Below are 55,878 nucleotides of genomic sequence, written 5' to 3'. Positions count from 1 at the left end.
CGAGCTTCGCGGTCGAACAGTCCATCCAGTGGGAAATGATCATGACGGGTGCTGCGATCGCCACCCTGCCGACGCTGATCGTTTTCCTCGTGCTCCAGCGCTACATCGTCCGCGGCGTCATGCTCGCCGGGCTCAAGGGATAGAAAATGTCTGAACTGAACCCGAGGCTCTCCGACAAGAGCGTCTTCCCCGATCCCGTCTACAAGGAGACGGTGCTTCGGCCGCTTTTCGACGGCGCCAAGACACACCATGTCGACGGCTTCCGCGCCATCGACCGGGCGCATCTGGTAATGCTGACCGAGACCGGTATTCTTGATGCCAAGCAGGCGTCGGCGATCGCCGGCGCTCTCGAAGCCATCGACCGTGAAGTCGATCCTGAGAAGCTGGTCTATGCCGGCGAGGTCGAGGACTTCTTCTTCCTTATCGAAAAGGAACTGAAGGCCCGCCTCGGCGCTGATGTCGCCGGACGCCTGCACACCTCGCGCTCGCGCAACGACATCGATCACACGCTGTTCAAGCTAGGGCTCAAGCAGCGCATCGATGCGCTGATGGTCAAGGCGCGACATCTGCTGGCCGCGATGATCGACGCGGCCGAGCGTGAAAAGGCGACACTGATCGTTGCCTACACGCACGGCCAGCCGGCGCAGCCTTCGACATTCGGGCATTACCTGTCGGCTGCCATCGAGGTGCTGCTCCGTGACATCGAGCGCTTCGAAGAGGCGCGCAAGATCGTCGACCTGTCGCCGATGGGGGCCGCCGCCATCACCACGTCGGGTTTCCCGATCGACCGGCAGCGCGTCGCCGATCTGCTCGGCTTTGCCGCACCCTTGCGCAATTCCTACAGCTGCATCGCGGCATCCGACTACATCACCTCGACCTATTCGGCGATCGAGCTGATGTTCCTGCATCTCGGCCGCCTGATCCAGGACTTCCAGTTCTGGACCAGCTTCGAGGTCGGACAAGTCTACGTGCCGAACGCATTCGTGCAGATCTCCTCGATCATGCCGCAGAAGCGCAACCCGGTGCCGATCGAGCATATGCGGCTGCTCGCCAGCCAGACGATGGGCCGCGCCCGCACCGTACTCGGTGTCATCCACAACACGCCGTTCACCGACATGAACGACAGCGAAGGTGAAACGCAGTCGATGGGCTACGAGGCGTTTACCGCTGCCTCCCGCGTGCTCGACCTGCTCGCCGCCTTCGTCGGCGCGATCCGCATAGATCCGGAGCGTGTGGCTGAAAACATCCGCCGCTCGTGCATCACCATCACCGAACTTGCCGACTCGCTCGTCCGCATCGAGGGCCTGTCCTTCCGCGAGGCGCACGAGATCGCGGCGACGGTCGCCAAGGCAGTGGTCGCGGCTGGCGGCGGGCTTGCCAAGGATGGCTACGCGCCGTTCCTCGAAGCCTTCAGGCATTCGACCGGACGCGAACCGAGCTTCGGCCGTGACAAGTTCGAAGAGATCGTCTCGCCCGAACATTTCGTTGCCGTGCGCGACCGTTTCGGCGGCCCGGCACCGGCGGCGATGGCCGAGGCGATCGGCGTCTACAGGAAGAAGGCAGCGGCATTGGAAGCCGTCGCACAGGAACATGCCGGGCACGAGGCGAAAGCCGCAAAAGAACTCGGTGAGAAATTCAAGGCACTGGCGGGGGCGCTCTGATGGCGACGATCGAACTTGAAAAGCTGGTCAAGCGCTACGGCAAGGTGGACGTCGTCCAGGGTATCGACCTTGAAATCGCCGACGGCGAATTCGTGGTCTTCGTTGGGCCTTCGGGCTGCGGCAAGTCGACGACCTTGCGCATGATCGCCGGGCTCGAGGACATCTCCGGCGGCACGCTGAAGATCGGCGGCGAGGTGGTCAACGAGCGTGACCCCAAGCAGCGCAACATCGCCATGGTGTTCCAGAACTACGCCATCTACCCGCACCTGACCGTGCGCCAGAATATCGGCTTCGGTCTCTACACCTCGAAGCTGTCCAAGGCCGAGAAGGACCAGCGCATCGAAGAGGCGGGCAAGATCCTCGGCCTTGAGAAATATCTCGACCGCCGTCCGGCGGCTCTTTCGGGCGGTCAGCGCCAGCGCGTCGCCATCGGCCGCGCCATGGTGCGTAATCCTTCGGCCTTCCTGTTCGACGAGCCCTTGTCCAACCTCGACGCCCAGCTGCGCGCCCAGATGCGCATCGAGATCAAGCGCCTGCACCAGAAGCTCAAGACGACCACGGTCTATGTCACCCACGACCAGGTCGAGGCGATGACCATGGCCGACCGCATCGTCGTCATGAAGGACGGCCACATCCTGCAGGTGGGCACGCCGACCGATCTCTACGAAAACCCGGTCGATGTCTTCACCGCGCGCTTCATCGGCAGTCCGTCGATGAACCTGGTGCCGGGCCGCAAGAACGGCAAGGGCATCGAGCCCGCTGCCGGCGGCGACATCCTGATTGGTGTGCGCCCGCACGAACTGACTGCAGCCGTCGAGAAGTCGGACGGCGGTCTGGAGCTCACCGGAACGGTGACGGCGGTCGAGCCGCTCGGACCGGAGACGCTGGTGCATCTCGATGTCGACGGCAGTGCCGTGATTGCCACTGCGCCGAGCAAGTTCATCCCCGCGACGGGCAGCACGCTGACCTGCCGCGCGGCGCCGGGCAGCCTCTATCTCTTCGACGCCAAGACCGAGAAGAGCCTGGGCCGGCAATGACATCGGAAAATGCAAAGCGTCCGGCGGTGCTTAGCATCGGGCGGATTTACTGTGACCTGATTTTCACCGGCCTGGCTGCGCTGCCCGAGCCGGGGCGCGAGGTGTTTGCGCAGGACATGAAGATGGCTGCCGGCGGCGGCGCGTTCATTGCGGCCGCCCACATGGCCCATGCCGGGCGTCAAGTCGCTCTGGTGGCGCGCCTTGGCACGGACGCGCTGTCGACAGGGATCGAGGCTGAGCTCGGTGCCAGCAATGTCGACCTGCGCTTCGTCGAGCATTCGCCCGGTGCCGGGCCGCAGGTTACCGTCGCCTCGGTGATCGGCAACGACCGCGCCTTCCTGTCGCGGCGTGCTGGGACCGCGCTGCCGGCGACGCTTGACGCCGCACTCGACTGGAGCGACGCCGGCCATCTGCACATCGCCGAATATGCCACGCTGCACGAGATCCCCGATCTGGTCAGCCGCGCCAAGGCCAGGGGGCTGACCGTCTCGCTCGATCCGAGCTGGGACGAGACGCTGATCTACGAAGCCGAACTGCTCGATCGCTGCGCCGGCGTTGATATCTTCCTGCCCAACATGGAAGAGGCCACCGCCATTACGCAGGAGAACGATCCGATCGCGGCAATCGAGATCCTGTCCAGGGACTTCCCGATCGTGGCCCTGAAAGCGGGCGGCGAGGGCGCGTGGTTGAAGGCCGCTGCCCAGTTGCTGCACCGCCGGGCCGAAGAGGTCCCTGTCGTCGATACGACGGGCGCGGGCGATGCCTTCAATGCAGGCTTCATCGACGCATGGCTTTCGGGTCAGTCCGAGCAAGCCTGCCTTGCCGCCGGCATCACTTATGGCAGCCTTGCCGTCCAGGCGGCGGGAGGTTCGGCGATCCTGCGCCAGCCGCTGCGCAGGGCTGCTGGCTGACGGTTACGAACGAGGCGCGCCGCCTGCTACGGCCGGCTAATCAAAAGCGAGATGCCCTGGCCGACACCGATGCACATGGTGGCCAGCGCGCGTCTTGCGCCACGCAGGTCGAGTTCCAGTGCTGCGGTCAGTGCCAGACGTGCGCCCGACATGCCGAGCGGGTGGCCAAGCGCGATGGCGCCGCCGTTCGGATTGACGTGGCCCGCGTCGTCGGCAAGGCCGAGCTGGCGCATGCATGCCAGCGACTGCGCGGCGAAGGCTTCGTTGAGTTCGATTATATCGATGTCTGATATGACAAGGCCGGCGCGGTCCAGAAGCTTTTGCGTCGAGGCGACGGGGCCGATGCCCATGATGCGCGGGGCAACGCCTGCGGTCGCCATGCCATCGATTTTGGCAAGCGGCTTGAGACCGTGGCGTTCGACGGCGCGTGCCGATGCGATGATGACGGCTGCGGCCCCGTCATTGACGCCCGACGCGTTGCCGGCGGTCACCGTGCCGCCATCTCTGAAGGGTGCCGAAAGGCCCGCAAGCTTTTCGATCGTCGTTTCGCGCGGATGCTCGTCGTGCTCGACGACGGTCGCTTCGCCCTTGCGGCCCTTGATGGTGACAGGAGCGATTTCGCGGGCAAAACGGCCGCTCTTCTGCGCTGCGGCGGCACGAGCCTGGCTGCGCAGGGCGAAGTGATCCTGATCCTCGCGTGAAATGGAAAACTCGGCGGCGACGTTCTCGGCCGTTTCAGGCATGGAATCGATGCCGTATTGTCTTTCCATCAACGAATTGACGAAACGCCAGCCGATGGTGGTGTCGAAGATCTCGGTGCTGCGCTGGAATGCGCTTGAAGCCTTGGGCATGACAAAGGGCGCGCGCGACATGCTTTCGACGCCGCCGGCAATGATGATGTCAGCTTCTTCGAGCTTGATGGCGCGTGCTGCATAACCAACCGCGTCGAGGCCGGAGCCGCAGAGGCGATTGATCGTCGTTCCGGACACCGATACCGGCAGGCCCGCAAGCAGGGCAGCCATGCGGGCGACATTGCGGTTGTCTTCGCCGGCCTGGTTTGCGCAGCCGAGCACGACCTCATCGATCTGGTCGGCGGGGATGCCAGGGTGCCGCGCCAGCGCTTCGCGAATGGCGTGAGCGGCGAGATCATCAGGGCGCACAGAGGCAAGCGCGCCGCCATAACGGCCGATCGGGGTGCGGACGCCGCCTACGATGTATGCTTCGGTCATGGTGTGATGTCCTTGTGCGTTTCGGCTGCAAACATCGGCCCGCCCTTGTGCGCCGGAAAACCGTAGCCATTGATCATCACCAGATCGATGTCGCTCGATCGCGCGGCGATGCCCTCGGTGAGCAAGGCAGCGCCTTCGTCGGCCATGGCGCGCAGCAACCGGTCGACGATCTCGTCGACCGTAAAGCGGCGGGACGAGATGTCCTTGGCCGCGCGTGCGGCGGCGATCAGCGCAGTGACCTCTGGATCGACGGCCTTTTCGCCTGACGCATAGTCGTACCAGCCCTTGCCTGTCTTGCGACCGAAACGGCCGGCTTCGCAAAGCTTGTCGGCGATCTCGACATAACGCGCGTTTGGATCGCGCGTTGCCGCCTGCCGCTTGCGTCGCGCCCAGGCGATCTCCAGCCCGGCCATGTCGTAGACGGTGAAGATGCCCATCGGAAAGCCAAAGGCTTCGAGTGCTGCGTCGACCTCTTCGGGGGCTGCACCGTCCTCGACCATGAACTCCGCCTCGCGGCGATAGGCCGAGAAGATGCGGTTGCCGATGAAGCCTTCGGTTACGCCTGAGACCACCGGCAGCTTGCCGAGTTTCCTGGCGAAGGCCAATGCGGAAGCGAGCACGTCGGGCGCGGTTGCCTTGCAGTCGACGACCTCGACCAGGCGCATGATGTTGGCCGGCGAAAAGAAGTGCAGGCCGACCACGCGCCCGGGGTGAGCAGTCGCCGCCGCGATCTCGTCGGGGTTCAGGTAGCTGGTGTTGGTTGCGAGGATCGCATCCGGCCTGACGATGCCGTCGAGGCGCTGGAACAGCTCGGTCTTGACCGCGAGATCGTCGAACACCGCCTCGATGACGAGGTCTGCTGCGGCGAGTTCGCCGATGTTCGCAGCCACGGCCAGCCGCGCAAGGCATCCGTCGCGAACTGTCGCCGCAAGGCGCCCTGACTGGACCGCCTTGTCGAGAATGCCGGCGATGCGCTCGCGCCCTTTGGTGGCGGCGTCTTCGGTCTGCTCGATGCCGACGACGCGGTAGCCAGCTGTCAACGCTGCGACCGCGATGCCGGCGCCCATCAGACCGGTACCGACGATGCCGACCGTCTCGATCCTGCGTGGGGCAATGCCCTCAAGCTTGTCGACCTTGCCGGCTTGCCGCTCGGCGAAGAAGACATGGCGCAGGGCTGCCGCCTCATTGGAATCCCGCAGGCGCAGGAAGGTGGCGCGCTCCTCCGCGAGACCGTCCCGGAAAGTCCTTTCCGAAGCCAGCCGGACAAGACGAACGGCCTCGGCAGGTGCCGATTGGCCGCGTGATCTGGACAGGATCTTTTTTGACGCCGCCTCGACGGCGGCCAATTCGGCGATCGGGACATCGAGCAAGCCCGTGCGCCTTTGGGACTGACCGGCGAGTTGATGGATAAGGCCGACGGCTGCCGCGAGATGATCGGCTGCGACGCCGTCGACAAGGCCGAGCTTGATGGCTTCATCAGGCCTGACTGTGCGGCCGCTGCCGATCAGGTCGATTGCCGCGACGGTGCCGATGAGGCGCGGCAGGCGCTGGGTGCCGCCGGCGCCCGGCACGATGCCGAGCTTGACCTCGGGCAAACCGAAACTCGCCGCCTCGCCGGCAACGCGCCCATGGCAGGCAAGCGCGATCTCGCAGCCGCCGCCGAGGGCAGCACCATTGACGGAAGCAACCACCGGCTTGCTGCAATTCTCGATGCGCTGCATGACCTCGGGAAGCGTCGGCTCGACCGGTGGCTTGCCGAACTCCCTGATGTCGGCGCCGCCGACAAAGGTGCGGCCGGCGCCGGTGATGACGACGCCGATGACGGTGCCAACGGCTGACGCATGGTCGAGTGCCTTGACCAGCCCCTGCCGGACATGCGCCGAGGTGGCGTTGACGGGCGCATTGGCGATGATGACGACGAGCACGCCGTCACGGATGCTGCCCGAAACGCTCTCCGAAAACCGCGTCGCGCTCATGGCTATGCCGGGATGACCGCGGTGGCCTGGATCTCGATCTTTGCGCGGTCCTCGACCAGCGCCACCACCTGCATGGCGGCCATGGCGGGGAAGTGGCGGCCGATCACGTCGCGATAGGCCTGGCCGAGGCCGCGCAGGTTCTCGGTGTATTCCTTCTTGTCGGTGAAGTACCAGGTCATCGTGGTGATGTGGTGCGGCTCGGCGCCGCCGGCCTTCAGCACGGCGACGACGTTTTCCAGCGTCTGGCGCACCTGGCCGACGAAGTCGTCGGTCTCGAACTGGCACTGCGCGTTCCAGCCGATCTGGCCGCCGACGAAGATGGTGCGGCCGCTCGCGGCGATGCCGTTGGCATAACCGATGGGCTTGGCCCACCCTTCGGGTTGCAGGATCTCATGCATCTCAAGTCTCCAGGCGGCTTTCGAGCGCGGCGCGGAGGTCATCCGGCCAGGCAAGCGATTTGTGGGTATCGAGCGAAGTGGCGACCACGCTGTGGCGGGCGCTCCAGAGCAGCGTGCCGGCGGCCGAAACCTTGTGCTCGAGATCGAGCGAGGAGCGGCCGATGCGGCGGACGAACAGCTCGAAGTCGAGCGTGTCGCCATGGAAGCCCGGATGGGCAAAGGTGAGGTCCAGTCGCACCGTCGGCGTGCCGATGCGCCGTTCGGCGATCAGGTCTTTCCACGGCGCACCGGCATCGCCGAAGAACTCCTCCAAAACACCGACGAGGATGTTCAGGTAAGACGGAAAGTAGGCGATTCCGGAGGGATCGCAGTCTCCGAAACGCAGCGGTCTTGAGGTACGGAAGGGCACGTCAGCTCTCCTACCTCGAGGCCTTCATCAGCTCGCGGCCGATGATCAGCTTCTGCACTTCGGTGGCGCCTTCGTAGATGCGCAGCGCACGGATCTCGCGATAGAGGCGCTCGGTGATCTCGCCGACACGCACGCCGCGGCCGCCGAACAGCTGCAGTGCCTGGTCGATGACCCATTGGGCGTTCTCGGTCGCCGTCATCTTGGCCATGGCGGCCTCGCGGGTGATCGGCAGCTTTTGCACGTCGCGCCGCCAGGCAGTACGCACGGTCAAGAGCGAGGCTGCGTCGATGGCAGTCGCCATCTCGCCCAGCGTGCTCTGAGCGGTCGGCAGGTCGGCCAGCGTCGCCCCGAACATCTTGCGGGACCTGGCGTGCGCTACGGCTTCGTCGAGGGCGCGGCGGGCAAAGCCGAGGGCTGCGGCAGCCACTGACGGCCGGAAAATGTCGAGCGTGCGCATGGCAATCTTGAAGCCTTCGCCCGGTTCGCCCAACAGCTGGGATGCCGGGATGCGGCAATCGTCGAACCTGACGCGTGCCAGGGGATGCGGGGCGATCGTCTCGATGCGCTCGGCGATCGAAAAGCCCGGCGTGTCGGCATAGACGACGAAGGCCGAGATACCGCGCGTGCCGGGCGCCTCGCCGGTGCGGGCAAAGACGGTGTAGACGTCGGCGATGCCGCCATTGGAGATGAAGACCTTCTCGCCGTCGAGCACATAGGTGTCGCCATCACGGCGGGCGCTGGTACTCATGGCGGCAACGTCGGAGCCGGCCTCTGGCTCGGTCAGGGCGAAGGCCGAGATCAGTTCGCCTCGGGCAATCTTAGGCAAGATGGCCTGCTTGAGTTCGTCCGTACCGGACAGGCTGATCGCGCCGGTGCCCAGTCCCTGCATGGCAAAGGCGAAGTCGGCGAGACCGTCGGCATAGGCCAGTGTCTCGCGGATCAGGCAGAGCGAGCGGCTGTCGATCACGTCCGACGCGCCGCCGAAGGCCGCCGGCACGCAGTGGCGCAGGATACCCGCCTGACCAAGCGCCGCCACCAGCTTCTTGCAGGCGCCGTCGGCATTGCCATGGTCGATCTCGCCCAGCCCGCCGCTGGCGATGAAGGCGTCGAGTTCAGCCGCCAACGCGCGGTGGGGGTCGGCGAAGAACGGCCAGTCGAGGTGGTCGCGGGTTGGCGCACTGGTCGGCATCAAATGCGCGGCCATGGCTCAGTTCCCCTTGAATTCGGGCTTGGCTTTGGCGGCGAAAGCCTCGAAGGCGCGGCGAAAGTCGCCGGTCGCCATGCAGATCGCCTGGGCCTGCGCTTCGGATTCGATCAGCTGGTCGATGCCCATCGCCCATTCCTGGTCGAGCATCTTCTTGGTCATGGCATGCGCAAACCAGGGGCCGTCGGCCAGGTTGCGGGCGAATTTCTGCGCCTCGGCGAGCAGTGCGCCACGCTCATGCAGCGCATTGTAGAAGCCCCAGGCATGGCCCTCGGTCGAGGTCATGACGCGACCGGTGAACAGAAGTTCGGCGGCGCGGCCCTGGCCGATGATGCGCGGAAGGATGCCGCAGGCGCCCATGTCGGCGCCGGCCAGGCCGACGCGGGTGAACAGGAAGGCGGTCTTCGCCTCCGGGGTTGCGACGCGGTAGTCGGACGACATGGCGATGATCGCACCGGCGCCAGCGCAGATGCCGTCGACGGCGGAGATGATCGGTTGCGGGCAGGCGCGCATCTGGCGCACCAGATCGCCGGTGAGGCGGGTGAAGTCGAGCAGGTCATGCATCGGCATGCGGGTCAGCGGCTCGATGATCTCGAAGACGTCGCCGCCCGAGCAGAAGTTGTTCTCGGCACCCGTGATGACGATGGCGCGCACGTCGCTGGCCCGGTGCAGGGCGCGGAACAGGTTGCCGAGTTCCTCGTAGCTCTCGAAGGTCAGCGGGTTCTTCTTCTCTGGGCGGTTCAGCGTGATCGTCGCGACCTTGCCGTCGGCATCGGTCTCGAACTTGAAGTGCTGAGCCTTGTGGCCCTGGAAGGGATGCTTCTTGTCCTGCATCGGGTTGGTCATGGTCATCCTCCCAGAACTTCGCCGCCGGCGACCGGGATCGCCTGGCCTGTGATTGCGGTTGCCTTTTCCGAGGCGAGCCAGAGCACGGTGTCGGCCACTTCCTCTGGCGTCACCAGCCGCCCTTGCGGATTGACGCGGGCGAGCGTGGCGCGTGCCTCTTCGGCCGAACGCCCGGTCTTGCCGGTGATGGTTTCCACGGCGCCGTCGAGCAGCGGCGTGTCGGTGAAGCCGGGGCAAACCGCGTTGACGGTGACGTCGGTGCGGGCAAGCTCAAGAGCCAGCGCGCGCGTCATGCCGACCACGCCATGCTTTGAGGCGCAATAGGCTGAGACATAGGCATAGCCGGTCAGGCCGGCGGTGCTGGCGACATTGACGATGCGGCCCTTGCCGGCGCGCTTGACCGAAGCAAGCGCTGCCTGTGTGACCAGGAACGTGCCGGTGAGGTTGATGCCCATCACCCGGTTCCACAATGCCAGGTCGGTTTTGTCGAACGGTGCCGACGGCGCTTCGCCGGCGCAGTTGACCAAAACGGCGATGTCGCCTGCATGCGCAATCGCCTTGGCGATGCCTGCCTCGACCGAATGCGCTTCAGTGACGTCGAAGCCATCAAGGACGAAGGCCTCGCCGCCGATCTTGGCGATCTCGTCGCGCACCGCCTCGAGCGGCGCGGCACGCCGTCCGCACAGGCTGACGCCGTGGCCGTCGGCGGCGAGCGCCAGTGCGATGGCGCGGCCGATGCCGCTGCCGGCGCCGGTGACCAGGGCGTGACGCTTGGCCATGCTCATGCCTTGCCCGTGGGAGCAGCCGCCGCGGCGCGGGCGAGGTTGTTCACATATTGGGCACGGGCCGAATGATACTGCTTTGGCCAGGCCTGTTCGGCATAGCCGATCTTTGCCGCCTCATGCATGACGAAAGACGGGTCGGCGAGGTGCGGGCGGGCGACGGCGCAGAGATCGGCGCGGCCGGCGGCGATGATCGAGTTGGCGTGATCGGCTTCCGAGATCGCACCCACGGCAATTGTCGGCACCTGGATCTCGTTGCGAATCTTGTCGGAGAAGGGCGTCTGGAACAGGCGGCCATAGACTGGCTGCTCTTCCTTGACCACCTGGCCCGACGAGCAGTCGATCATGTCGGCGCCGGCGTCCTTGAACATCCTTGCGAAGATCGCCGCGTCTTCAGGCGTGTTGCCGCCTTCGTACCAGTCATGGGTGGAGAGACGCACCGAGATCGGCTTGTCCTCAGGCCAGACGGCACGAATGGCGCGGAACACTTCGAGCGGATAGCGGGCGCGGTTCTCGTGGTTGCCGCCATATTCGTCGTCGCGCAGGTTGGTCAGTGGCGACAGGAAGGAGGACAGCAGGTAGCCGTGGGCGGCATGCAGTTCGAGGATGTCGAAGCCGAGGTCGCGGGCCCGCTCCGTGGCACTGACGAAATCGGCCAGAACGCGATCCATATCCTCGCGGGTCATGGCGCGCGGCATGTCGGAGTGCTTGAGATAAGGCAGGGCGGAGGCCGAGATCAGCGGCCAGCCGCCTGAGGTCACCGGCTGGTCGATGCCTTCCCAGGCAACCTTGGTCGCGCCCTTGCGGCCGGCATGGCCGATCTGGATGCCGATTTTCGCCGGCGTCTGCTGGTGGACGAAGTCGACCATGCGCTTGAAGGCTTTCGCCTGCTCGTCGTTCCACAAGCCGAGGCAGCCGGGCGTGATGCGCGCGTCTGGCGACACGCAGGTCATCTCCGGGAAGACGAGTGCTGCACCACCCATGGCGCGGGCGCCGATATGGACGAGGTGGAAGTCGTCGGGCAGGCCGTCGGTGGCCGAATACATCGCCATCGGCGACATCACGATGCGGTTCTTCAGCGTCAGCCCGCGGATCGAAAACGGCGTGAACATCGGCGGCGGTACCGAGCCGTTGGGGGCAGGCGACACGCCGGCGCGCTCGGCGAACCAGCGCTCGAAACCTTCCAACCAGTGCTTGTCGCGCAGGCGCAAATTCTCATGGCTGATGCGCTGCGAGCGGGTCAGCATCGAATACATGAATTGCTCGGGTTCGAGCGTGTCGGCATAACGGGTGCCCACCACTTCGAACCACTCCATGGCGTTGCGTGCCGCATTCTGGATGCGGGCGACGTCGACGCGGCGTACTTCTTCATAGGCTTCGAGCACGGCCGGGATGCTGGCCTTGTCGTGGCCGATGAGGTCGAACTGGCGGGTCAGCTCGATGGCGTCGTCGATGGCGAGCTTCGTGCCGGAGCCGATGGCGAAATGCGCGGTATGGGCACTGTCGCCCATCAGGACGACGTGGCTTTGGCCATTGAAGTGGCTCCACTTGTCGCAGATCAGGCGGCCGAAATTCAGCCAGGCCGAGCCGCGCAGATGGCGCGCATTGGTCATCAGCTTGTGGCCTTCGAGCGTCCCGGCAAACAGCTTCTCGCAAAACGCGATCGACTGATCCTGGTCCATCTCGTCGATGCCATGCGCCTTGAACACTTCGTCGGTGGTTTCGACGATGAAGGTCGAGGTGTTGTCGTCGAAACGATAGATGTGCGCCTGGAACCAGCCGTGCTCGGTGCGCTGGAAGTCGAAGGTGAAGGCGTCGAAGCGCTTGTCGGTGCCGAGCCAGATGTAGCGGTTCGGCCGCATCACCATGTCGGGCTTGAAGATGTCGGCATATTTGTGCCGGATGCGCGAGTTCACGCCATCCGACGAGATGATGAGGTCGGCTTCGGGGAAGTCATGGTCGCCCTGCACGTCGGTCTCGAACACCAGCTCTACGCCGAGCTCGATGCAGCGCTCCTGCAGGATGTTCAGCATCTTTTTGCGGCCGATGCCGACGAAGCCGTGGCCGGTGGTGCGGATCTTGCGACCCTTGAACACCAGCTCGATGTCATCCCAGTGGTTGAAGGCGTCCTCGATGGTCTCGGCGGTAGCCGGGTCCCACTGGCGCATCGACTGCATGGTGGCGTCGGAGAAGACCACACCCCAGCCGAAGGTGTCGAAGGGACGGTTGCGCTCGACGACGGTAACCTGATGCTCGGGGTGCTGCTTCTTCATCAGCAGGGCAAAATAGAGACCGGCCGGTCCGCCACCGATACAGACAATGCGCATGCCGTCCTCCTCCTGAAGCCGTTCGGTCAAGTGGACATGCGTGCCCGACCCTGACCATGGAGGCACCATGGACGCTTTCAAAAAAAACTTCAAGCTTAAAGTTATTTTGGAAGTGAACGCAAAAAGGCCCCGGTCGGCGAGCGCGCGACCGGGGCCAGAAGGCCTGAATGTACTAGCGCGACAGGTACGTCGTGGTATCCACGAGTTCGCCATAGCCGAAGGCGATCGCTGCCATGACGGCGTCGTGGACCTGGGCGGCTGGCACCGTCTTGCCGTTGAACTCGAGATCGCGCGTGGCGCAGGCATCGTGGACGACCGATGTCTTGTAGCCGAAGTCGGCCGCAGCACGGGTGGCGCCTTCGACGCACATGTGGCTCATCGCGCCGACGATGACGACTTCCTCAATGCCCTTGGCGTCGAGTGTCGCCTTGAGGTCGGTCTCGCGGAATGAATTGACGAAGTTCTTGGTGATGACCTTCTCGCCGTCGGCCGGGGCGACGGTGGCGTTGATCTCGATGCCCGGCGTGCCGGGCGCAAAGATCGGAGCGTCGGCGGCCTTCGAGAGATGGCGGACGTGGATGACGGTGTCGCCCTTGGCACGCGCCGCCGCGATGATGCGGGCGGCGTTTTCAGTTGCCTGTTCGATGCCGACGAGCGGCATGTTCCCGCCCGGGAAATATTCGTTCTGGATGTCGATGGCGATCACCGCGCGTTTGCTCATGTCCCTGATGCCTTTGCTGTTGGGAAGGATATTGCCTGCAGGATGCAATGGATTATGGTGCCGACCCATTGGCGATATCGACATAACAAGGGGTGATTTCGACAAATGGCAAAAGCTGGCGTCATCGAGATCGGGCTGGTGTTGTACCCCGGCGCGCAGATGTCGGCGGTGCTTGGCATGACCGACCTGTTCGAGCTCGCCAACCGCACCGCCGCACGCAAGAGCCGCGGTGCAGCGCCGAACCAGCTGCGCGTCAGCCACTGGCGCGCGGACCAGGCGGAGCATGCGCCTCAGCGGGTGTTCGACACCCATCCCGACGCTTCAGGCGTAGCTGAGGTCTATGTCGTGCCGCCGGCGCTCGGCGATCCGATTTCGCGAGAGACTATCGCGTCGCTCGCCGGCTGGCTGCGCCAGCGCCATGGTGCTGGCAGCGTGCTGGCGTCCGTCTGTGCCGGCGCCTTCGTGCTCGGCGAGACCGGGTTGCTGGCCGGGCGGGTGGTGACGACGAACTGGGTCTATGACGAGGCGTTCCGGTCGCGTTTCCCCGAGGCCAGGCTCGACACCGACAGGCTGCTCATCGATGACGGTGACATCATCACTGCCGGCAGCCTGATGGCCTGGACCGACCTGGGCCTTCGGCTGGTCGACCGCTTCCTTGGGCCGACCGTGATGATCGAGACGGCCCGCATCCTGGCGCTCGACCCTCCCGGGCGCGAGCAGCGCTACTACAGCGCGTTTGCGCCGCGACTCAGCCATGGCGACGCCGCCATCCTCAAGGTGCAGCATTGGCTGCAGGCGGGCGAAGGCAAGGAACTGAACCTGGCCGTGCTGGCGTCAATGGCCGGCCTTGAGGAACGCACCTTCCTGCGCCGCTTCCAGAAGGCGACCGGGCTCACCACAACCGAATATGGCCAGCGCCTGCGTGTCGGCAAGGCGCGCGAGCTGCTGCAATTCACCACGCAGACGGTCGACAAGGTGGCCTGGGAGGTCGGCTATGGCGATCCTGGTGCTTTCCGAAAAGTCTTTGCTCGCATCGTCGGGCTGACGCCGAGCGACTACCGGGCCCGGTTTCGGGCTTAGCGCATTCTTGAGGCGAGTGACGCAGCGCTTAGCTGCCCTTGGCCAGCGACGCGACGATGGAGCGCTTCAGCTTGCCGAGTTCGTCGAGCAGGATGCCGCCGTCCTTGGCCGACAGAGTGCCGAACAGGTCGCCGATCCAGTCGGCATGGGCTGCGGCCATCTTCTCGAATTCGGCGCGGCCGAAGGGCGTCAGCGCGATGATCTGGACGCGGCGGTCGGTGGCCGAGGTGGTGCGGCTGATGTGGCCGCTCTCGGCCAGACGCTCGACCAGGACGGTGATGTTGCCGGGCGATACCATCATGCGCTTGGACACTTCGCCCAGCACCATGCCGTCCTGGGCTCGTTCGAGCTGTGCCATCAGGTCGAAGCGGGGCAGGGTGGAATCGAACTCTTCGCGCAGGCGGCGGCGCACTTCTGTTTCAACCAGCGTCGAGCAGGTCAAAAGGCGCAGCCAAAGGCGAAGCTCGGTGCCGTGATCCGCAGGCGCTTCAAGCACCTTGGTCTCGCCATCCACCCAGCCTTCGGCGCCGGCTGTATCCTTGCGCTCTTCCATCTGTGTCAGGGTCTTTCCTCGCCGCGGCCGGTGCGCCGGCTATCCTCTCGGGCAGTTGTAGTGCCGTTTCGCGCGATAGTACAAGCTTGAAAGGTTCAAGGGGCAGGAATGTCGCCGGCAAGCACCGCCGAATAAGCGGCGGCGTCGACGTTGCCGCCAGAGATCACGCAGACGATGTTGCCCCTGGCATGTTGGCTCGTCAGCGCCGCAGCCAGCGAAGCTGCCCCCGCGCCCTCGGCGACGACCTTGGACTTGGCGAACAGCAGCCGCATAGCCTCGGTGACCTGCATCAGGCTGACTGACAACGCGCCGTCGATCAGCTCGCGCGCGACGGGCCACAGCTGCGGCACAAGCGACGGGCCGCCGATGCTCTTGATGAAGGAAGGGCGCGTCTCGATGTCGACGATGCGGCCGGCCGCAAGCGCCGCCGTCACAGGGGCGGCGTTCTCGTCCTCGACGGCGAAGACTTTTGCCTCGGGTCGCAAGGCCTTGACGGCGCTCGCCACGCCCGTGGTCATCGAGCCGCCGCCATAAGGCGTCAGCACGACGTCGACCTCGGGCAGGTCCTCGACGATCTCCATGCCGATGGAGCCATTGCCTGACAGCACCGCCTGGTCCGTCACCGGGTTGATCAGGAGCTCGGGGAAATCGGGTCGGTCGGCGCCGATGATGTATTGCCACCATGTTTCCATGGAGATGAACCGGACCTCGCCGCCGAGGCGGCGCACGCCATCGATCTTGGTCTGTGGTGCCCCCGAATACATGTAGGCGGCCATCGGCACGCCAAGCCGGTTGGCAGCCCAGGCCATGCCATAGGCCATGTTGCCGGAGCTCGTGGTGGCGACACCCCGGGCGAGCGTCTCGCGGTCGCGTGACAGAAGGGCGTTCAGCGCCGGCCGAAGCTTAAACGCGCCAATCGGAGAAAGCGTTTCGAGCTTGAGGAAGATCTGCCGGTCGGGCAGGTCGAGATCTAGTCGGACCAGCGGCGTTCGCGGAACATGAGATGAGATCCGGGCGCGGGCGGCGCTGATTTCGTCAAGCGACGGGCGATAGGGGGCGGTCATTCGGCTGCCGACGGCGTTCTGAGGCTGCCGGCGCGGGCGGCGTGTCTGCTGCCGCTGTAGTCCTCGGTGTGGACATAGACGTGCAGCGTGTAGCCGATGTGGTCGATCATCAGCGCCTTGGCCTTTTCGAGGTCGCGATCGAGCGCTGCCTCCATGAGGGCGGTGTGCGGTCCGATCGACTGCGCCTCGCCAAGTGCTGCCATTGCCTCTTCATAGCCTTGCTTCTGGCCGGCGGCCGCCCGCAGGGTCGGTGCTAGTCCGAGGAACCTGTGATGGCGCCGGAGCTGGTCGGAGATCGTCGAACGGAATCGCAACAGCCAGTTCGAGGTTGCGGCGCTCAACAGCGCCGAGTGGAACGCTTCGTGCTTTTCGTCCCAATCATCGACGGAGGCGTCGGAAGGATCCTCGACTGCGGTCTTGCAGCGCGACAGGCGGTAATGCGCGGTAACGACAGCCGCTTCCCAGTCGCTGCCTCCCTTCTCGATCGATTCCAATAGAAGCGGCAGCTCGACCACCATCCTGGCTCGCGCCAGATCTTCCAGCTCCTGGCGCGAAACGGAAGCCACAGTGAAGCCGCGATTGGATATCGCCGTCACCAGCCGCTCGGCCTCGAGCCGCGACAGTGCCTCGCGCAGCGGCGTCCAGCCGACGCCGTAGGACGTGCGCAGCGCGCTCAGCTTGAGGGGTGCACCCGGCATCAGCCGGGTGGTCAGGATGTCGCGGCGCAGCAGCCGGTAGGCTGCTTCCGTCTTGGTCGAGTGCTCGTCATCCTGCATCGCTATCCGTCCCCGTCTCTGTAAAAATTATATATCATGGTGGCTCATGGCAAGAATTATATATAATGTTTGACAGACCTCTCCGGACTGCTCATGATTGTCCCATGCTGCCGTTCAGGGGAGCGGTGCTTGTCAAATCTGGGAGGAATAGATGAGAAATTTGAAGTCCGGTCTGATGTCGGGCCTGATTCTGGCCGGCGCGCTCGCCGCCAGCCTGGGTGCCGCTGTTGCCGACCCGATCAAGATCGGCATCGCCAATTTCGGCGAGCACCCGCAGCTCAACGCCGCCGTCGCCGGTTTCAAGAAGGCGCTGGCTGACAATGGCTATGTCGACGGCAAGGACGTCGTCTTCACTGAAAGCCACACCAATTTCGACGCGTCGCTGGTTCCCCAGATGATCGCCAAGCTTCAGGCTGAACAGCCGAAGCTGATGTACACCGTCACCACCCCGGTCTCGCAGATCGCCAAGAAAGCGCTCGCCGGCTCGGGCATCAACATCGTCTTTTCGGCCGTGACCGACCCGGTTGCCGCCAAGCTGGTCCCGTCGTGGGAAGCCGGCGACGAAGGCATGACGGGTGCTACCGACCTGCAGGACGTCAAGGCGGTGATGGAATTCACCAAGAAGCTTTTGCCAAACGCCAAGCGTTTCGGCGTGCCCTACAATCCGGGTGAAGCCAACGACGTCGCTCTGGTCGAGAAGATCAAAGAAGCAGCACCTGCCGCCGGCTTCGAAGTGGTCGAAGTGGGTATCGACAACGTCAACGACATCCAGCAGCGCATCGCTTCGCTCGCCGGCAAGGTCGACGTGATCTACGGCCCGACCTCGAACCTGATCCAGCCGGCTATCCCGGCCGTTGCCGCCGCCGCCCGCCAGGCTGGCATTCCGGTCGTCAATGCCGACGACAATGCAGTCCGCGACGGTGTCGTGCCTGCCAGCTTCGCCGTGAACTACGAGCAGGTCGGCATCAATGCCGGCAAGATCGCCGCCGAAATCCTGAAGGGCAAGGACCCCAAGACCATTGCGCCTTCGCGCCCGGCCTATGAGGACCATGCCGCGACGATCTCGAAGAAGGCCATGGCTGCCTTCGGCATCGAGATCCCGGCGTCGCTCGCTGATTGCGGCTGCATCGTCGACTAATATTCGACTTCGTCAAAACTGGTAGCGGCGTCTGGCGCATCGGCCCAAGAGGTACGATGCGCAGGTTCAGAAACCTGGAGCGCTCTGGCGCTCCAGGGCGCCGTTGCCTTTTCCTGGAGGGACGGATGCTCGAAATCCGATCTGCACGTAAAGTTTTCTACAAGGGTCAGGCCGACGAAAAAGTCGCGCTGGACGGCCTCAGCCTCAAGCTCGCCACCGGCGAATTCGGCGTCGTCATCGGCTCCAACGGTGCCGGGAAGAGCAGCATGCTCAATGCCATTTCGGGCGCGCTGGTGCTCGATTCCGGCCAGATCCTGATCAATGGTGACGACGTCACCGGCATGCCCGTTCACAAGCGCGCCATCCGCTTGGCTCGCGTTTTCCAGGATCCGATGAAAGGCACCGCCGCCTCGATGACGGTCGCCGAAAACATGCTGCTCGCAGATCTGCGCAGCAAGAGGCGCACCTTGCGCCAGGGGCTCAACGCCACTCGCCTGGCGGCCTACAAGGAACGTCTGGCACTTCTCGGCCTCGGTCTCGAAAATCGCCTGGACACCCGCGTCGAACTGCTTTCGGGTGGCCAGCGCCAGTCGCTGTCGCTGATCATGGCGGTCGGCGGCTCTCCGGATCTGCTATTGCTCGATGAGCATACGGCGGCACTCGATCCGCGCACCGCCGACATCGTCATGCAGGCGACCGTGCGTGCCGTCGATGCCCTGAAGCTCACCACTCTGATGGTGACGCACAACATGCAGCATGCCGTCGATTTCGGTCACAGCGTCATCATGCTGGATGCCGGCAAGCTTCGGCTCGAAATCTCCGGCGAGGAAAAGGCCAAGGTGACGGTTGTCGACCTGATCGGCCATTTCTCCGTGAAAACCGACCGCATGTTGCTGGCGAGCTGATCATCATGGACTTTATCCAGACCGTTTTCACGAGCTTCGTCTCGCTCATTCCCGTAACCCTGGCGCAGAGCCTGATCCTGGCATTCGTCGTGCTCGGCATCATGATTCCGTTCCGCACCCTCAACTTCCCCGACCTTACCAGCGAAGGCGCCTTTCCGCTTGGCGGCTGTGTCTGCGGCGTGCTTCTGGCAAGCGGTGCCTCGCCGCTGACAGCGCTTGCCGTCGCGCTCATCGCCGGTTTCCTCGCCGGCTGCTGCACCGCCTTCATCCACCTGCGGTTCCGCATCCACACGCTGCTCGCCGGCATTCTGATGATGACGATGCTGTACAGCATCAACCTGCGCATCATGGGCAAGTCGAACCTTTCGGTGTTCGGCGCGCCGACGGTGTTCGACTGGGCGCCGTTCGTCCAGCCGGGCTTCCCGTTCGCCAAGATCATCGTCGCGGGACTGATCGGTGCGGTCATCTTCATACTGCTCAACATGTTCTTCAAGACCGAGAAGGGCACCGCGATCCGCGCCGTCGGCGCCAATCCCGACATGGCCGAAGCGCAAGGCATCAATGTCTGGGTCGCCACCATCGGCGGCGTCGGCCTTGCCAGCGCATTCTCGGCCATCAGCGGTGCGCTTATGGTGCAGAGCCAGGGCTTTGCCGACGTCAACATGGGCCTCGGCATCCTGATCAACGGCCTTGCCGCGCTGATGATCGGTGAAGCCATTGTCGGCAAGCAGACGGTGCTGCGCCAGCTGGCCGCACCGTTCGTCGGCGCGGTCGTCTACTACCAGCTGGTGTCGTTCTGTCTGGCCGCCGGCATGCCGCCTCCCGACCTGAAGCTCGCCACCGGCCTGTTCGTGCTCGCCATGCTGGCGCTGCCCAGCCTGCGTCGCAGCCGGGGACCGGCACAAGCACGCGAAACCATCCGCGAATAAGCAAGGATAGCCCGCATCATGACTGCAATTCCCGATCTCGCCGCTGTCGAGGCGATGGACGCTGCCGATCCGCTGCGCTCGATGCGTGATCGCTTCATTCTGCCGGAAGGAGTGATCTATCTTGACGGCAATTCGCTGGGGGCTGCGTCGCATGCCGCCTTCAGCGAGCTCCAGGCGGGCGCGTCCAAGGAGTGGGCGCAGGACCTGATCCGCGCCTGGAACACCGCCGGCTGGTTCGACATGCCGACCGAGCTGGGCGACCGCATAGGCCGTCTGATCGGTGCGGCACCTGGCCAGACGGTCGTCTGCGACACCACCTCGACCAATATCTACAAGGTGCTGCATGCTGCCCTTGCGATGCGGCCGAACCGTTCGGTCATTGTTGCCGAAGGCAACAGTTTCCCGACCGATCTCTACATGGCGGAGGGCGTTGCCTCGACGCGGGCCGATGCCGTGCTCAGGCTCGAAGGCGTCGATGCGCCAAGCATCGAAGAGCTGATCGACGACAAGGTTGCGGTGGTTCTCGTCAACCACGTCAACTACAAGTCGGGCGAACTGCGCGACATGGCGGCGCTGACCCAGAAGGCCCAGGCGGCAGGCGCCCTGATCGTCTGGGATCTCTGCCACACGGCAGGTGCCCTGCCGGTTGATCTCGACGGTGCCAATGTCGATTTCGCCGTTGGCTGCACGTACAAATACATCAATGGCGGTCCCGGCGCCCCGGCCTTCATCTACGCCGCGACGCGTCATCTCGCCGACGTTCAGCAACCGCTGAGCGGCTGGTGGGGACATGCCAGGCCCTTCGCCTTCGAGCAGGGTTATGCGGCGGACGGCGGCATCCGCCGGTTCCTGTGTGGCACCCAGCCGATCCTGACCATGCGGGCGCTCAAGGGCGCGCTCGATGACTGGGACGGCGTCGACATGGCAGCGTTGCGCAAGAAGAGCATCGCCCTGACCGACCTGTTCATCCAACTGGTCGAAGCCAGGTGCGGCGCCTACGGCCTCAAGCTGGAAAGCCCGCGCGACGGCACGAAGCGCGGCAGCCAGGTCTCGTTCGAGCACGACAACGCCTATGCCATCATGCAGGCGCTGATCGCGCGCGGCGTCATCGGCGATTTCCGTGCGCCGGCTACGCTGCGCTTCGGTTTTACGCCGCTCTATGTCGGCTTCAAGGACGTCTGGCAGGCGGCCGAGATCCTCGAGGACATCATGCGGACCGGCGCCTGGAAGGAAGCCCGTTTTGCCGTCAAGTCGGCAGTGACCTGAACTCAGGTCGAATGGAAACGAAAAGGGCGGCAGATGCCGCCCTTTTTCATACACCGAGATAGCGGTCCTGGATGTCAGGCGTCAGCCGGTCCGGCGTGCCTTCGAATACGGTCACGCCCTTCTCCAGCACGAAGCAGCGGTCGGCAACCGGCAGCAGTTCCGACAGCGTCTTGTCGACCACCAGGATCGACTGACCCGCATCCTTGAGCTTGCGGATCGCCGCCCAGATGTCCTGACGGATCACCGGTGCAAGACCCTCGGTCGCCTCGTCCAGAATGAGCAGGCTGGGATTGGTCATCAGCGCGCGGCCAATCGCCAGCATCTGCTGTTCGCCGCCCGAGAGCGTGTTGGCATACTGGTCGCGTCGTTCGCCGAGGCGTGGAAACAGGTCGACGACTTTTTCCAGCGTCCACTCGCTGCCACGCGCTGCGGCAAGCAGGTTTTCCAGAACGGTCAGGTTGGGAAAGCAGCGCCGTCCCTCGGGCACCAGACCCAGGCCGAGGCGGGCGATGCGATGCGGGCGCATGCCGGCTACCTGGCGGCCGGCGAAGCTGATTGCACCGGAGCGCGGCTTCGCCAGGCCGAGAATGGAATTGATCGTCGTCGTCTTGCCCATGCCGTTGCGGCCCATGAGCGCCACGACTTCGCCCTCCTTGACGTCGAGCGAGACGCCGAACAACGCCTGCGATGCGCCGTAGAAGGTTTCGACGCCTTTGAGTTCGAGCAGGCTCACGCGGCTTCTCCGAGATAGGCCCGGCGGACTTCGGGGTCGTTGCGGATCTGGTCGACAGTGCCGGTGGCGATGACGCTGCCATAGACAAGCACGGAGATTCGGTCGGCGAGGGCGAAGACGGCATCCATGTCGTGCTCGACCAGCAGGATCGGCGCTTCATGGCGCAGGTCGTCGAGGAACCTGGTCAGCGCCTTCGAGCCCTCGGGACCCATGCCGGCCATCGGTTCGTCGAACAGGAAGGCCTTGGAGCCGAGCGCCAGCGCAATTGCGATCTCGAGCTGACGGCGTTCGCCATGCGACAGCTCGGCAGCGGGCAGGTGGGCGCGTCCGGCGAGACCGACGCGCTCCAGCATCGCCATTGCCGGTTCGGTCAGGCTCTTGTCGTTCATGACAGGGCGGAAGAAGCGGAAGCTCGTGCCCTGGCGTGCCTGCACCGCCAGCATGACGTTGCGCAGGGCGGAAAACTCCTGCGCCAGCGACGAGATCTGAAAGCTGCGGCCGAGGCCGAGACGGGCGCGCGCGGCCATGTCGAGCCCGGCCATGTCCTGGCCGAGAAAGCGGATGCTGCCGCTGTCCGGCCGGAACGAGCCGGAGATCTGGTGGATCAGCGTGCTCTTGCCGGCGCCGTTAGGCCCGATCAGCGCGTGGATCTCGCCGGGCCTAAGTTCAAGGCTGACGCCATCTGTCGCCTTCAGGGCGCCGAAGGTCTTGCGGAGGTCGCGGATTTCGAGGATCGGCTCAGCCATGACGCGCCTTTCCGGCCAGCAGACCGAGCAGCCCGCCGCGGGCAAATAGAACGACACCGAGCAGGATCAACCCAAGGAAGAACTGCCAGCGTTCGGTGATGCCGCCAAGGGCGAATTCGAACAGGACATAGAGCATGGCCCCGGCGACGGGTCCGAACAACCGGCCCTTGCCACCCAGGATGATCAGCACGATCAGTTCGCCCGACATATGCCAGGACAGCATGGAGGGGCTGACGAATTTGTTGAGGTCGGCAAACAGCGCCCCGGCGAGGCCGGTGACCATTGCCGAGATAGCAAAGGCAACCAGCCTGATGTTGAATGGAGCGATGCCGACAGCGGACAGCCGCGTTGCGTTCTGCCGGGCCGCCTGCAACGCCGCGCCGAAGCGCGAGCCGCGCAGCAGCCAGAACAGACCGAGCGCCAGCATCAGAACTGCATAGCAGATCAGGAAATAGGACAGCGGCTGGGCGGTGTTCACACCGGGGAATTCGTTGCGCACATAGATCGAAAGCCCGTCCTCGCCACCATAGGACGGCCAGGACACGGCGAAATAGTAGATCATCTGCGCGAAGGCGAGCGTGATCATGATGAAGTAGACGCCGGTGGTGCGCAGGCTGATGGCGCCGATCGGCAAGGCGATCAGGCCGCAGACGGCAGTCGCGACAAGCCAGATGACGGGCATCGACGCGGTGCCGGGGATGCCGGCGAACAGCGGCACGCCGTCAAAGGCATGGGTGGCGAGGATGCCGGCTGCATAGCCGCCGAGGCCGAAGAAGGCGGCGTGGCCAAACGACACCAGCCCGCCAAGGCCAAGTGCGATGTTGAGGCCGACGGCGGCGAGCGCCAGGATGGCGATGCGCGTTGCGAGTGTGATGTAGAACGGCTCACCCATCGTCTGCGCTGCCAGCGGCAAGCCGAGCAAAAGCAGTGCGAGGCTGACGTTGACGATGGTTTCGCGGTTCATGAAGGGGGCGTTGGTCATGACACCCTCACGACTGCGTCGCAAACAGGCCGCTCGGCCTGAAGGCAAGGATGAGTGCCATGACGATGTAGATCAGCATCGAGGCAAGTGCTGCACCTATCGGGCCGGCCTGGGCGGCGGGGATCATCAGGGCCAGAGCCTTGGGCAGCAGGAAACGCCCCATCGTGTCGACGACGCCGACGAGGATGGCGCCGAACAAGGCGCCCTTGATCGAGCCGATGCCACCGATGACGATGACCACGAAAGCAAGGATCAGCGCCGGCTCGCCCATGCCGACCTGCACCGACTGCAATGCACCGACGAGCGCGCCGGCAAGGCCGGCCAGCGCAGCGCCAAGTGCGAAGACGACGGTGTAAAGGGTGCGGATATCGACGCCGAGTGCGGCGATCATCTCGCGGTCGGACTCGCCGGCGCGGATACGCATGCCGAGCCGCGTCCGCGAGATCAGCACATACAGGCCCAGTGCTACCACGACGCCGACGCCGATGATGGCGAGACGGTAGAGCTGGTACTGGCCGCCGCCGGGCAGGGGGACTGCGCCCTGAAGCAGCGGCGGGATGTCGAGATAGAGCGGGAACGAGCCGAACAGCCAGCGCGTACCTTCGGAGAAGATCAGGATCAGCGCGAATGTTGCCAGCACCTGGTCGAGATGGTCGCGGTCGTAGAGGCGGCGTATGACTGTCACTTCGATGATCGCGCCAGCCGCCGCAGCGGCAACGAGGCTTGCCGCCAGGCCGATCCAGAACGAGCCGGTGGCAGCCGCTACCGCAGCACATGCGAAGGCGCCGATCATGTAGAGCGATCCATGGGCGAGGTTGATCAGGCCCATGACGCCGAAGATCAGCGTCAGGCCGGCGGCCATGAGGAACAGCATCACCCCGAGCTGCAGCCCGTTGAGAAGTTGCTCGAGGAGCAGTGCTATGGACAAGGGGACGCTTTCGCTGGCTGGGTGTGTGTTTGGTGGGATAGGGCAAACGCGCCCGCGACTATGTCATCGCTGGCGATGTCGACCCCCACTCCGGGTCTTCGGGCCACCTCTCCCCCGTTCGACGGGGAAGAGGAAGTCCGGCGGCGTTCTGGCTCTTTTCCTCCCCCTTTTGAGGGGGAGAGGTGCCGAGCGCAGCGAGGCGGAGTGGGGGTCGGGCGCTCCGTACAAGGCCGGCCTGCTACGACCAGGCCCCTTATCCATCCTACATCTTGCACTGGTCGGCGTAGGCGTCCTTGTGGTGCTCGAAGGCGGTGGCGACGATCTTGTTGGTCAGCACGTCGCCTTCCTTGATCACTTCGCGCACGTAGATGTTCTGCACCGGGTGGTTGTTGGTGTTGAAGGTGAACCCGCCGCGCACCGACTTGAAATCGGCGGCCTTGAGTGCTGCGCGGAAGGCATCCTTGTCCTTGACGCTGGCCTTGCCGAGCGCCGAGAGGATCAGGTTTGCCGTATCCCAGCTCTGGGCGGCATAGACCGAGGGCAAGCGCTTGTATTCGGCCTGGAAGGCCTCGACGAACTGCTTGTTGGCCTCGTTGTCGAGATCCTTGGACCAGCTCGCCGAGTTCTTGACGCCGAGGGCTGCGTCGCCGACCGCCGGCAGTATGTCCTGGTCGAAGGAGAAGCCCGGGCCCATGACCGGAATGTTCACGCCCGACTGGGCGTACTGCTTCATGAACGAGATGCCCATGCCGCCGGGCAGGAAGAAGAACACCGAGTCGGCGCCGGAATCGCGGATCTGGGCGATCTCGGCAGCGTAGTCGGTCTGGCCGACCTGGGTGTAGACTTCGCCGGCCAACTCGCCCTTGTAATAGCGCTTGAAGCCGGTCAGCGAATCCTTGCCGGCCGGATAGTTGGGCGCGAGGATGAAGGTCTTCTTGTAGTCCTTGTTGGCGTACTGGCCCATCGCCTCGTGGAAATTGTCGTTCTGGTAGGCGACGTTGAAATAATTCTTGTTGCACTTGGCGCCGGCGAGCGCCGACGGGCCGGCGTTGGGCGACAGGTAGATGACGTCCTGCGCCACAGCGTTAGGCACCACGGCCATTGCGAGGTTCGACCAGATGATGCCGGTCAACAGGTCGACCTTGTCGCTCTGGATCATTTTTTCGGCGAGCTGGACGGCGATCTCGGGCTTCTGGGCATCGTCCTCGACGACCAGTTCGACATCCTTGTTGCCGGACTGCTTCATGGCCAGCGCAAACGCGTCGCGCATGTCGACGCCGAGGCCCGCACCGCCGCCCGAAAGCGTGGTGATGACGCCGATCTTCACCGGTTCGGCATAGGCAAGGCCGGATGCCGCCAACGATAGGCCGAAAATTCCTGCCGCAATGATTTTCTTCATTAGGTTACTCCTCCCAAGTGTTCCCGATTATTTGATTTGAAGTCCTAGAGCCGGGTGCGAACTTTCCAGAGTTCGGGAAACAGTTCAACCTCCAGCATCTTCTTCAGATACGAGGCGCCAGACGTGCCGCCGGTGCCGCGTTTCATACCGATGATGCGCTCGACCGTGGTGACATGGTTGAAGCGCCAGCGCCGGAAGTAATCCTCGAAATCGACAAGCTTCTCGGCCAGCTCGTAGAACATCCAGTAGCGTTGCGGATCGCGATAGATCGCCTGCCAGGCGACGAGCACTTCTTCGCTTTCGCTGCGCGTTTCGCGCCAGTCGGTGCGCTTGCCGTCGGCGCCGATATCGAAGCCGTTGCGACCAAGCAGCAGGATCGCCTCGTCATAGAGCGAAGGCTGGGCGAGAACCGCCTCGAGCTTTTCGCTGAGTTCGGGCTGGTGGGCGTGCGGGCGCAACATGGCTGTGTTGCGGTTGCCGGCCATGAACTCGATGGCGCGATACTGCCAGGACTGGAAACCCGAGGACTGCCCGAGCGAGTCGCGAAATTCGGTGTATTCGCTCGGCGTCATCGTCCTGAGCACATCCCAGGCGCTGTTGAGCTGCTCGAAGATGCGCGACACGCGGGTCAGCATCTTGAACGAGGGCTCAAGCTTGTCGGCACGAATCGAGCGGATCGCCGAGCCGATCTCGTGCAAAGCGAGCTTCATCCACAGCTCGGACGTCTGATGCTGGATGATGAACAGCATCTCGTCATGGGCGGTCGACAGCGGCGCCTGAGCGTCGAGGATCTTTTCGAGATGCAGATAATCGCTGTAGGACATGCGGTCCTTGAACGACATCTGCGCGCCCTCGACGGAGGGATCGTAAGGCTTGCTCAATTCATCTTCTCCGCACGCAACCGGAAACGCTGGATCTTGCCGGTCTGGGTCTTGGGCAGGGCGTCGATGAACTTCACCGAGCGCGGGTATTTGTAAGGCGCGATCGTCGCCTTGACGTGATCCTGAAGGCGCTTGACGGTCGCGGCGTCGGCGGCGACGCCGGCAACCAGCACGACATAGGCCTCGACGATCTGGCCGCGTTCGCTGTCAGCCGCGCCGATGACGGCGCATTCGGCGACTTCGGGGTGCGAAAACAGGGCGGCTTCAACCTCGGGACCGGCGATGTTGTAGCCGGCGCTGACGATCATGTCGTCGGAACGCGCGGCGAAGTGGAAGAAGCCGTCGGTGTCCTGGATGAAGGCATCGCCGGTCAGGTTCCAGCCGTCGCGGACATATTCGAGCTGCCTGTCATCGGACATGTAGCGGCAGCCTGTCGGGCCACGCACGGCAAGCTTGCCGACAGTGCCGCGTGGCACCTCGTTCATGTCGCCGTCGACGACCCGCGCTTCATAGCCGCCGACCGGCTTGCCGGTGGAGGCGGGTTTCATGTCCTCGAAGCGGTTGGAGATGAAGATATGCAGCATCTCGGTGGCGCCGATGCCGTCGAGGATCGGCTTGCCCGTCTTGGCCAGCCATTCCTCGAACACCGGTCCGGGCAAGGTCTCGCCGGCAGAGACCGCGACGCGCAGCGACGACAGGTCGGCGCCTTCGTCCATGGCCTTCAGCATGGCGCGATAGGCGGTCGGCGCGGTGAACGAGATCGTCGCCTTGTAGGTCTCGATGATGTGGATCATGTTCGGCGGCGTTGCCTGCTCGAGCAGGGTCGCGGCCGCGCCGAAGCGCAATGGGAAAATGGCCAGGCCGCCAAGACCGAAGGTGAAGGCCAGCGGCGGCGAGCCGACGAAGACGTCGTCGGAGGTGACCGAAAGCACCTCCTTGGCATAGGCGTCGGCGATGATCAGCAGGTCGCGATGAAAATGCATCGTCGCTTTCGGCACGCCCGTGGTGCCCGAGGTGAAGCCGAGCAGGGCGACGTCGTCGCGGCCGGTCTTGACCGCTTCGAAGATGACGGATTTGTCGAGCGCGACCCGGTCGAGTTCGGCGTCATGGTTGGCGGTGCCGTCGAAGCCGATCACCTTGGTCAGGAAGGCGCTGTCCTTGGCGCAGGCGATCATCTCGTCCATCAGGCGCGTATCGCACAGCGCAATCGTGATCTCTGCCTTGTCGACGATCTTGGCGAGCTCTCCGGCGCGCAGCATCGGCATGGTGTTGACGACGACAGCACCTGCCTTGGTCGCGGCCAGCCAGCAGGCGACCATGGCCGGGTTGTTGGCCGAGCGGATCAGCACCCGATTGCCGGGCTTGACGCCGTAGTTCTCGACCAGCGCATGCGCCAGCCGGTTGGTCCAGTCGGACAGCTCCTTGTAAGTGCGGCGGCGGCCATTGCCGATCAGGGCGGTGTGGTCGCCCAGGCCTTTTTCGACCAGGCGATCGGTCAGCTCGACGGCGGCATTGAGATGCTCGGGATAGTCGAAGCCATCGAGTAGAAACGCCGGCCACTGCTCCTGAGGTGGCAGGTTATCGCGCGTGAAGGTGTCGATATGCGCTGACGGTCCAAGCATTCTGCGGCTGTCCCCTACCTGCTCATCGGCATGGCGGACGCCATGCGTGCGTTGGAATGCGTTACTTCGGGGGAAGGTGCTGCGCCGCAACAGGTAGCCGTTCGGCACAGGCCGCGACTATGCGCGATCGACATGCGATCGGCGTCTGGCACAGCGAGACCTCCCACGTTCTCGACTGATGGCTGAGAATTGCACCGGACCAAAATTATTTCAAGCATAAAGTTTCTGCCGCTGGCCCATTGACGCAATCCGGCACGCTGGCCATTGCTATGCGCCTGAATTGCTGCCGCCTTGGAAGGATGCCCGCATGCTCGAACGCCGTATCGCCGATTGGGACAACGCCTACAGCAATGGCGCCAACATCGCCGGTGGCGATCGTTGGCCTGCTGCATGGGTGGAACCGGCACAGACGTTTCGCGACGCCCTGTCGGCAGATGGGAGAGCGCAGTTCGACATCGCCTATGGTGACAGGCCGCGCAACCTGCTTGACCTGTTCCTGCCTGAAGGCACGCCGAAGGGGCTCGTCGTCTTCGTCCATGGCGGTTACTGGATGGCGCTCGACAAGAGCTACTGGTCGCATCTCGCCAAGGGTTCCATCGACAGCGGCTACGCGGTGGCGATGCCGTCCTACAGCTTGTGCCCGGAAGTCAGGATCGGCGATATCGTGCGCGAGGTCGGTGCGGCGATCGGCAAGGCAGCCGCGTTGGTCGAAGGCCCGATCATGCTGACCGGACATTCCGCCGGCGGACACCTCGTGTCGCGCATGGTCGCGGCTGCTTCGCCGCTTGCGCCCGATGTGCAGTCTCGTATCCGTCATGTCGTTTCGCTCTCGGGAGTTCATGATCTCAGGCCGCTGATCAATACCGGCATGAACAAGACGCTCCACATCGACGAGACCGAGGCGCTGGCTGAAAGCCCGGCGCTGCTGCGGCCGATGGACAACGTCCGCATCACCTGCTGGGTCGGCGGTGGCGAGCGCGCCGAGTTCCTGCGCCAGAACGCATTGCTTTCCAATATCTGGACCGGGCTTGGCGCCACCACCGCTACAGTGGTCGAGCCCGACCGGCATCACTTCAGCGTCATCGACGGGCTTGCTGACAAGGATCATGCGCTGACAAGGACCTTGCTCGGCTGAACATGCGCGGATGATACCGACGTGGCCGAAGATGATGTCGATGGCCGTAGCGCGCACATCGTCGGTTCAGTTTCCGCGACCCCGTTGGCAATGTGCTGGTGGCCTCTGTCCACGAGGGGCAGTGCCGTCCAATTGGCGGTCCCATGCAGGGCTTGCCGCGTCCGGGCGATTGCACAAGTTGCCCTGTTTGTCCGTGTCCAATGATCCTATCTAGTTGAAAATCAATATATTTTATGGCCGGTCGCATGATTGCGATTGACAAGCCTCGGCATCCCTGAGTAGCGTCCGCCTCGGAATCGGTTCCGCCGAGAGGCGGATGAAAAGGGAACACGGTGAGGCCGAAGGCCAAATCCGCGACTGCCCCCGCAACTGTAACCGTTGAGCCTCTTCCATCATGCCACTGAACGCATTCGCGCGTTCGGGAAGGCGGAAAAAGGCTGTGACACGGAAGTCAGGAGACCTGCCCGTTCCAGTCACCCATGCTTGTCCACGGGGTGTGGTCAGGCGCGGTCGCTCGTGGCGGTGACATCGAAAGTGTTGCCGCATGCGGAAGGCCGTCGGGTCAATCTTGTCCCAAAGTCTGCCTGCCGACCTGTCTTGCCTGCGGTTTGGAAACCGGGTGCGATCCTTGTCGCGCCCCCCCAAACCATTTGAGGGCAGAAATGCAGAGACTTATCCTGGGCATCGGCGCGATCATGCTGGCCATCCCGGCACCATCCAGCGCGCAGCAGGCGCCCGCTGCAGGCGGCGTGACCGTGCTGCCGCGCCTGGTCGTTACGCCGCTGCGCCGCGAAACCGCGCTTGTTCGCCCGACGTCGTCGGTCACAGTGATCGACGAGGAAGAATTGCGAAAGTCCGCGGCAGCAGATCTGCCGTCGTTGCTGAAGCACTATGCCGGCGTTTCGATCATCGGCTATGGCGGCCAGGGGGCCTCGTCCAATGTCTATCTGCGCGGCATGTCGGCCGGCCAGACGCTGGTGCTGGTCAATGGCGTCCGCAGTTCGTCGGCGACCAGCGGTACGAGCTCGATCTTCAACATTCCGCTGTCGTCGATCGAGCGTATCGAGATCGCCAAGGGACCGCATTCGGCGCAGTATGGCGCCGATGCCATCGGCGGTGTCGTCAACATCATCACCAAACAGGGCGGCCAGTGTGCCGACGGCCGTAACGCCTGCGGCAGCATCACCTCGGGCGTCACGCATCCCTGGGGTGGCTATCTCTCAGGCGATCTGCGCGGACGCACCGAGGACGGCATCGATTACTCCGTCGGTGGCTCCATCCTCGGCACGCGCGGCTACGACTTCACCACGCCGCTGGCCTGGGGACATGAGCCTGACGACGATGGCTTCCTGCAGGGCTCGCTCAACGTCGCAGCCGCCAAGGAGTATGGCTGGGGCCGGCTATATGCCGATGGCCTGTTTGCCCGGGGCCGCAGCCAGTACGATGCCTCCCCGCCTTCCGCCAATGAAGTTGACACCGACACCTTCGCCGGCAGGATCGGCGCACGGGTGAAGCATTCCGACAGCTGGAGCTCGACCGTCGAACTTTCCGGCAACCTCGACTATTCGACCAATGTCCGTGACGGCGTCGTGGGCAGCAGCGAATTCGACACCAGGCGCTACGGCATCTTCGCGTCGACAGAAAAGTCCTTTGAAACAGGTGAAGTCAGGCATGTCCTGACGGGCGGTGCCGAGGCCTATCGCGAGGAGGTGGCTTCGACTGTCGATTTCGGTGTCGGCTCGCGCGACCTCGCGGCGGTGTTCGGCCAGTACTCGCTCGACTATGGCGCGCTGACGATCGACAGCGGTCTGCGCTACGATCACAATGAACAGTTCGGAGGCGCCACCACCTACAACATCGGTGCCAGCTACGAGCTCGTTCCCGAGCTTGTGGCGCGCGCCTCGTACGGCACCGGCTTCCGGGCGCCGACCTTCAGCGACCTCTATTGCCCCGACTACTCCAATCCCAACCTGAAGCCGGAGAAGTCGCGGTCCTATGAGATCGGCATCAACTGGCGTCCAAGTGAGGGGACCGAGCTTGACGTCGCCTTCTACCAGACCTGGCTGACCGACGCGATCGCCTCCAACCCGCCGACCTACCTGCCGTTCAATGTCGCGCGCGCCAAGGTGACCGGTATCGAGGCCAGCCTGTCGCATGCGTTCGACGAGCGCTGGAGTGGCAAGGTTTCGATCGACTACCGCTCGCCGAAGAATGAGGACAACGGCCGCTACATTCCCTATCGCGATCGCTTCAAGGCGGCCGCCGAGGTGAGCTTTGCCGCGACCGACAGCCTCGACCTCACCGCCAAGCTGCTCTACGGCGGGGCGCGCTACGCCAATGCCGCCAACACCGTCAAGCTGCCGGACTATGTGACGGTGGATTTCGCCGCCAACTACACGTTCGACGAGCGGGCGAGCCTGAAGTTTTCGGTCGAGAACCTGTTCGACGAACACTATTCGACCGTCACCAACTATCGCGCGCCGGGCCGAAGCTTCAATCTGAGCTTCACGCGTGTGTTCTGATGCGAGGTAATATGCCCACCAATCGTCTCAGCTGCGCTCGGTTTCGAGCGTGGCTGTCCGCTCTCGCGGGGCTGGCCGCGTTGTCATCAGCGCCGGCAGCCGCCGTGCCGCCGAAACGCGTCGTGTCGATGAATGTCTGCACCGACCAGCTGGCGATGCTTCTGGCGGCCGAGGGGCAGCTGCATTCAGTGTCTTATCTGGCAAGCGATCCCAACACGTCGGTGCTGGCCGATCGGACCAACGGCTTTGTCGTCAATCATGGCCTTGCCGAGGAAGTGTTTCTGATGCAGCCTGACCTGGTGCTCGCCGGAGCCTACACGACACGGACGACGGTTGAGCTGCTGAGGCGCCTCGGCATCCGGGTCGAGGAATTCGCGCCGGACAGCTCCATTGCCGACATCAGGGCCAACATCCTGCGCATGGGAGAGGTCCTGGAGCGGCGCGAAGAAGCGGCAAAACTTGTCGCCGCGCTTGATCGTGGCGTCGCCGAATTGGGCAAGGAAAGCGCCTCGGGCAAGACCGTCGCGACCTACTACGCCAACAGCTACACCTCGGGCACCGGAACGCTCGTCGACGAGATCGTCAAGCTTTCCGGACTGGTCAATATTGCAGACAAGCTCGGGCTCAGCGGCACGGCGCGGTTGCCGCTGGAGATGCTGGTGCTGGCCAAACCAGATTTGGTCGTCGGTGGCGGCGAAGACTATGGCGCCCCGGCACTCGCCCAGGAAAACTTCGTCCACCCGGCCTATCGGGCGGTCTCCGGGCAGGGCAGGGCGGTGGCGGTGCCGTCGCGATACACCATTTGCGGCGCGCCGTTTACACTTGAAGCCGCCCGCCTGCTGCGCGATGCCGCCGAGGGGGACGCCAAGTGAGCGACATGTCCCGCTACAGGCTCGTGCTTGCCGTTCTTGCCATCCTGGCCACCATTCTGTTCCTGCTTTCGCTCACCGTCGGTCCGGCGGGCCTCGGCTTCGGCGACAGCATCGCTGCATTGTTTTCCGACAAGGCCGGCGCCATCGAGCTGATCATGCGTGAGATCCGCCTGCCGCGCGCGCTGCTCGGCCTGATGGTCGGTGCTACACTCGGGCTTTCCGGTGCGGCACTTCAAGGCTATCTGCGCAATCCGCTGGCCGAGCCGGGCCTGATCGGCGTCAGCGCTTCAGCTTCGCTGGGCGCGGTGATCGCCATCTATTCCGGCCTGACGATTGTCTTCCCGCTTGCCTTGCCGCTGGCGGCATTGGCTGCCGCCGTGCTCGCCGTCGTCGTGGTCCAGGCACTTGCCGGCCTGCGCGGCAGCACCTTGACCATCATCCTGGCAGGTGTCGCCGTGTCGAGCTTTGCCGGCGCGATGACTTCGCTGGCGCTCAACCTGTCGCCCAATCCGTTCGCCGCGCTCGAGATTATGTTCTGGATGCTCGGCTCGCTGACCGACAGGTCGATGACCCATGTCTGGCTCGCCTTGCCGTTCATGCTCGTCGGCTGGGCGATGCTTGCGGCCCTGGGACGGGCGCTCGATGCGTTGACACTTGGCAACGAGACGGCAGCGAGCATGGGCATCGACATGCGCCGCGTGCAGTTGCTGGCCGTGTTCGGCACGGCGGCTTCCGTCGGCGCTGCAACGGCGGTGTCGGGCGCCATAGGTTTCGTCGGGCTCGTCATCCCGCACATGCTGAGGCCGCTTGTCGGCGCGCGCCCGTCGTGGCTGCTGCCGGCGAGCGCCCTGGGCGGTGCCTGCATGCTGCTTGCCGCCGACATCCTTGTCCGGCTCGTCGCGCCCGGCCGCGACCTCAAGCTCGGCGTTCTGACCGCAATCGTCGGCGCGCCGTTCTTCCTGTGGCTTGTCTATCGCACGAGAAGGAAGCTTGCCTGATGCTGCTCGATGTTCAAGATCTCAGGGCGTCGCTCGGCGGCCGGCCGGTGCTCAACGGCGTGTCCTTTTCCGTCATGGCGGGTGAGTTTGTCGGCCTGATCGGCCCGAACGGAGCCGGCAAGTCGACCTTGCTGCGCGCATTGCTCGGACTGACACCGGCAGACGGCGCAATCGCGTTGGGTGCGCTCGCCGCCGCTCATGTCTCCGCGAGGGAGCGCGCTCGGCATATGGCCTACGTCGCCCAGGAGCGCGAGATCGCCTGGGCCGTGCCGGTCGAGATGCTGGTCGGCCTCGGTCGCTCGCCCCATCGGCCAAGTTTCGCCTCGCTCGCCCTTGCCGACCGCAACGCCATCGACGCCGCAATGCGCAAGATGGAAGTCGACAGCTTTCGGGACCGCGCTGCGACCGAGCTTTCGGGTGGCGAAAAGGCGCGTGTGCTGATCGCCCGGGCGCTGGCACAAGAGACGCCGCTGCTGCTCGCCGATGAACCGACATCGGGCCTCGACCCGTCGCACCAGATCACGCTGATGCGCCTGTTTGCCGATCTCGCGAGCAGCGGACGAAGCGTCGTGGCTTCGCTGCACGACCTCGGGCTCGCCGCCCGCTGGTGCACCCGACTGCTGCTCATCGACGCCGGCAGGATCGTCGCCGACGGCCCGCCTGATGAAGTGCTGACCGCCCAAACCCTGCGCGACGTCTATGGCGTCGAAGCCTTCTTCGGCGAGACAGCGGGCGGGCTGGTTGTCCAGCCGCTCGATCTCGTTGCCGTCGATACCGGAGCACGACCATGAGTTACCTCGAGCAGTTGCTGCGTCACCACCTGACCGACTGGCGCAGCGGATGGAGCATGGGCACGTTTGGCGCCATTGCCGAGTTCCATCAGGATGACGGCGAGGTTGCGGTGATAGACGACACTCACCTGCTGACCCGGGCTACCCGGCGGAGCGGTATTCGTGTCGATCGCGGCACGTTGAGCGAACTGGTGCCTGTCGCCTACGAGACGCTCAGTCCGAAGCGGCATCGCTGGAGCCAGGCGGTGGCGTTGTGCCTTCCTGAAGCCAAGGCGCGGCGCGGCAGCAGGAGCGTGCTGAGTGAGATCGGGCCGGACGATCACGCGATCCGGGGTATCGACCGCACCGGCATCCTGTTCGACATGGGCCCCAATGCGACTTCTGCATCCGCACCAGCGAGCCAAAGCTGCTGGCCGTCTTGCGCGCCAATCTCGGCCGTTCGCTGTTCGAGCATGGCAATGAGGCGATGCCGGCGATCCTTGCGGTCCATCCGCATCGGATCGCCTTGACCAATATCGGCCGTGTCGAGGTCTACCAGAAGATCGGTGGACCCGACACGGGCGGGGTTTCTCCCGAGGGACCGCATACCCATCATCTGCCGAAGCTTCTGAAGGGAGGCCGCACGCATTCGGCCAACACGCCGATCCCATCTGGCCTGTTGCCAGTCGGCTCGCTGCATCCGGGCAATCCGGTCATCGATCCGCTGGGCAAGGACCGGCCGTTCGACCTGACCCTGCATAGCGAGTTTCAGGAATTGATGAGCCGTTTCGGCACCGCCGAGGCTCTCGCCGGCAAGGCCTATGTCGACGACGCGCTGGAGACGGGCAGGGACCTCGACGCCGGCCAGGCGCCTGCCGGGCGCCATGCCCGGGCTGCGTTGCGTGTCGCGCTGCGACAGAAGGTCCGTCTGGCCGAGTGCCTGGGAGATGAAGCACGCCGCCAAAGGATCACGACCTGGCAAGCCAGCTTCGAGCAATCGGAGCCGGAGGCGGAGGACGACGACGCGCCGGGCCACGCGGCCTAAGGCTTCGGTGCGCAAACTCATGCCCGTCGGCGAAGGCTCCGGCCGTCGCCGACAGAGCAAAATTCGGGGCCAAACTAAACTTGATAATTATAGTCATGTTTTGTATGATCCGGTTGTGCTCGGGACAGGACGGCCGCAACGGCCACCGTCGGCACGATGGGTCCAGGTCGTGGCAATAGCTCTTTCGGCGATGAATGTTGGGACGCATCGGATCAGCAGGCTGGGTCTGCGTACGACCAGCCAAGCTGTCGAACTGACGCGGGCCGAGCTTCATCAATTGGTCTGGTCACGGCCGATGACCGAGATCGCCGTGCAGCTTGGCGTGCGCGACCAGCAGGTGGCGCAGGCCTGCGATCGTCATGACATAGCTCGCCCACAACCTGGGCACTGGCAGAAACTGCAATACGGCAAGGGTGTCGAGCCCAAGCCGCTTTCGACAGACTCCTATGCTGCGGAAGAGCCGGTCGTCATCGCTGGCCGCGAGACTTTTCCACGCATCCGCGACAACGAGCTTGCGCCAGGGGTCAGCAGGTCATGATGCATGTCAACCCCTTCAAGGATGCCGGCGAGGCGCAGGGCGATGGGATGCGCCGATATCGCGAGACGTTCGCCGAGGTCGAAGCGCTGGGCGCCCAGGTTCGCCGGGCAAGGCGTCAGGCTGATCTGAGCCTGAAGCGCGTCAATGCCGTGCCGGAACCCCACAGTGTGGGCAATGCCGTTTTCGCGGTTGAGCTGGAGCGCCACCGCGCCGACCGCGAGACGATGTTCGAGGCGATGCGCAAGCTAGACGCAGCGCGCCGGGCGCTGCGGGCAATCGCCTCCGATTTCGTCTTGGATCAGGACAAGACCGCCGCGGCAGATCTACGCCGTCCTGCCTGAGGCAGGGCCGGACTGTCGCGGGACAACATATCAGATGGAGACTATCGAGTGTCAAAGATGGCCGAGATCGAACGCCGCAGTGAAGAGGCGTCGGCGCATATCCGCGCAACGATCATGAATGAGTTTTGCGAAGTCATGCACAAGACAGGCCTGTCTCCGATTGCGGTGATGCGGCTAGCCGCGCAGGCGGTCGGGTCGATCTATCGCGAAGTGGCCGACGTTCATGCCTGCCCCGATGGCTGCCCTTGCGGCTGGCGGCCGCATGAAGTGTCCGACATCGAGGTTCTTGGTGCTGCCCTTGCGGCCGCGTGCCGGCAACATCGGCGCAGTCACGATCTGCGGTTGATGCGGGTCATCGGCAGCGCATGACCCGCGTTGCGGGCGCCCCTGCCTTGGGGCGCTCCTTTACCGGACAGTCTGCCTCAGCCCAGCCAGCGCCTCCTGCACATCGGCTCGTGCTTCGTTGGCTTCGGGCCAGACGGCGTAGACCGGATAGGTAAATTCGGGCGCGCCTTCGACGGTTTCCAGCTCGCCCGCGGCGATCAGCGGGGCAACCACGCCCTTGCGGAAGTAGCCCGTTCCGCCGGCGCGCAGGATGTAGCTCAGGCCGAGCGGGCCGAGACCGACGACAAGTCCGGGCTCGCCAAACGCGGTCGAGCTGGCATCGTGCTGGGCGGCGAACAGCGGCCCCCAGTCGACATAGACATAGGTGTCGGCCTCCGGCCTGCCATTGCCGGGCAAGGTCCTGACCAGCACGAGCTGCTCTTCCTGGAGGATCTCGACCTTGAAGCCGGGCAAAAGCTTCGGCGCATAGAGCACGGCGATGTCGAGCACCCCGTTCCTGAGCTGGTCGAGCAACTGGTCCGGCACGCCGACATGGGCGTGAACGGCAATCTCGGGCCTGGCTTTCTTCATCCACACCAGCCAGTCGAGCAGCAGCGGGTTCCACAGGCTGAGCTCGCCTCCGAGCGCGACGACGCTTGTCCGCCCGGAGGGGATAGCCAGCTGGTAGCGGGCGCGCTCCCAGATCTGGACGAAGGATTGGGCGAAGCGCTCGAACTCGCGGCCGGCCGGGGTCAGTTGCGCGCCGTTGCGATTGCGAACGAACAGTTGGCGGCCGAGCTCGTCCTCGAGCGTACGGATGCGGGCGCTGACGGTCGTCTGGGTGACATGGAGCCGGTCGGCGGCCCTGAGGAAGCTGCCGCAATGAACGATCTCGAGAAACGTGCGGGCGCGGTCGATATCCATACGCCATTAGTGCAAAAAAATTGCATCAATGCAGCATTTAAATCCGTTTGCCTTTCGGAGTGACGGAGCGCAGCTTTTCCGTGTCGAGATCGATCTCGCCGCCAAGACGGGACACGAAGATGATGTCTGACCAAAAAGGCGCTCCTCCCGAAACGCGCGAATACGCTTCGCCTCCTTGCTTCATGCATGAACTGGAACCGGGCTTCCGGACTGATACGGCTCCCATGGACGCGTGGCCTGATGTCGCGCGATGGCGCAAGGCGGAGCGGGCGCGCCTGATCGACGAGCGACTGCTTGCCGATCCCGAGGAACGCAAGGCTCGCTCCGATCGCATCGCTGCCGAACTCGACCTGGCAATCGGCAAGGTCAGCGGCCACACCGTCAGTGTCTATTGGCCATTCCGCGGCGAGCCGGATCTGCGCAACTGGGCCGTCCGGGTGATCGGGCGCGGCGGCAGGATCGCCTTGCCTGTCGTCATCAAGAAGGCTTGGCCGCTGGAGTTCCGTGCCTGGTCGCCGGGCGATCCGCTCGAACGCGGTGTCTGGAACATCCTCGTTCCCGCCGATGGTCCGGCGATCCTGCCCGATGTCGTCATCGCGCCGGTCGTGGGGTTCGACGGGGCAAACTACCGGCTGGGCTATGGCGGCGGCTTTTTCGATCGCACCCTTGCCGCGATGCCCAAGCGACCGCTCGTCGTCGGCGTCGGCTACGCAGGCAGCCGGATCGCCACGATCTATCCGCAGCCGCACGACATTCCGATGGACATCATCGTCACCGACGAATGAGTGATGGGACGAATGAGCGATGGCTAATAAGTCGCAGTATGCCACCCTTGTCGTCAGGGGCTCTGCTGCTAGGCTTTGACAATGCGATGCCGGATGTCCGGACAGTCAGTGCGACACGGATCGCAACTGGGAGGAGGTCGCCTGTCGTGAATGAAACTGTACAGCCAAAGGGGCGTTCGCTCTATCTCGAGCTGGGAGGCGAAGAGGCCGTACGCCGGCTGGTCGAAATCTTCTACGACATCGTCGAGCAGGACGAGGCTGCAGCCGAGCTGCATCTGTTGCATCTCAGGGGGCATGGCGTCGCGCATTCGCGTGAGGAACAGTTCAACTATCTCTCAGGCTTTTTCGGCGGTCCGAGCTATTACGTTCAGAAGCACGGGCATTCGCGGCTGAAGGAAATCCACGAGCACGTGGCGATTGGCCCGGAACTGCGCGATCTCTGGCTGACATGCATGCGCCAGGCGGTGGCGAAAGCCGGCTTGTCCGAGCACCTGCAGGCATTGGTGATGCGCCACTTCACCTTTGCCGCCGAGATGACAAGAAACAGGGACTGAGCCGGCCGGCCTCCCAGCCGCGGCAGCGGCTGGGTAGCTCAACCTCAGTGGTAGGGCTGCATCGAACCCGGCTCGCCGCGCATGTTGACGACCGGCTCGCCTTGCGACGTCGGCACGGCCAGGCCGGTGGCCACGACCGAGACCTTGAATTGGCCTTGCAGCGAATTGTCGAAGATCGCGCCAACGATGATGTCGGCTTCATCACCTACCTCCTCGCGGATGCGGGTGGCGGCTTCGTCGACCTCGAACAGCGTCATGTCCATGCCGCCCGAGATCGAGATCAGCACGCCCCTGGCGCCCTTGATCGAGTTTTCGTCAATGAGCGGGTTGGCGATCGACGCTTCGGCCGCCTTGCTGGCGCGGTTTTCGCCGCTGCCGACGCCCGTACCCATCATGGCGCGGCCCATGTCGCGCATCACCGTCTTCACGTCGGCGAAGTCGAGATTGATCAGGCCTTCCTTGACGATCAGGTTGGTGATGCAGCTGACGCCGGAGTAGAGCACCTTGTCGGCGATGCCGAACGCATCCTCGAAGGTGGTCTTGGCGTTGGCGATGCGGAACAGGTTCTGGTTCGGAATGACGATGACCGTGTCGGCGGCCTGGCGCAAAAGCTCGATGCCCTGTTCGGCCATCTGCATGCGCCGCTTGCCTTCGAAGGTGAACGGCTTGGTGACGATGGCAACGGTGAGGATGCCTGCCGCGCGTGCTGCCCGTGCGATCACAGGTGCGGCGCCCGTTCCGGTGCCGCCGCCCATGCCGGCGGTCACGAAGCACATATGCGTGCCGGAGAGCTGATCCATGATTTCATGGATCGATTCCTCGGCTGCCGCCTGACCGACCTCCGGCATGGAGCCGGCACCGAGACCCTCTGTCACCATCGAGCCGAGCTGAACCAGCTTCGAGGCCTTCGACATGGTCAGCGCCTGAGCATCGGTGTTTGCGACGATGAACTCTGTGCCCTCGAGACCTTCGGCAATCATGTTGTTGACGGCGTTGCCGCCACCGCCGCCGACACCGATAACGGTCAGCTTCGGCCTCATTTCCGAGATCTCAGGTTTCTTGGAAGTGTTCATGGTTCCGTTTCCTGCGCAGCGCCCCTGCCCGAATCGGACCGGCTCAGGGAATCAGATTGATCGGGAGGCTGCAAGGAATAGCCTGTCGATTGCGGTTTTTAACCGGCAGATCTGGGCTTTTGCACCTGTAAGTGAGGGAGGCAAGCACTCGATCCGCTGTCCGGCCGCTGCTGGTGCAGCCGGACAGCTTGGGTGTCGTGGTCAGAATGCCTTGAGCCGAGCTGTAGCGCCGGAGTTGGTATGCCCACCGGCTTCCGGGTTGGAGTGGAGGACAGCTATCTTCCGCCCAGCCTGTCTGGCAGCTCTTGGTGCAGCATTTTCGACCGGTCCAGGTCGCTTTCGTAGCCTGGTTGTCGGAACCGCTCATTTATCAAAAACGCTAGCGTGGGCAGGCGTCACAATGGCTGCTCATGCGACTGCAGGAATGACCTTCGCTCCAGCGCGCGAACCTCAAGTTGGCGGAGGCGCGTCTGCAGCCTGTTGGCCCCGACAGAGGAATACTGGTGCGAGCCGATGCGTTGTCGCGGCTCGTCTCAAATCCGATGCCAGCCATCTGCCATCTGTCACCAATGAGCCATCTCGCGAGCATGCCATGGTAATATCAATCGATACCCCTCCAAATTGGCGCGATATCGCGCGGGTTGCCTCAGGTGAGATGCTGGCTCTTGCCCCAGCCGCCTGGGAACGCGTTGCACATGCCAATCGTATCGTGACGCGTATCGTTGAGAACGGCGTGCGTGCTTACGGTGTGAACACTGGGGTCGGCGCGCTTTCGAACACGGTAGTCGAACCAGCTTTGCAGGAAAAACTGTCGCGCAACATAATCCTCAGCCATGCCTGCGGGGTGGGCGAACCAGTGCCTGAGCACAGCGTCCGGGCCATTATCGCATCTCAGGTGGCCAACTTTGCACATGGTCACTCTGGCGTGCGCCCTGAGATCGTTCTGCATTTGCTGCGCTTCCTGGAATGTGACTGCATCCCGGAAGTTCCGTCACGAGGGTCAGCCGGATATCTCACGCACAATGCTCACATTGCGCTGGTCTTGATCGGTGAGGGCAGGGCGCAAGTTGCCGGGCGCCGAATGAATGGCCGTGATGCGCTGGCTGCAATTGGAGTTGAGCCATTGGTGCTTGGCGCCAAAGAAGGATTGAGCCTGGTAAACGGCACCGCCTGCGCAACTGGGCTCCTGTGTGTAGCGCTGGCGCGCGTCGAGCGGCTATTGCGCTGGGCTGATGCTGCGGCGGCGCTGACGCTTGAAGCCGCGGGTGGTCAGATGGAGGCATTTGACGAGCGGGTGCTCGCCATGCGGCCGTCACCCGGCATCCAGGCGGTGGGCGTTACGCTGCGTGCTTTGCTCGAAGGCAGCGGCCTGATAAGCGCGGCACGCGGGCGCCGGACGCAGGACGCACTCAGCCTTCGTGCCGTGCCTCATGTGCACGGTGCAGCGCTTGAAGTGACGGAGCGTTCGGCGCAACTTGTCGATCGCGAGCTCGCCTCAGTCACCGACAATCCGGCGGTATCGGGTACGCTGGAAAACCCGCTGGTCTTTTCGGAGGCTCATGCCGTTGCGCCGGCGCTGGGTCAGGCGGCCGACAGCCTGACGATCGCGCTGGCTCAGGTGGCGGGGATGAGCGAACGGCGGATTGATCGTCTGGTCAACCCTCTCGTCAACAATCTGCCAGCATTTCTCGCCAGCGAAGGCGGCTGCAATTCCGGCTTCATGATCGCGCAGTACACTGCCGCCTCGTTGAGCAATGTAAACCGCCGCCTCGCAGCCCCAGCTGCAACCGACGGCGGCGTTACCTCAGGGTTGCAGGAAGATTTCCTCGCCCATCCGACCGTTGCCGCCAACAAGCTGCTGGCGGTCATCGACAACGCCGAATATATCCTGGCAATTGAATTGATGGCGGCAGCCCAAGCGCATGACTTCCTGGCTGGCGACGAAACGCGCGCGCCTGGAACGGATGCGATCTATCGCTCGGTTCGTGAACGTGTCGCGCATTATGCCGACGATCGCCCACTGTCGTGGGACATTGAAACGGTTCGATCTTTCATACGAGAGACGGATATACCTTAGCGAAGCCACGACTGAGGGACGACCACGCTTGGTCGCGGTCGATTCCTAATCCAATCGACGAGCCAACCCTTGGAGTGATCGCAAGGCCGGCCAACAACTTGCCTGGTTAGCGTCTCGACAAGTCGCGCAGACGGCCTGTCTTCTCGCGGCCGCCCACATGAGTGGGCAGGCCGGAGCCAGCCTAAACAATTGGTTTCAGAATGATCCCATGCGAATTCGGCGTCGTCCACCGGGGCGCGATTGAGCCACAGGGATCTGCGGATCGAACAGTTGGGGGGTCAGTCAACCAGACCCACGCATTGATGGTGGCCTTGGGCATACATTATGCCTATATATGGACAACGATGATGGAACCTGTTGCACCATGACAGTCAACGTCTGGTCGCCCGCGATCTCGAAGGCCGACGGGCCGCTGTATCTGGCGATTGCCGACGCCTTGTCGGTCGACATCGCGTCTGGCCGCTTGCCCGGCGGCTTTCGGCTGCCGCCGCAGCGGACACTTGCCGACCAGCTTGGCATCGATTTCACCACGGTGAGCCGTGCCTATGCCGAGGCGCGCAAGCGCGGGCTGGTCGAAGGTCGGGTCGGGCAGGGCACCTATGTCAGGATGCGTCGTCCGTCCAACTCGCCGTCGACGGTGACCGGTATCGTCGACATGAGCATGAACCTGCCGCCGCGGTTCGACGATCCGGAGCTCGCAGCAAAGATGTGGGACGGCATCGCCGAACTGCAGGCCGGCGACGGGCTCGGCCTATTGATGCGCTACCAGGAAGCCGGCGGCACGCTGCGCGACCGCGCCGCGGGCGCCATGTGGCTGGCGCCGCGTCTGGGCGATATCGGCCCTGGTCGGTTGATGGTCTGTCCGGGCGCGCAAGGGGCGTTGCTGGCGCTGCTGGGGGCGTTGGCAGCACCGGGCGAAACCATCTGCGCCGAGGCGCTGACCTATCCCGGCCTGCTTGCCGTTGCCGAGCATCTGCGCATCGGCGTCACCGGCGTGGCGATGGATGAGGAAGGGCTGATTCCCGAAGCGTTCGAAGATGTGTGCCGCAAGCGCGCGCCGAAGCTGCTTTGCTGCACGCCGACGCTGCACAATCCGACAACTACGACGCTGTCGCAGGTACGGCGCGAGCAGATCGTGGCGATCGCGCGCCAGCACAATGTGCTGATCGTTGAGGACGACGCTTATGGCGCCTTGCCGGTCAATCCGGTGGCCACTTTCGCGGCCCTCGCACCCGAAATCACTTATCACATTGCCGGCCTGGCCAAGTGCCTGGCGCCGGCGCTGCGCGTGGCTTATGTGGTGGTGCCGCAGGAGCGCACGGCAGCCCATCTAGCCGGCGCCATCCGCGCCACCGCCGGCATGGCCTCGCCTCTGACGGCCTCGCTTGCCACGCGCTGGATCGAGACTGGGGTTGCACAATCCGTGCTGGCGGCAATTCGAAGCGAAACCAGGCAGCGGCAAGCGATCGCGTCGCAACTGCTGCCGTCCAGCCTTGTGCAGGCAAATGCCGAAGGCTTCCATGTCTGGCTGAAGCTTCCATCTGGCTGGAGCCGGAGCGACTTTGCCGCGCGCCTGCGCTCGGCCGGCATCGGCGTCGTCACCAGCGATGCGTTCTCGGTTTCGGGGCCTGCACCCGAGGCAGTGCGCCTTGGTTTGGGTGCGGCGCCCAATCAGGCGTCGCTTGCCGCAAGCCTTGGGACAGTCGCTGACCTGCTCGTGCAGCAGTCGGCGGTGTCGTCGATGGTCGTGTAGCCCTAGGGGATGGCGCTCGGCAGTGGGCCGGCGAAACGCTCGATCCGGTTCATGCCAAGGATTTGATGCAGCGGGGCCTCGTCACTCACCCGGCGAAACATGCCGGGCGACATCCAGCGCGCAAAGCCGTCGACATTGGGCGCGCCGCGACCTGAACGAACATCGTCGATCCATAAGGTGCGTGTTTCGAGCGAGATACGGGTCAGGCCGGTCGAATTCGGCACGCCGGCATGGGCATGAGCGCTGGAAAACGCGATGATCTGACCCGGTGCGATGACCACCGGCGTAGCGTCTGCGACCTCAAGCTCCTCGATCAGATGAGGTATCGCCGCGTCGGCGTCGACAGCGTTGCGACCACCAGCCTTCGACCGCTCCAGCAGCGCGGCAAGGTCGAAGTCGGCGCTGGTGTTCGCGACCGGACGATCCCAGAGCGAGGGGTAGATCGCGAAGGTGCGCCCTTCATCGATGTCGTAGACCGGCGCCCACCAATTGGTCTGGGCATAGAGGTTGGAACCCCAGGTGTCGCGGTGGAAGGCAATGGTGGCGGTGGTGCGGGCACGCGGCACGACGCTCCCCGGATCCTGGTGCGGCTGGAACCTGAGATAGAGGGTATCTCGTGCGAGCCCTTCCGCCTCCAGGCCGCAGGCCTCGAAGACATCGCGCCACAGCCGCCTGACCTCCGGCGACCGGGCGAAATCGCGCTGGCGCTGGGCGAAGCTCTCCGTCTGCTCGTGATGCGACAGGTGGCGATGTATTTCCTCCGGTGCGAAGGGCGCGAACGCATCCTCCAGGAAGGTTTGGGTGAAGCTGACGAGGTCGGCCATCGGCACAAGTTCGCCGAAGCGAAGAATGTCGCCGGCATAGATCCGGTCATGAAGCAGGCGCGGGCCGGGCGCCTCGGAGACGTCGTTGTACATCAGATCGTTCCGCAATTCACACGGTAAGGCCGGCGATATTCATCAGCAGGCGGAAGAGGTAGGCCACGGCACCGAGCCCCAGAACGCTGACTGTCCAGATGAGGATCAGCCAGCCGATCCGCTTCGGCCACGATACCGGTGCCTGCGAGGGGGCGGCCATCAGTGATAGCCCTCGCCGGCTTTCACCTTGCCGCGGAACACGTAATAAGACCATGCGGTGTAGCCGAGGATGAAGGGGATGATGAACAGGGCGCCGACCAGTGCAAAGCCCATGCTCTGCGGCGGCGAGGCGGCCTCGCGGATGGTGATGTCAGGTGGGATGATGTTCGGCCACAGGCTGATGCCGAGGCCGCTATAGCCAAGGAACAGCACGAACAGCGCAAGGATGAACGGTCCGGCATGTGGTGCGCCCTGCAGGCTGCGCAGAATTAGCCAGGTGGCGACAAGGACCAGGATCGGCACCGGCGAGAAGAAGACGATGTTCGGGAAGCTGAACCAGCGTTCGGCAATGTCGGGATGGGCGAACGGCGTCCACAGGCTGACGATGCCGACGACGGCCAGCAAGGCAAGCGTTATGGGGCGCGCCAGTGCGACCATGCGGTCATACAGCACGCCTTCAGTCTTGATGATCAGCCATGTGCTGCCCAACAGTGCATAAGCGACAATCAGCCCGAAGCCGGTGAACAGGCTGAAAGGCGTGACCCAGTCGAGCGCGCCGCCGACATAGGTGTTGTTTTCGACCTTGAAGCCGTCGAGGAAGGCACCGAGCGACACGCCCTGGAAGAAGGTGGCGACATAGGAGCCGCCGGCAAAGGCCTTGTCCCAGAATGCCCTGTGATGCTGGTCGGCCTTGAAGCGGAACTCGAAGGCGACCCCGCGCCAGATCAGCCCGAGCAGCATCAGCACCAGCGGCAGATAGAGCGCGCTGAGGATGACGGCATAGGCAAGCGGGAAGGCAGCCATCAGGGCGGCCCCCCCGAGCACCAGCCAGGTCTCGTTGCCGTCCCAGACCGGGGCGACCGTGTTGACCATGGTGTCGCGCTGCTCGCGGTCGCGAACGAAGGGGAACAGGATGCCGATGCCGAGATCGAACCCGTCCATGATGACATACATCATCAGGCCAAAGGCGATGATGACGGCCCAGACAACTGGAAGATCGATGCCCATCGGTTCAGCCTTTCCTGTCGGCGTGAGTCTGCGCGAACATGTCGATCTGTTCGTGGGCGGCAGATAGCGGCCGCGCCGGCCGGCCGCTCATATCGTCGTCGCCCGGATCATGCTCGTCGACTTCGGGGCCCTTGCCGACCAGCTTGAGCATGTAGCTCGTGCCGATGCCGAAGACGATGAAGTAGACCACGACGAAGACAATGAGGGTGGTGCTCATCGCCAGCACCGAATGGTTCGACACGGCGTCCTTGGTGCGCATCACGCCATAGACGATCCAGGGCTGGCGGCCGATCTCGGTGGTGTACCAGCCGGCAAGGATGGCGATCACACCGGCCGGGCCCATCAAGGTGGCGAAGCGCAGGAACAGCCTCTTTTCATAGAGTTGCTGGCGCCAGCGCAGCCATAGCCCCCAGGCACCGAGCAGCAACATCAGCATGCCGAGACCGACCATGATCCGGAAGCTCCAGAATACGACGGTCGAGTTCGGGCGGTCCTCCTTGGCGTATTCCTTGAGGCCAGGGAACTGGCCGTCCCAGCTGTGGGTCAGGATCAGGCTGCCGAGATTCGGAACCTTGATCGCGTAGAGCGTCTCTTCTTTCTCCATGTCGGGCCAGCCGAACAGGGTCAGCGGCACGGCTTCGCCGGGTTTGTTCTCCCAATGGCCTTCGAGTGCCGCGATCTTGGCGGGCTGGTGTTTCAGCGTGTTGAGGCCGTGCAGGTCGCCGATCAGAATCTGCACCGGCGCCGAAACCAGCACCATCCACATCGCCATCGACATCATGGTGCGGGTGTGGCGGTTGTCGTTGCCGCGCAGCAGATGCCAGGCGCCCGACGCACCAACAAAAAGGGCGGTCGCCAGGTAGGCGGCGACGGTCATGTGCGCCAGGCGGTAGGGGAATGACGGGTTGAAGATGATCTCGAACCAGTTCACCGGGATGACGACGCCGTTGACGATTTCGAAGCCTTGCGGGGTCTGCATCCAACTGTTGGAGGCGAGAATCCACGTTGCCGAAATCAGCGTCCCGACCGCAACCATGATGGTGGAGAAGAAATGCAAACCAGGGCCGACCCGGTTCCAGCCGAACAGCATGACGCCCAGGAAGCCGGCCTCGAGGAAGAAGGCGGTGAGCACTTCGTAGGCGAGCAGCGGCCCGGTCACCGAGCCGGCGAAGGCGGAGAAGTAACTCCAGTTGGTGCCGAACTGGTAGGCCATGACGAGGCCGGAGACGACGCCCATGGCGAAGTTGACGGCGAAGATCTTCGACCAGAAATGGTAGAGATCGCGGTAGACGGTATCGCGCTTCCACAACCACAAGCCTTCCAGCACCGCGAGGTAACTTGCGAGACCGATGGTGATGGCGGGGAAGATGATGTGGAAGGAGATGGTAAAGCCGAACTGTATGCGGGCCAGTTCGAGTGCGGTTAGGCCGAACATCAAGGACCTCTCTTGCATGTACAATCGGCTTGAGCGCGATTGCTGGTCGAAGCGTAATACTCGTCGATTGTCGTCAGGTATTGCTCACACCTTGCAATAGACCCCCATCTTGATCTGCGCAGCGCGGAAAGTCGACGCACCCCGGGGGACATTTTGCCCCATGGGGCGGACCCGCGCAGGCGTCTTACGGCGCGCTCATTCTCCATACAATCGATCCATACATTCATCAATTGTCAGGAATGTATGTGAATTATATGTATATTGCACCTTGTCGGCAAGGCTGAAGCGCCTTATGTGTCGGGGCGTAGGGGCGCGCTGTGGCGTTGCCCGCATGTTTGCGACCCGCAAGAAGGAGACGTGCATGTCTCGGTCCAGATATACGGCAGAGGGGTTTACCCCCACCGACAACCCGATGAAGACGGGTATCAAGGGGCTCTGCCCGCGCTGCCAGATGGGGCACCTGTTCCAGGGCTTCCTGAAGCTTGCGCCGCGTTGCGAGGTTTGCGGGCTCGACTATTCCTTCGCCGATCCGGCCGATGGCCCCGCCTTCTTCGCCATGACCATTGCCGCGGTGCCGGCGCTCGCCTTCGGCGCATGGTTCCAGACGGCATTCGGCCTGCCGCTATGGGTGCATCTGTTCATCACCTTGCCGCTGACCGTGCTGAGCTGCATGGCACTGTTGCGGCCGCTCAAGGGCTGGCTGGTGTGTTCGCAGTTCTTCCACAAAGCCGAGGAAGGCTCGATCGATTTCGATTGGCACGCCAAGGCCAAGGGCCAGCAGCAGAATGGCCAGACGCCGGCCGCCTAATCAGGCGGAGTATTCGGCGCAGCCCTGCCGCTGTGGCGACCAACAGCAAAAAAGCCATGGGCAGGGGCGGCCCATGGCTTTGCGGCAACATCAAGCTGCCTTTGGCGGTGGGGAGGTGTCGTTCAGCGCAGGACGCTGGTGACCTTGTCTCCTTCATCGTTGAGCCCGATCGAAACCTTCTCGCCGATCTGGATATTAGGAAGGCCGACGTCGCGCGGCACGGTGAAGCTGTGGCCGTTGTCGAGGGTAATGACGCGAGATGCCGGGCTGAACTTCATGACCACGCCGTTGTTCGACGACGCGAGCGCTGCGCCCGACATCAAGGCGAGGGATGCGGCAGCCAGGATGATCTTCTTCATTTGGTAGTTCCTTTCTTGGGAGGTGACGCCAACATCGGCGACGTCCCATTTCTAGCGGCGCCCCGTTTCGAGCTGTTTTCAGAGCATGGCGATAAGTGTTTCGTTTGTTTCAGTCCTTAGTGGAAAGCGAAACATGGCGCTGCTTGCCGGCTGGAAAGGGCAGGCGTGTTCTGCTTGAACAGCGATCGTGTGGGGACGACGACGGCCTGTGACCAGACACCGGCGCGCGACGATCGGGCTTGGCGAGGGCTGATGGGGGCAGGCGACTGTCGGAATGACGGCAGCCAGGGCGCGAGGGGCAGTCTCGCTCTGTCGAGCCAACGGCAACGCGATCGAAAGGGGAGGGCGAAAGCGGCGAGGTTTGACCTTGCTTCGTGGCGCTGGATGCGCTCCCGCAGTTCGGAAACGCAAACGCACCGACCGGCAAGCGCCGGCCGGTCAGATCGAACGGGAGGGTGCCGTCGTTGAAAGCCGCGACTTGCGGGCCGTGCGCACTCCGTCGGCGGCGCGCAGATGCGCTGCGATCATCGGATTGACGATGTGGGGGGCGGTCAGCAGCGCCATATGTCCGGCATCGGGAACGATGGCAAGCCTGGCGCCTGGAATAGCCTCGGCGACCATTTCGGTGACGCGCAAACTCAAGACAGGGCTGTCCAGCGCCATCACCGCAAGCGTCGGGCAACCGAGCGCGCGACAGCGGTTCGCCGGCCAGGTTGCGGCAAGTGCGGTTGCGAGATCACGGCCCGCTTGCTCGGCATGGCGCACGAGTTCTTGCCGGAGGCTTTCGCTGGTCCGGCGCCAGGCCCCTGCGCCATGCCAGAAGTCGATATAGGCGCGCATGCCGGCTGACGGGCCGGAGGCACGTGCTGTTGTCGCCAGTTTCTCGGCCATGCCGGCAAGCTCGGCGAACAAGGCCAGATCCGACGGAGCCCCGGCGCGCAGCAGATGGAACAATGCGGGCTCGATCAGCGTCAGGCTTTTGACCAGTTGCGGCCGTATCAGCGCGATCTCCAGCGCCACTGCCGCACCATGCCCATGTCCGACAAGGTGCATCGGCTCCGCCATCACGCCAATGACGACGCCGGCAACATCGGGGATGTTACCGGCCGTCCGATTGCTGCCGTAACGAGACAGATCAGGCGCGATCAGCCGGTGGCGGCCGCGCAGGTATCCCGCGGTGCCTTGCCACAGCCTGCCTGTATTCGCCGAGCCGTGCAGCGCGAGTACGGTGTTGCTGAGCATAGGCTGGCAGATTGGGCCCGGGTCGGACTGCCAGCTAGCGCTATTCCACATCGTGTTCATGGCCGCGCTTCCGGTCACCGGATGGATCGCTGACAAGCGACTGGATTTCAGAGCGAGCCACGCCGATATCCTTGAGCAGGTAGTCGTCAAGTTCCCCAAGGCTCCACACCGCGCGGCGATGGGCGCGATGCCGCCAGAATGCCCGATGGGCGGCCGCGATCCGCGAAGCCAGCGACGAAACGAGGCCGGCGGCGGGTGATCGGATGGTCAGGGTAGTCATGTTCTGGAACTCCTTTGAGCTGTGCCAAGTCGGCGATACGGATCTAGACCTCTCCTGTTTCGGGCATGTTCCCGGCATCGGGAGAAGTGTTTCGTTTGTTTCAGTGGCGATGTTTAGTCGATCTGCGGGTTGCCGCAGGGCGCATGACGGCTGCCCGGGCGAGCAGGGACGTCAGCCGCCATCGAAGCTGCTGACGAAAGCCCGATCGAGCCGCGTCCGTTGTCGCCCGTTGCTGACAGTGGCAGGCCGCTGAACAGGCGGCGCGACGTGAGCCGCCCTGGTGTCGCGCCCAGCGATACGCGTGAATAGACGTCGGTTCGCTGCTTCTTCACGATCCGCGGGGACGTTGCGTTAGCAGGGTCGTGCAGTGACGACATCATCCCGGCGGGTGGGAATTGAAAGCTGGAAGCGATGTCGAAAGCATGCGCCATGCCGAAGGTCGGCAGAACAGCGCAAAAGGCTAGAATGGTCGATCGCATCTCATGTCTCCTTGGGGACGTTCGCGTTCTCGACCTTGCCGGGCGCCTCGCCTGCGGATGGGCCGCCTATCAACATCCCGTGGGTTTTTGATAGACTGGATGCTTCCGCATGCCGGAGCCGACCCAACGAAGTCGACATGGCGGAAGTTAGCTCAGGCCTGTTTCGACGCTTTTTCTGATCTGAGGGAAAAGGTTTCGTTTGTTCGCGCGATTGCGCGAAAATGGCTCTCAGGCCGAAATAATTGAAACAAAGTGAGTGAGTTTCGACCTCATACCGAAACAGAGTGCTTGTAATCATCCGCCGCCCTCACGCCGCCGTGATGTGGCCGCGCTCAGGATTGAGGAGACGATCATGCGAGCTGGCGATCCGGCGGTGAATGTTCGGACGGGCTACGCGCTTTTCGACAGCGACGACATGCTTGTCGACGCCAATGCCGAGATTTTCGGCGGCATTGTCCAGCCGCGCGGTGAGCAGCCGCCGATGGATGTCCTCGCAGCGGTCGCCCGGGTGCTTCGTCAGTTTGCCAGCTTCGACGGTCTTGTTGTGGAACAGACCGATGACTTCGTTCGGCGCGCCGCGTTGCGCTGGCGGCAGCCGAACGTGCCGCCGATCGAGGCGCAAACCGTCGACGGCGGCTGGAAACTGCTGACGAGCCACCCCCGCCTTGGCACCGGCATCGCGCTGATCAGCACCGACATCACCGAAATGAAGCTGGCCCAGATCGCACATCTCAACAGCGCCGAGATCTTCCGTTGTATCACCGACAGCCATCCGCTGCCGGTCTGGGTCGTCGACGAAGAAAGCAAACAGATCCTTTATGAGAGCCTCGACGGGTCGCACCTGCTTGGCCGCAAATGGCAGCCGCAACAGCAACAGCGCCTCACCGACCATTTTGTGAACCCGGACGAATTCGATCGGGCCTGTCGCCATGTCCACGGCAACGACATCTTGCGCGATTGCGAGATTGAGATGCAGCGCGAAGATGGCTCAAATGTCTGGTGCTCGACGAACTGGCGGCGGAGCGTCTTTCGTTCGCGCCCGTCGCTGGTCATCGGCGTGCTCGACATCACCGAGCGCAAGAAAGCCGAAGCAGCGGAACGCGAGGCGACATCGCTGATGCAACGGGTGCTGGACGCTTGCCCGTCGCCGACACGCATGTCGACGATCGAAGGCGAGACGCTCTATGCCAATCCCGCCAGCCGGGAACTCTACGGCGATCGCCCTCACATCGCTGACTATTATGTCAACCCGGCCGACCGGGAAATTCTGGTCAGCACCCTGCTGGACAAGGGCAGCATCGACGACTTCCGTGTGCGGCAATACTGTTCCGACGACACCATTTTCTGGGGCTCGCTTTCGGCACGGCTGATCGACTTCCAGGGCAAGAAGGTGATTGTTTCCAACGCCACGAACATCAACGCCATGATCATGGCGCAGCAACAGACGCGCCAGGCAAACAACCGCCTGACCGACGCGATCGAGTCGCTGGCTGAAGGGTTCGCGCTTTATGACAAGGACGATTGCCTTGTCTTGGCCAACAGCCAGTATCGGAAGATGCATGCCATCTGCGCCGACGTGCTGGTCCCCGGGGTGAACTGGTTCGACTTCCTGCGGGTGACTGCTGAACGCAGCCAGTTCCGTGTTCCCGGCGACAAGATCGACGAGTGGTTGGCCGAGCGGGCGAGGGATCGGCGCGAGTACCGCCAGCAGGAATTCCAGCATGCAGACGGCGGCTGGTTTTTCGTTTCGAACAGCCCGACACGGGAGGGCGGCTTCGTCGTCACCCGCCTCGACATAACCGAGCGCAAGCGAGCTGAACTGGCGGCCAAGGAAGCAGACGACCTCGTTCGCAGGGTCCTCGAGGCCAGCCCCGTCAGCATCCAGATGACGCGCGCCCACGACGGCAAGCAGCTCTACAGCAGCCCGGCGACGACGAGGTTGCTGGGCGATGTCGTTGGCGCGCTCGACCACTTCGCCAGTCAGGCGCATCGCGACGAATATATCGAACGCCTGCTGCGTGATGGCGCTGTCGATGAATTCGAAACACAGCTCAAGCGCAGCGACGGCCAGACATTCTGGTGCTCGATCTCGTCGCGACTGATCGATTTCCATGGCGAGCAGGTCATCGTCTCCCATACGCACGACCTGAGCGACCGCATCGAGCTGCAGAAGCAGGTCGAGCACCAGCGCGAGAAGCTGCACCAGAACGAGAAGCTGTCGGCTCTCGGCGGGTTACTGGCCGGTGTTGCCCATGAGCTGAACAATCCGCTGTCGGTGGTGCTCGGCATGTCGCTGACGCTGAAGGAAACATCGGTCGACGCGAAGACGGTCGAGCGAGCCGACAAGATCAGCAAGGCAGCGGAACGCTGCGCCCGTATCGTCAAGACCTTCCTGGCAATGGCCAGGCAGCAGCCGACGCGCGCCACGAATGTGTCGATAGACGAGGTTGTTTCGGCAGCTCTCGAAGTGGTCAACTATTCGATCCGGTCTTCCGACATCCAGCTCATGTTCGATCTTGAGCCGGATCTGCCGGCGATCTGGGGTGACCCCGATCAGCTCAGCCAGGTGCTGATCAACCTGCTGGTCAATGCCGAGCACGCGCTCCACCATTGGGAGGGGTCAAGGAAGATACTCGTTGCCACGGGACGGCATCCGGAATGCGGCAACATCACCATTAGTGTCACCGATACTGGCCCCGGGATTGCGGAAGAAATCCTGCCGCGCATCTTCGAGCCGTTCTTCACCACCAAGGAGGTAGGCGCCGGCACGGGCATCGGCCTGTCCTTCTGCCATCGCATTATCCAGGCCCATCAGGGAACGATCGAGGTCGAGACCATGCCTGGCGGCGGCTCGACCTTTGTCGTCTCGCTGCCGGCTTCCGACCGGTTCGTCGAAACTTCAGGACCCGCTGACGAAGAGCCGGAGAACTCAGCCGGCCTGTCATGCCTGGTGGTGGATGACGAAAGCGAGGTTGCCGACCTGATCGCGGAAGTCTTGATGCGCGACGGCTTCAATGTCGTCGTCGCGCGGTCAGGCGAAGAGGCTCTGACGCAGCTCAGGAAGCGGACGTTTGCCGTCATCCTGAGCGACCTGAAGATGCCTAGCATGGATGGCCGGCGGCTCTACAACTACATCGCCGACTACCACCCGGCCGAAGTCGACAGGCTCGCCTTCCTGACCGGCGACACGATCAGCCCCGACGCGCAGGTGTTCCTGCGCGCCACCAAGCGGCCCTATCTGGAAAAGCCGGTGAAGCCGATCGAACTACGCCGGTTTGTTTCAGGCCTGGTCGTCAGGCAGGTGTGAGGGATGTCGTTTGATTTGCCGCCCTCGCCGAAGCGAGGTAGTTTTCCAGTCGAGGTGAGGACCCGGTGACTGCCATTTCGCAGATCGTCGTTTGTGATGACGAGCCCGATGTCCGCGACATGGTCGCGGAATATCTGGAACGCCACGGCTATGCCGTGACGACAGCCGATGCCGGGCCGGCCTTGCGCCAGATCGTCGAGAGCCAGCCCGTCGATGTCGTGATCCTCGATATCCGCATGCCCGGCGAAGACGGCCTCTCGCTGGCGCGCTACCTGCGCGAGCATTCCGAGGTGGCGATCATCATGCTGACGGGCTCGGCCGAGATCATCGACCGGGTCGTCGGTCTCGAGATCGGTGCCGACGATTATATCGGCAAGCCGGTTGACCTGCGCGAACTGCTGGCGCGGGTGAAGGCCGTGCTGCGCAGGACAACGGGCAGGGATCGTGTTGCAGAAAATGCGCTTGGGCCCCAGAGCGCCCAGTTCGGCAGCTGTCGATTGGACCTTGAGCAGCGCAAGCTGTTCGACGCCGATGGCCTTGATATTGCGATCACCCCGATGGAGTTCCGGCTGCTCAAAGTGTTCGCCGAGAACAGGGGGCGGATACTCAACCGTGACCAGTTGCTCGAACTTGCGCATGATCGGGGCTGGGATCCGTTCGACCGCAGCATCGACATCCGAATTTCGCGGCTGCGCAAGAAGATCGAGACTGACCCAACAAAGCCCGAGGTGATCAAGACCATTCGCGGGGTCGGCTATCTCTACGCCTGATCAGGCAACAGGCCTTGCGTTTGCACCGGTGTGCTCGCCTCAGGCAGCGAGACTTGCTTGGCGTATCCATCAAAATGCCGTACTGGGAGACTTCTTGGGCAATTCAGCCCCAGAGATCACGGACCGCGCCACCGCCTGATGCACCAGACCAAGGCATATAGATCGCTTGCGACCGGCTTATTGCCGGCCATGCTGCTGTGCTTGGCGGTGATGCTTGGCGGGTCGCTGGTCGACAGCCTGCCTCAGGCATCGGGTGCCACAGAGCCCGCTTCGGGTCAGATGGACGCCCGCGGACGGCATGGCGGCCCCGCCATTCCCGAACGATCGTTCGTCGTCGTCGATTGGCGTAGCGTCAAGGCGACGCCGCAGCATGATGACGGCAAGTCGGCAATCATCCCTTCCAGGATGGACACGCTTGCGATGGCCATTGCCCGTCCGCAGGCCGATCTCGTCTTGCAGACGGATGTCTTGCCGTCTGGGCCAACCTATGGCGCTCGCGCGCCGCCAGCAATCTCCTGACCATTTGTGAATGGTGCGGCCCGACGCCGCGCCGCTGAACGAACAGCCGTCGTCCGCGCGTCCCGACGCCGCGGCGACGGCCTTTGCAGGATAGATCATATGCGGACCTCCCGATGGGTGGTGTGGACATACACCATCATCATTCTGGCCGGCATCATTGCCGCGCTTCCCAACGTTCTGACCGCCAAGCAACTGGCGGCATTGCCAAGCTGGTTCCCGAAACAGCAGGTCACGCTCGGCCTCGATCTCCAGGGCGGCTCGCACCTGGTGCTTGAAGTCGATGCGGCGGCCCTGAAGACAGACCGCCTGCGCTCGCTGCTCGACGATGTGCGCGGCGCCCTGCGCAAGGAGCGCATCAACGCATCTTCGGCGCGGCTTGCC

General features: G+C 63.8%; 55 protein-coding genes, 2 pseudogenes and 1 riboswitch (2 of these 58 running past the window's edge). Of the genes and pseudogenes, 27 read left to right on the top strand and 30 right to left on the bottom strand.

Annotated elements, in window-relative coordinates; genetic code table 11:
* The 4 genes in view from H5P29_RS30775 to H5P29_RS30760 are tightly spaced (at most 3 nt apart) and all read left to right on the top strand, a layout consistent with a single transcriptional unit that may run on beyond the window.
* Positions 1-143, top strand: the end of a protein-coding gene (locus tag H5P29_RS30775) for a carbohydrate ABC transporter permease (RefSeq protein WP_154384298.1). 709 nt of this gene lie to the left of the window's left edge; only the last 143 of its 852 coding nucleotides appear in the window; the start codon falls outside the window, past its left edge; the stop codon is at positions 141-143.
* A 3-nt stretch (positions 144-146) separates the two neighbouring features.
* Positions 147-1,661, top strand: coding sequence for an argininosuccinate lyase (argH, locus tag H5P29_RS30770; protein WP_154384299.1), 1,515 nt, complete (start codon positions 147-149; stop codon positions 1,659-1,661).
* Positions 1,661-2,698, top strand: a complete 1,038-nt coding sequence (locus H5P29_RS30765) for an ABC transporter ATP-binding protein (RefSeq protein ID WP_154384300.1) — start codon at positions 1,661-1,663, stop codon at positions 2,696-2,698. Before argH ends, H5P29_RS30765 begins: the two co-directional genes overlap by 1 nt.
* Positions 2,695-3,609: a carbohydrate kinase family protein gene (locus H5P29_RS30760; RefSeq protein ID WP_067967718.1), complete on the top strand. Its 915-nt coding sequence runs from the start codon at positions 2,695-2,697 to the stop codon at positions 3,607-3,609. Before H5P29_RS30765 ends, H5P29_RS30760 begins: the two co-directional genes overlap by 4 nt.
* A gap of 26 nt (positions 3,610-3,635) precedes the next feature.
* Here the strand turns inward: H5P29_RS30760 and pcaF are convergent, their stop codons facing one another.
* The 9 genes from pcaF to H5P29_RS30715 form a co-directional block, all read right to left on the bottom strand.
* Positions 3,636-4,838 (bottom strand): 3-oxoadipyl-CoA thiolase, encoded by a 1,203-nt coding sequence (gene pcaF, locus H5P29_RS30755; protein ID WP_154384301.1) that lies wholly within the window; start codon positions 4,836-4,838, stop codon positions 3,636-3,638.
* A complete protein-coding gene (locus H5P29_RS30750) occupies positions 4,835-6,814 on the bottom strand; it encodes a 3-hydroxyacyl-CoA dehydrogenase NAD-binding domain-containing protein (RefSeq protein ID WP_154384302.1) in 1,980 nt (659 codons plus the stop codon). The genes pcaF and H5P29_RS30750 overlap by 4 nt, the downstream gene beginning before the upstream one ends.
* A gap of 2 nt (positions 6,815-6,816) precedes the next feature.
* The gene (locus H5P29_RS30745; RefSeq protein ID WP_067967726.1) at positions 6,817-7,212 is read right to left on the bottom strand and encodes a RidA family protein; all 396 of its coding nucleotides are present in this window, start codon (positions 7,210-7,212) and stop codon (positions 6,817-6,819) included.
* Position 7,213: 1 nt separating this feature from the next.
* The gene (locus H5P29_RS30740) at positions 7,214-7,621 is read right to left on the bottom strand and encodes a thioesterase family protein (protein ID WP_067967728.1); all 408 of its coding nucleotides are present in this window, start codon (positions 7,619-7,621) and stop codon (positions 7,214-7,216) included.
* Between the two features lie 10 nt (positions 7,622-7,631).
* Positions 7,632-8,825, bottom strand: coding sequence for an acyl-CoA dehydrogenase family protein (locus H5P29_RS30735; RefSeq protein ID WP_154384303.1), 1,194 nt, complete (start codon positions 8,823-8,825; stop codon positions 7,632-7,634).
* A gap of 3 nt (positions 8,826-8,828) precedes the next feature.
* On the bottom strand, positions 8,829-9,677 hold the full coding sequence (locus tag H5P29_RS30730) for an enoyl-CoA hydratase family protein (RefSeq protein WP_067967731.1): 849 nt from the start codon (positions 9,675-9,677) through the stop codon (positions 8,829-8,831).
* Positions 9,674-10,450, bottom strand: coding sequence for an SDR family NAD(P)-dependent oxidoreductase (locus H5P29_RS30725; RefSeq protein ID WP_083948825.1), 777 nt, complete (start codon positions 10,448-10,450; stop codon positions 9,674-9,676). Before H5P29_RS30725 ends, H5P29_RS30730 begins: the two co-directional genes overlap by 4 nt.
* Positions 10,451-10,452: 2 nt before the next feature.
* Positions 10,453-12,780, bottom strand: a complete 2,328-nt coding sequence (locus H5P29_RS30720; RefSeq protein WP_154384304.1) for a bifunctional salicylyl-CoA 5-hydroxylase/oxidoreductase — start codon at positions 12,778-12,780, stop codon at positions 10,453-10,455.
* Between the two features lie 172 nt (positions 12,781-12,952).
* Positions 12,953-13,501 carry a cysteine hydrolase family protein gene (locus tag H5P29_RS30715; RefSeq protein WP_154384305.1) on the bottom strand — a complete coding sequence of 183 codons (549 nt, stop codon included), beginning with the start codon at positions 13,499-13,501 and terminating at the stop codon, positions 12,953-12,955.
* A gap of 105 nt (positions 13,502-13,606) precedes the next feature.
* On the opposite strand from H5P29_RS30715, the gene H5P29_RS30710 reads away from it, so the two are divergent.
* Entirely contained in the window at positions 13,607-14,581 is a 975-nt protein-coding gene (locus H5P29_RS30710) for a GlxA family transcriptional regulator (protein ID WP_182574330.1), read from the top strand.
* A 28-nt stretch (positions 14,582-14,609) separates the two neighbouring features.
* Here the strand turns inward: H5P29_RS30710 and H5P29_RS30705 are convergent, their stop codons facing one another.
* The 3 genes from H5P29_RS30705 to H5P29_RS30695 form a co-directional block, all read right to left on the bottom strand.
* Complete coding sequence (locus H5P29_RS30705) at positions 14,610-15,134, bottom strand: MarR family winged helix-turn-helix transcriptional regulator (protein ID WP_154384306.1); 525 nt, start codon at positions 15,132-15,134, stop codon at positions 14,610-14,612.
* Positions 15,135-15,229: 95 nt separating this feature from the next.
* Positions 15,230-16,198 (bottom strand): pyridoxal-phosphate dependent enzyme, encoded by a 969-nt coding sequence (locus H5P29_RS30700; protein WP_154384307.1) that lies wholly within the window; start codon positions 16,196-16,198, stop codon positions 15,230-15,232.
* Positions 16,195-16,974 carry a GntR family transcriptional regulator gene (locus tag H5P29_RS30695; protein ID WP_115734650.1) on the bottom strand — a complete coding sequence of 260 codons (780 nt, stop codon included), beginning with the start codon at positions 16,972-16,974 and terminating at the stop codon, positions 16,195-16,197. Before H5P29_RS30695 ends, H5P29_RS30700 begins: the two co-directional genes overlap by 4 nt.
* A gap of 151 nt (positions 16,975-17,125) precedes the next feature.
* Between H5P29_RS30695 and H5P29_RS30690 the strand changes: the two genes are divergently transcribed.
* The 4 genes from H5P29_RS30690 to kynU all read left to right on the top strand — a co-directional run bounded on the left by H5P29_RS30690 (position 17,126) and on the right by kynU (position 21,212).
* Entirely contained in the window at positions 17,126-18,112 is a 987-nt protein-coding gene (locus tag H5P29_RS30690) for an ABC transporter substrate-binding protein (protein WP_115734651.1), read from the top strand.
* A 125-nt stretch (positions 18,113-18,237) separates the two neighbouring features.
* The gene (locus H5P29_RS30685; protein WP_154384308.1) at positions 18,238-19,017 is read left to right on the top strand and encodes an ABC transporter ATP-binding protein; all 780 of its coding nucleotides are present in this window, start codon (positions 18,238-18,240) and stop codon (positions 19,015-19,017) included.
* A 5-nt stretch (positions 19,018-19,022) separates the two neighbouring features.
* On the top strand, positions 19,023-19,946 hold the full coding sequence (locus H5P29_RS30680) for an ABC transporter permease (protein ID WP_115734653.1): 924 nt from the start codon (positions 19,023-19,025) through the stop codon (positions 19,944-19,946).
* Between the two features lie 18 nt (positions 19,947-19,964).
* The gene (gene kynU / locus H5P29_RS30675) at positions 19,965-21,212 is read left to right on the top strand and encodes a kynureninase (RefSeq protein ID WP_154384309.1); all 1,248 of its coding nucleotides are present in this window, start codon (positions 19,965-19,967) and stop codon (positions 21,210-21,212) included.
* Positions 21,213-21,258: 46 nt separating this feature from the next.
* Here kynU and H5P29_RS30670 read toward each other — a convergent pair whose 3' ends face one another.
* The 7 genes from H5P29_RS30670 to H5P29_RS30640 all read right to left on the bottom strand — a co-directional run bounded on the left by H5P29_RS30670 (position 21,259) and on the right by H5P29_RS30640 (position 28,503).
* Positions 21,259-21,945, bottom strand: coding sequence for an ABC transporter ATP-binding protein (locus tag H5P29_RS30670; protein ID WP_185910442.1), 687 nt, complete (start codon positions 21,943-21,945; stop codon positions 21,259-21,261).
* A complete protein-coding gene (locus H5P29_RS30665) occupies positions 21,942-22,691 on the bottom strand; it encodes an ABC transporter ATP-binding protein (protein WP_154384310.1) in 750 nt (249 codons plus the stop codon). Before H5P29_RS30665 ends, H5P29_RS30670 begins: the two co-directional genes overlap by 4 nt.
* On the bottom strand, positions 22,684-23,655 hold the full coding sequence (locus H5P29_RS30660; RefSeq protein WP_154384487.1) for a branched-chain amino acid ABC transporter permease: 972 nt from the start codon (positions 23,653-23,655) through the stop codon (positions 22,684-22,686). Before H5P29_RS30660 ends, H5P29_RS30665 begins: the two co-directional genes overlap by 8 nt.
* A gap of 25 nt (positions 23,656-23,680) precedes the next feature.
* Positions 23,681-24,601, bottom strand: a complete 921-nt coding sequence (locus H5P29_RS30655; protein ID WP_067967767.1) for a branched-chain amino acid ABC transporter permease — start codon at positions 24,599-24,601, stop codon at positions 23,681-23,683.
* Positions 24,602-24,863: 262 nt separating this feature from the next.
* On the bottom strand, positions 24,864-26,000 hold the full coding sequence (locus tag H5P29_RS30650; RefSeq protein ID WP_154384311.1) for an ABC transporter substrate-binding protein: 1,137 nt from the start codon (positions 25,998-26,000) through the stop codon (positions 24,864-24,866).
* A 44-nt stretch (positions 26,001-26,044) separates the two neighbouring features.
* Complete coding sequence (gene kynA / locus H5P29_RS30645) at positions 26,045-26,881, bottom strand: tryptophan 2,3-dioxygenase (protein WP_083948826.1); 837 nt, start codon at positions 26,879-26,881, stop codon at positions 26,045-26,047.
* Positions 26,878-28,503: an AMP-binding protein gene (locus H5P29_RS30640; protein WP_154384312.1), complete on the bottom strand. Its 1,626-nt coding sequence runs from the start codon at positions 28,501-28,503 to the stop codon at positions 26,878-26,880. Before H5P29_RS30640 ends, kynA begins: the two co-directional genes overlap by 4 nt.
* A gap of 307 nt (positions 28,504-28,810) precedes the next feature.
* On the opposite strand from H5P29_RS30640, the gene H5P29_RS30635 reads away from it, so the two are divergent.
* The 9 genes and pseudogenes from H5P29_RS30635 (at position 28,811) to H5P29_RS30595 (ending at position 37,093) form a co-directional block, all read left to right on the top strand.
* Complete coding sequence (locus H5P29_RS30635) at positions 28,811-29,638, top strand: alpha/beta hydrolase (protein ID WP_154384313.1); 828 nt, start codon at positions 28,811-28,813, stop codon at positions 29,636-29,638.
* A gap of 280 nt (positions 29,639-29,918) precedes the next feature.
* Positions 29,919-30,121: riboswitch (cobalamin riboswitch) on the top strand.
* A 179-nt stretch (positions 30,122-30,300) separates the two neighbouring features.
* Entirely contained in the window at positions 30,301-32,160 is a 1,860-nt protein-coding gene (locus H5P29_RS30630; RefSeq protein ID WP_154384314.1) for a TonB-dependent receptor domain-containing protein, read from the top strand.
* Between the two features lie 11 nt (positions 32,161-32,171).
* Positions 32,172-33,032, top strand: coding sequence for an ABC transporter substrate-binding protein (locus tag H5P29_RS30625; protein ID WP_154384315.1), 861 nt, complete (start codon positions 32,172-32,174; stop codon positions 33,030-33,032).
* Positions 33,033-33,037: 5 nt separating this feature from the next.
* Entirely contained in the window at positions 33,038-34,030 is a 993-nt protein-coding gene (locus H5P29_RS30620) for an iron ABC transporter permease (protein WP_154384488.1), read from the top strand.
* The gene (locus tag H5P29_RS30615; RefSeq protein ID WP_185910451.1) at positions 34,027-34,821 is read left to right on the top strand and encodes an ABC transporter ATP-binding protein; all 795 of its coding nucleotides are present in this window, start codon (positions 34,027-34,029) and stop codon (positions 34,819-34,821) included. The genes H5P29_RS30620 and H5P29_RS30615 overlap by 4 nt, the downstream gene beginning before the upstream one ends.
* Positions 34,818-35,845, top strand: a pseudogene (locus H5P29_RS33020) (hypothetical protein). Before H5P29_RS30615 ends, H5P29_RS33020 begins: the two are co-directional and overlap by 4 nt.
* Positions 35,846-36,140: 295 nt before the next feature.
* Entirely contained in the window at positions 36,141-36,383 is a 243-nt protein-coding gene (locus H5P29_RS30605; protein WP_154384317.1) for a hypothetical protein, read from the top strand.
* Positions 36,380-36,724 carry a hypothetical protein gene (locus H5P29_RS30600; RefSeq protein WP_067967796.1) on the top strand — a complete coding sequence of 115 codons (345 nt, stop codon included), beginning with the start codon at positions 36,380-36,382 and terminating at the stop codon, positions 36,722-36,724. Before H5P29_RS30605 ends, H5P29_RS30600 begins: the two co-directional genes overlap by 4 nt.
* 57 nt (positions 36,725-36,781) lie before the next feature.
* Positions 36,782-37,093 (top strand): hypothetical protein, encoded by a 312-nt coding sequence (locus H5P29_RS30595; protein WP_154384318.1) that lies wholly within the window; start codon positions 36,782-36,784, stop codon positions 37,091-37,093.
* 36 nt (positions 37,094-37,129) lie between these two features.
* Here the strand turns inward: H5P29_RS30595 and H5P29_RS30590 are convergent, their stop codons facing one another.
* Positions 37,130-37,972, bottom strand: coding sequence for a LysR family transcriptional regulator (locus H5P29_RS30590; RefSeq protein ID WP_154384319.1), 843 nt, complete (start codon positions 37,970-37,972; stop codon positions 37,130-37,132).
* A gap of 122 nt (positions 37,973-38,094) precedes the next feature.
* On the opposite strand from H5P29_RS30590, the gene H5P29_RS30585 reads away from it, so the two are divergent.
* Both H5P29_RS30585 and H5P29_RS30580 read left to right on the top strand, forming a co-directional pair.
* A complete protein-coding gene (locus H5P29_RS30585) occupies positions 38,095-38,757 on the top strand; it encodes a 5-formyltetrahydrofolate cyclo-ligase (protein WP_246670721.1) in 663 nt (220 codons plus the stop codon).
* 146 nt (positions 38,758-38,903) lie between these two features.
* Positions 38,904-39,311: a group II truncated hemoglobin gene (locus tag H5P29_RS30580; protein ID WP_185910440.1), complete on the top strand. Its 408-nt coding sequence runs from the start codon at positions 38,904-38,906 to the stop codon at positions 39,309-39,311.
* A 44-nt stretch (positions 39,312-39,355) separates the two neighbouring features.
* Here H5P29_RS30580 and ftsZ read toward each other — a convergent pair whose 3' ends face one another.
* Entirely contained in the window at positions 39,356-40,384 is a 1,029-nt protein-coding gene (gene ftsZ, locus H5P29_RS30575; RefSeq protein ID WP_154384322.1) for a cell division protein FtsZ, read from the bottom strand.
* Between the two features lie 592 nt (positions 40,385-40,976).
* On the opposite strand from ftsZ, the gene hutH reads away from it, so the two are divergent.
* Positions 40,977-42,461, top strand: coding sequence for a histidine ammonia-lyase (hutH, locus tag H5P29_RS30570; RefSeq protein WP_154384323.1), 1,485 nt, complete (start codon positions 40,977-40,979; stop codon positions 42,459-42,461).
* Between the two features lie 364 nt (positions 42,462-42,825).
* Positions 42,826-44,214 carry a PLP-dependent aminotransferase family protein gene (locus H5P29_RS30565; protein WP_154384324.1) on the top strand — a complete coding sequence of 463 codons (1,389 nt, stop codon included), beginning with the start codon at positions 42,826-42,828 and terminating at the stop codon, positions 44,212-44,214.
* Positions 44,215-44,216: 2 nt separating this feature from the next.
* On the opposite strand, the gene H5P29_RS30560 is transcribed toward H5P29_RS30565, so the two are convergent.
* The 4 genes from H5P29_RS30560 to H5P29_RS30545 are packed head-to-tail and all read right to left on the bottom strand — an operon-like array spanning position 44,217 to position 47,733.
* Positions 44,217-45,131 (bottom strand): hypothetical protein, encoded by a 915-nt coding sequence (locus H5P29_RS30560; RefSeq protein ID WP_154384325.1) that lies wholly within the window; start codon positions 45,129-45,131, stop codon positions 44,217-44,219.
* A 16-nt stretch (positions 45,132-45,147) separates the two neighbouring features.
* On the bottom strand, positions 45,148-45,291 hold the full coding sequence (locus H5P29_RS30555) for a DUF2474 domain-containing protein (RefSeq protein WP_083948827.1): 144 nt from the start codon (positions 45,289-45,291) through the stop codon (positions 45,148-45,150).
* Positions 45,291-46,298 carry a cytochrome d ubiquinol oxidase subunit II gene (gene cydB / locus H5P29_RS30550; protein ID WP_154384326.1) on the bottom strand — a complete coding sequence of 336 codons (1,008 nt, stop codon included), beginning with the start codon at positions 46,296-46,298 and terminating at the stop codon, positions 45,291-45,293. Before cydB ends, H5P29_RS30555 begins: the two co-directional genes overlap by 1 nt.
* Positions 46,299-46,302: 4 nt before the next feature.
* Positions 46,303-47,733, bottom strand: coding sequence for a cytochrome ubiquinol oxidase subunit I (locus H5P29_RS30545; protein WP_154384327.1), 1,431 nt, complete (start codon positions 47,731-47,733; stop codon positions 46,303-46,305).
* Positions 47,734-48,094: 361 nt separating this feature from the next.
* Between H5P29_RS30545 and H5P29_RS30540 the strand changes: the two genes are divergently transcribed.
* The gene (locus H5P29_RS30540; RefSeq protein ID WP_067968489.1) at positions 48,095-48,541 is read left to right on the top strand and encodes a DUF983 domain-containing protein; all 447 of its coding nucleotides are present in this window, start codon (positions 48,095-48,097) and stop codon (positions 48,539-48,541) included.
* A gap of 122 nt (positions 48,542-48,663) precedes the next feature.
* On the opposite strand, the gene H5P29_RS30535 is transcribed toward H5P29_RS30540, so the two are convergent.
* The 5 genes and pseudogenes from H5P29_RS30535 to H5P29_RS30515 all read right to left on the bottom strand — a co-directional run bounded on the left by H5P29_RS30535 (position 48,664) and on the right by H5P29_RS30515 (position 51,838).
* A complete protein-coding gene (locus H5P29_RS30535) occupies positions 48,664-48,900 on the bottom strand; it encodes a DUF1344 domain-containing protein (RefSeq protein ID WP_067967820.1) in 237 nt (78 codons plus the stop codon).
* 438 nt (positions 48,901-49,338) lie between these two features.
* Positions 49,339-50,202, bottom strand: coding sequence for an alpha/beta fold hydrolase (locus H5P29_RS30530; protein ID WP_154384328.1), 864 nt, complete (start codon positions 50,200-50,202; stop codon positions 49,339-49,341).
* Between the two features lie 31 nt (positions 50,203-50,233).
* Positions 50,234-50,422, bottom strand: a pseudogene (locus H5P29_RS30525) (DUF1127 domain-containing protein); the annotation flags it as partial.
* Positions 50,423-50,535: 113 nt separating this feature from the next.
* Positions 50,536-50,901, bottom strand: a complete 366-nt coding sequence (locus H5P29_RS30520) for a hypothetical protein (protein WP_154384330.1) — start codon at positions 50,899-50,901, stop codon at positions 50,536-50,538.
* A 307-nt stretch (positions 50,902-51,208) separates the two neighbouring features.
* Positions 51,209-51,838 carry a hypothetical protein gene (locus H5P29_RS30515; protein WP_185910439.1) on the bottom strand — a complete coding sequence of 210 codons (630 nt, stop codon included), beginning with the start codon at positions 51,836-51,838 and terminating at the stop codon, positions 51,209-51,211.
* A gap of 33 nt (positions 51,839-51,871) precedes the next feature.
* Between H5P29_RS30515 and H5P29_RS30510 the strand changes: the two genes are divergently transcribed.
* From H5P29_RS30510 to secD, 4 genes are all read left to right on the top strand, one after another.
* Entirely contained in the window at positions 51,872-54,208 is a 2,337-nt protein-coding gene (locus tag H5P29_RS30510) for an ATP-binding protein (RefSeq protein ID WP_185910438.1), read from the top strand.
* Between the two features lie 65 nt (positions 54,209-54,273).
* On the top strand, positions 54,274-54,978 hold the full coding sequence (locus H5P29_RS30505; protein WP_185910437.1) for a response regulator: 705 nt from the start codon (positions 54,274-54,276) through the stop codon (positions 54,976-54,978).
* 189 nt (positions 54,979-55,167) lie between these two features.
* Positions 55,168-55,497 carry a hypothetical protein gene (locus H5P29_RS30500; RefSeq protein ID WP_154384332.1) on the top strand — a complete coding sequence of 110 codons (330 nt, stop codon included), beginning with the start codon at positions 55,168-55,170 and terminating at the stop codon, positions 55,495-55,497.
* A gap of 99 nt (positions 55,498-55,596) precedes the next feature.
* Positions 55,597-55,878, top strand: partial view of a protein translocase subunit SecD gene (gene secD / locus H5P29_RS30495; RefSeq protein ID WP_154384333.1) — the start only. 2,253 nt of this gene lie beyond the right edge of the window; only the first 282 of its 2,535 coding nucleotides appear in the window; it begins with the start codon at positions 55,597-55,599; its stop codon lies beyond the right edge, outside the window.

Source organism: Aminobacter sp. MDW-2, from assembly GCF_014250155.1.
GTDB lineage: Bacteria > Pseudomonadota > Alphaproteobacteria > Rhizobiales > Rhizobiaceae > Aminobacter > Aminobacter ciceronei.
This window is presented reverse-complemented; position numbering and strand designations above follow the sequence as displayed.

Excerpts from the sequence above, each read along its gene's own strand:
- argH (WP_154384299.1), top strand. The coding sequence starts at position 147 with ATGTCTGAACTGAACCCGAGGCTCTCCGACAAGAGCGTCTTCCCCGAT.
- H5P29_RS30765 (WP_154384300.1), top strand. The coding sequence starts at position 1,661 with ATGGCGACGATCGAACTTGAAAAGCTGGTCAAGCGCTACGGCAAGGTG.
- H5P29_RS30760 (WP_067967718.1), top strand. The coding sequence starts at position 2,695 with ATGACATCGGAAAATGCAAAGCGTCCGGCGGTGCTTAGCATCGGGCGG.
- pcaF (WP_154384301.1), bottom strand. The coding sequence starts at position 4,838 with ATGACCGAAGCATACATCGTAGGCGGCGTCCGCACCCCGATCGGCCGT.
- H5P29_RS30750 (WP_154384302.1), bottom strand. The coding sequence starts at position 6,814 with ATGAGCGCGACGCGGTTTTCGGAGAGCGTTTCGGGCAGCATCCGTGAC.
- H5P29_RS30745 (WP_067967726.1), bottom strand. The coding sequence starts at position 7,212 with ATGCATGAGATCCTGCAACCCGAAGGGTGGGCCAAGCCCATCGGTTAT.
- H5P29_RS30735 (WP_154384303.1), bottom strand. The coding sequence starts at position 8,825 with ATGGCCGCGCATTTGATGCCGACCAGTGCGCCAACCCGCGACCACCTC.
- H5P29_RS30730 (WP_067967731.1), bottom strand. The coding sequence starts at position 9,677 with ATGACCATGACCAACCCGATGCAGGACAAGAAGCATCCCTTCCAGGGC.
- H5P29_RS30725 (WP_083948825.1), bottom strand. The coding sequence starts at position 10,450 with ATGGCCAAGCGTCACGCCCTGGTCACCGGCGCCGGCAGCGGCATCGGC.
- H5P29_RS30720 (WP_154384304.1), bottom strand. The coding sequence starts at position 12,780 with ATGCGCATTGTCTGTATCGGTGGCGGACCGGCCGGTCTCTATTTTGCC.
- H5P29_RS30715 (WP_154384305.1), bottom strand. The coding sequence starts at position 13,501 with ATGAGCAAACGCGCGGTGATCGCCATCGACATCCAGAACGAATATTTC.
- H5P29_RS30710 (WP_182574330.1), top strand. The coding sequence starts at position 13,607 with ATGGCAAAAGCTGGCGTCATCGAGATCGGGCTGGTGTTGTACCCCGGC.
- H5P29_RS30705 (WP_154384306.1), bottom strand. The coding sequence starts at position 15,134 with ATGGAAGAGCGCAAGGATACAGCCGGCGCCGAAGGCTGGGTGGATGGC.
- H5P29_RS30700 (WP_154384307.1), bottom strand. The coding sequence starts at position 16,198 with ATGACCGCCCCCTATCGCCCGTCGCTTGACGAAATCAGCGCCGCCCGC.
- H5P29_RS30695 (WP_115734650.1), bottom strand. The coding sequence starts at position 16,974 with ATGCAGGATGACGAGCACTCGACCAAGACGGAAGCAGCCTACCGGCTG.
- H5P29_RS30690 (WP_115734651.1), top strand. The coding sequence starts at position 17,126 with ATGAGAAATTTGAAGTCCGGTCTGATGTCGGGCCTGATTCTGGCCGGC.
- H5P29_RS30685 (WP_154384308.1), top strand. The coding sequence starts at position 18,238 with ATGCTCGAAATCCGATCTGCACGTAAAGTTTTCTACAAGGGTCAGGCC.
- H5P29_RS30680 (WP_115734653.1), top strand. The coding sequence starts at position 19,023 with ATGGACTTTATCCAGACCGTTTTCACGAGCTTCGTCTCGCTCATTCCC.
- kynU (WP_154384309.1), top strand. The coding sequence starts at position 19,965 with ATGACTGCAATTCCCGATCTCGCCGCTGTCGAGGCGATGGACGCTGCC.
- H5P29_RS30665 (WP_154384310.1), bottom strand. The coding sequence starts at position 22,691 with ATGGCTGAGCCGATCCTCGAAATCCGCGACCTCCGCAAGACCTTCGGC.
- H5P29_RS30660 (WP_154384487.1), bottom strand. The coding sequence starts at position 23,655 with ATGAACCGCGAAACCATCGTCAACGTCAGCCTCGCACTGCTTTTGCTC.
- H5P29_RS30650 (WP_154384311.1), bottom strand. The coding sequence starts at position 26,000 with ATGAAGAAAATCATTGCGGCAGGAATTTTCGGCCTATCGTTGGCGGCA.
- H5P29_RS30640 (WP_154384312.1), bottom strand. The coding sequence starts at position 28,503 with ATGCTTGGACCGTCAGCGCATATCGACACCTTCACGCGCGATAACCTG.
- H5P29_RS30635 (WP_154384313.1), top strand. The coding sequence starts at position 28,811 with ATGCTCGAACGCCGTATCGCCGATTGGGACAACGCCTACAGCAATGGC.
- H5P29_RS30630 (WP_154384314.1), top strand. The coding sequence starts at position 30,301 with ATGCAGAGACTTATCCTGGGCATCGGCGCGATCATGCTGGCCATCCCG.
- H5P29_RS30625 (WP_154384315.1), top strand. The coding sequence starts at position 32,172 with ATGCCCACCAATCGTCTCAGCTGCGCTCGGTTTCGAGCGTGGCTGTCC.
- H5P29_RS30620 (WP_154384488.1), top strand. The coding sequence starts at position 33,038 with ATGTCCCGCTACAGGCTCGTGCTTGCCGTTCTTGCCATCCTGGCCACC.
- H5P29_RS30605 (WP_154384317.1), top strand. The coding sequence starts at position 36,141 with ATGACCGAGATCGCCGTGCAGCTTGGCGTGCGCGACCAGCAGGTGGCG.
- H5P29_RS30600 (WP_067967796.1), top strand. The coding sequence starts at position 36,380 with ATGATGCATGTCAACCCCTTCAAGGATGCCGGCGAGGCGCAGGGCGAT.
- H5P29_RS30595 (WP_154384318.1), top strand. The coding sequence starts at position 36,782 with ATGGCCGAGATCGAACGCCGCAGTGAAGAGGCGTCGGCGCATATCCGC.
- H5P29_RS30590 (WP_154384319.1), bottom strand. The coding sequence starts at position 37,972 with ATGGATATCGACCGCGCCCGCACGTTTCTCGAGATCGTTCATTGCGGC.
- H5P29_RS30585 (WP_246670721.1), top strand. The coding sequence starts at position 38,095 with ATGTCTGACCAAAAAGGCGCTCCTCCCGAAACGCGCGAATACGCTTCG.
- ftsZ (WP_154384322.1), bottom strand. The coding sequence starts at position 40,384 with ATGAACACTTCCAAGAAACCTGAGATCTCGGAAATGAGGCCGAAGCTG.
- hutH (WP_154384323.1), top strand. The coding sequence starts at position 40,977 with ATGGTAATATCAATCGATACCCCTCCAAATTGGCGCGATATCGCGCGG.
- H5P29_RS30565 (WP_154384324.1), top strand. The coding sequence starts at position 42,826 with ATGACAGTCAACGTCTGGTCGCCCGCGATCTCGAAGGCCGACGGGCCG.
- H5P29_RS30560 (WP_154384325.1), bottom strand. The coding sequence starts at position 45,131 with ATGTACAACGACGTCTCCGAGGCGCCCGGCCCGCGCCTGCTTCATGAC.
- H5P29_RS30555 (WP_083948827.1), bottom strand. The coding sequence starts at position 45,291 with ATGGCCGCCCCCTCGCAGGCACCGGTATCGTGGCCGAAGCGGATCGGC.
- cydB (WP_154384326.1), bottom strand. The coding sequence starts at position 46,298 with ATGGGCATCGATCTTCCAGTTGTCTGGGCCGTCATCATCGCCTTTGGC.
- H5P29_RS30545 (WP_154384327.1), bottom strand. The coding sequence starts at position 47,733 with ATGTTCGGCCTAACCGCACTCGAACTGGCCCGCATACAGTTCGGCTTT.
- H5P29_RS30540 (WP_067968489.1), top strand. The coding sequence starts at position 48,095 with ATGTCTCGGTCCAGATATACGGCAGAGGGGTTTACCCCCACCGACAAC.
- H5P29_RS30535 (WP_067967820.1), bottom strand. The coding sequence starts at position 48,900 with ATGAAGAAGATCATCCTGGCTGCCGCATCCCTCGCCTTGATGTCGGGC.
- H5P29_RS30530 (WP_154384328.1), bottom strand. The coding sequence starts at position 50,202 with ATGAACACGATGTGGAATAGCGCTAGCTGGCAGTCCGACCCGGGCCCA.
- H5P29_RS30520 (WP_154384330.1), bottom strand. The coding sequence starts at position 50,901 with ATGCGATCGACCATTCTAGCCTTTTGCGCTGTTCTGCCGACCTTCGGC.
- H5P29_RS30510 (WP_185910438.1), top strand. The coding sequence starts at position 51,872 with ATGCAGCGCGAAGATGGCTCAAATGTCTGGTGCTCGACGAACTGGCGG.
- H5P29_RS30500 (WP_154384332.1), top strand. The coding sequence starts at position 55,168 with ATGCTGCTGTGCTTGGCGGTGATGCTTGGCGGGTCGCTGGTCGACAGC.